Origin of the sequence: Halomonas sp. ML-15, from assembly GCF_014779595.1 — a bacterium.
GTDB lineage: Bacteria > Pseudomonadota > Gammaproteobacteria > Pseudomonadales > Halomonadaceae > Franzmannia.
Map to the genome: position 1 here is coordinate 112,305 of NZ_JACXZT010000018.1, position 43,418 is coordinate 155,722.

At 60.6% G+C, this 43,418-nt stretch carries 40 protein-coding genes (1 of these 40 only partly in view); 15 read left to right on the forward strand and 25 right to left on the reverse strand.

Going from position 1 to position 43,418, the window contains the following annotated elements:
• Window positions 1-118, reverse strand: the beginning of a protein-coding gene (locus IEI94_RS11245) for an AraC family transcriptional regulator (RefSeq protein ID WP_224750084.1). Its footprint begins 827 nt before the window's first position; 118 of the gene's 945 nt are visible here — the first part of the coding sequence; the start codon lies at window positions 116-118; the stop codon falls past the left edge of the window.
• 206 nt (window positions 119-324) lie between these two features.
• Between IEI94_RS11245 and IEI94_RS11250 the strand changes: the two genes are divergently transcribed.
• Together IEI94_RS11250 and IEI94_RS11255 are read left to right on the forward strand one after the other, a co-directional pair.
• Window positions 325-1,047, forward strand: coding sequence for an SDR family oxidoreductase (locus IEI94_RS11250; protein ID WP_191167405.1), 723 nt, complete (start codon window positions 325-327; stop codon window positions 1,045-1,047).
• Window positions 1,048-1,175: 128 nt separating this feature from the next.
• Window positions 1,176-1,415, forward strand: a complete 240-nt coding sequence (locus IEI94_RS11255) for an Atu4866 domain-containing protein (protein ID WP_224750085.1) — start codon at window positions 1,176-1,178, stop codon at window positions 1,413-1,415.
• A gap of 3 nt (window positions 1,416-1,418) precedes the next feature.
• Here IEI94_RS11255 and IEI94_RS11260 read toward each other — a convergent pair whose 3' ends face one another.
• Both IEI94_RS11260 and IEI94_RS11265 read right to left on the reverse strand, forming a co-directional pair.
• Window positions 1,419-2,366, reverse strand: a complete 948-nt coding sequence (locus IEI94_RS11260; protein WP_191167407.1) for a 5'-nucleotidase — start codon at window positions 2,364-2,366, stop codon at window positions 1,419-1,421.
• 120 nt (window positions 2,367-2,486) lie between these two features.
• Window positions 2,487-2,858, reverse strand: coding sequence for a YbaN family protein (locus tag IEI94_RS11265; protein WP_191167408.1), 372 nt, complete (start codon window positions 2,856-2,858; stop codon window positions 2,487-2,489).
• A 144-nt stretch (window positions 2,859-3,002) separates the two neighbouring features.
• Here IEI94_RS11265 and IEI94_RS11270 point away from each other — a divergent pair, with 144 nt between their 5' ends.
• Both IEI94_RS11270 and IEI94_RS11275 read left to right on the forward strand, forming a co-directional pair.
• Window positions 3,003-3,932 carry a siderophore-interacting protein gene (locus tag IEI94_RS11270; RefSeq protein ID WP_191167409.1) on the forward strand — a complete coding sequence of 310 codons (930 nt, stop codon included), beginning with the start codon at window positions 3,003-3,005 and terminating at the stop codon, window positions 3,930-3,932.
• A 22-nt stretch (window positions 3,933-3,954) separates the two neighbouring features.
• Window positions 3,955-4,536 carry a cytochrome b gene (locus tag IEI94_RS11275; protein ID WP_191167410.1) on the forward strand — a complete coding sequence of 194 codons (582 nt, stop codon included), beginning with the start codon at window positions 3,955-3,957 and terminating at the stop codon, window positions 4,534-4,536.
• On the opposite strand, the gene IEI94_RS11280 is transcribed toward IEI94_RS11275, so the two are convergent.
• From IEI94_RS11280 to IEI94_RS11300, 5 genes are all read right to left on the reverse strand, one after another.
• Window positions 4,533-5,882 (reverse strand): TolC family outer membrane protein, encoded by a 1,350-nt coding sequence (locus tag IEI94_RS11280; RefSeq protein WP_191167411.1) that lies wholly within the window; start codon window positions 5,880-5,882, stop codon window positions 4,533-4,535. The two genes, IEI94_RS11275 and IEI94_RS11280, sit on opposite strands and share 4 nt — an antisense overlap.
• Complete coding sequence (locus IEI94_RS11285) at window positions 5,882-7,237, reverse strand: HlyD family type I secretion periplasmic adaptor subunit (protein ID WP_191167412.1); 1,356 nt, start codon at window positions 7,235-7,237, stop codon at window positions 5,882-5,884. Before IEI94_RS11285 ends, IEI94_RS11280 begins: the two co-directional genes overlap by 1 nt.
• Window positions 7,234-8,982: a type I secretion system permease/ATPase gene (locus tag IEI94_RS11290; RefSeq protein WP_191167413.1), complete on the reverse strand. Its 1,749-nt coding sequence runs from the start codon at window positions 8,980-8,982 to the stop codon at window positions 7,234-7,236. The genes IEI94_RS11285 and IEI94_RS11290 overlap by 4 nt, the downstream gene beginning before the upstream one ends.
• A gap of 228 nt (window positions 8,983-9,210) precedes the next feature.
• Window positions 9,211-9,825, reverse strand: a complete 615-nt coding sequence (locus tag IEI94_RS11295; protein WP_191167414.1) for a heme acquisition protein HasA — start codon at window positions 9,823-9,825, stop codon at window positions 9,211-9,213.
• Window positions 9,826-9,925: 100 nt separating this feature from the next.
• Window positions 9,926-12,643 (reverse strand): TonB-dependent receptor, encoded by a 2,718-nt coding sequence (locus IEI94_RS11300; protein WP_191167415.1) that lies wholly within the window; start codon window positions 12,641-12,643, stop codon window positions 9,926-9,928.
• A 192-nt stretch (window positions 12,644-12,835) separates the two neighbouring features.
• Here IEI94_RS11300 and IEI94_RS11305 point away from each other — a divergent pair, with 192 nt between their 5' ends.
• Entirely contained in the window at window positions 12,836-13,240 is a 405-nt protein-coding gene (locus IEI94_RS11305; protein ID WP_318153392.1) for an NUDIX domain-containing protein, read from the forward strand.
• A gap of 33 nt (window positions 13,241-13,273) precedes the next feature.
• Here the strand turns inward: IEI94_RS11305 and IEI94_RS11310 are convergent, their stop codons facing one another.
• The 3 genes from IEI94_RS11310 to IEI94_RS11320 form a co-directional block, all read right to left on the reverse strand.
• The gene (locus IEI94_RS11310) at window positions 13,274-13,882 is read right to left on the reverse strand and encodes a biliverdin-producing heme oxygenase (RefSeq protein ID WP_191167416.1); all 609 of its coding nucleotides are present in this window, start codon (window positions 13,880-13,882) and stop codon (window positions 13,274-13,276) included.
• A 10-nt stretch (window positions 13,883-13,892) separates the two neighbouring features.
• On the reverse strand, window positions 13,893-14,891 hold the full coding sequence (locus IEI94_RS11315) for a FecR family protein (protein ID WP_191167417.1): 999 nt from the start codon (window positions 14,889-14,891) through the stop codon (window positions 13,893-13,895).
• Between the two features lie 93 nt (window positions 14,892-14,984).
• Window positions 14,985-15,491: a sigma-70 family RNA polymerase sigma factor gene (locus IEI94_RS11320; protein ID WP_191167418.1), complete on the reverse strand. Its 507-nt coding sequence runs from the start codon at window positions 15,489-15,491 to the stop codon at window positions 14,985-14,987.
• Window positions 15,492-15,649: 158 nt separating this feature from the next.
• Between IEI94_RS11320 and IEI94_RS11325 the strand changes: the two genes are divergently transcribed.
• Entirely contained in the window at window positions 15,650-16,162 is a 513-nt protein-coding gene (locus IEI94_RS11325) for a methylated-DNA--[protein]-cysteine S-methyltransferase (protein ID WP_224750086.1), read from the forward strand.
• 4 nt (window positions 16,163-16,166) lie between these two features.
• On the opposite strand, the gene IEI94_RS11330 is transcribed toward IEI94_RS11325, so the two are convergent.
• Window positions 16,167-17,099: a DMT family transporter gene (locus tag IEI94_RS11330; RefSeq protein WP_191167419.1), complete on the reverse strand. Its 933-nt coding sequence runs from the start codon at window positions 17,097-17,099 to the stop codon at window positions 16,167-16,169.
• 97 nt (window positions 17,100-17,196) lie between these two features.
• Here IEI94_RS11330 and IEI94_RS11335 point away from each other — a divergent pair, with 97 nt between their 5' ends.
• From IEI94_RS11335 to IEI94_RS22955, 6 genes are read left to right on the forward strand one after another with little or no spacing between them, the layout of a single operon-like run.
• Complete coding sequence (locus IEI94_RS11335; protein ID WP_191167420.1) at window positions 17,197-18,171, forward strand: LysR substrate-binding domain-containing protein; 975 nt, start codon at window positions 17,197-17,199, stop codon at window positions 18,169-18,171.
• A 42-nt stretch (window positions 18,172-18,213) separates the two neighbouring features.
• Window positions 18,214-21,915, forward strand: coding sequence for an exodeoxyribonuclease V subunit gamma (gene recC, locus IEI94_RS11340; protein WP_191167421.1), 3,702 nt, complete (start codon window positions 18,214-18,216; stop codon window positions 21,913-21,915).
• A complete protein-coding gene (gene recB, locus IEI94_RS11345; RefSeq protein WP_191167422.1) occupies window positions 21,912-25,871 on the forward strand; it encodes an exodeoxyribonuclease V subunit beta in 3,960 nt (1,319 codons plus the stop codon). Before recC ends, recB begins: the two co-directional genes overlap by 4 nt.
• The gene (gene recD, locus IEI94_RS11350; protein WP_191167423.1) at window positions 25,868-28,198 is read left to right on the forward strand and encodes an exodeoxyribonuclease V subunit alpha; all 2,331 of its coding nucleotides are present in this window, start codon (window positions 25,868-25,870) and stop codon (window positions 28,196-28,198) included. Before recB ends, recD begins: the two co-directional genes overlap by 4 nt.
• The gene (locus IEI94_RS11355; RefSeq protein WP_191167424.1) at window positions 28,188-28,739 is read left to right on the forward strand and encodes a hypothetical protein; all 552 of its coding nucleotides are present in this window, start codon (window positions 28,188-28,190) and stop codon (window positions 28,737-28,739) included. Before recD ends, IEI94_RS11355 begins: the two co-directional genes overlap by 11 nt.
• Window positions 28,732-29,397 carry a hypothetical protein gene (locus IEI94_RS22955; RefSeq protein WP_191167425.1) on the forward strand — a complete coding sequence of 222 codons (666 nt, stop codon included), beginning with the start codon at window positions 28,732-28,734 and terminating at the stop codon, window positions 29,395-29,397. Before IEI94_RS11355 ends, IEI94_RS22955 begins: the two co-directional genes overlap by 8 nt.
• A 147-nt stretch (window positions 29,398-29,544) precedes the next feature.
• On the opposite strand, the gene IEI94_RS22960 is transcribed toward IEI94_RS22955, so the two are convergent.
• The 5 genes from IEI94_RS22960 to IEI94_RS11385 form a co-directional block, all read right to left on the reverse strand.
• Window positions 29,545-29,946, reverse strand: a complete 402-nt coding sequence (locus tag IEI94_RS22960) for a Mov34/MPN/PAD-1 family protein (RefSeq protein ID WP_412030909.1) — start codon at window positions 29,944-29,946, stop codon at window positions 29,545-29,547.
• A gap of 65 nt (window positions 29,947-30,011) precedes the next feature.
• A complete protein-coding gene (locus tag IEI94_RS11370; protein ID WP_191167427.1) occupies window positions 30,012-31,709 on the reverse strand; it encodes a HesA/MoeB/ThiF family protein in 1,698 nt (565 codons plus the stop codon).
• A 7-nt stretch (window positions 31,710-31,716) separates the two neighbouring features.
• A complete protein-coding gene (locus IEI94_RS11375; RefSeq protein ID WP_191167428.1) occupies window positions 31,717-32,871 on the reverse strand; it encodes a CBASS cGAMP synthase in 1,155 nt (384 codons plus the stop codon).
• A 2-nt stretch (window positions 32,872-32,873) separates the two neighbouring features.
• Window positions 32,874-33,905, reverse strand: coding sequence for a CBASS cGAMP-activated phospholipase (locus IEI94_RS11380; RefSeq protein ID WP_191167429.1), 1,032 nt, complete (start codon window positions 33,903-33,905; stop codon window positions 32,874-32,876).
• A 231-nt stretch (window positions 33,906-34,136) separates the two neighbouring features.
• Window positions 34,137-34,469 carry a DUF427 domain-containing protein gene (locus tag IEI94_RS11385; RefSeq protein WP_191167430.1) on the reverse strand — a complete coding sequence of 111 codons (333 nt, stop codon included), beginning with the start codon at window positions 34,467-34,469 and terminating at the stop codon, window positions 34,137-34,139.
• A 143-nt stretch (window positions 34,470-34,612) separates the two neighbouring features.
• Here IEI94_RS11385 and IEI94_RS11390 point away from each other — a divergent pair, with 143 nt between their 5' ends.
• Window positions 34,613-35,422: a potassium channel family protein gene (locus IEI94_RS11390; RefSeq protein WP_224750087.1), complete on the forward strand. Its 810-nt coding sequence runs from the start codon at window positions 34,613-34,615 to the stop codon at window positions 35,420-35,422.
• A 48-nt stretch (window positions 35,423-35,470) separates the two neighbouring features.
• Here IEI94_RS11390 and IEI94_RS11395 read toward each other — a convergent pair whose 3' ends face one another.
• Window positions 35,471-35,761 carry a nucleotidyltransferase family protein gene (locus tag IEI94_RS11395; protein WP_191167431.1) on the reverse strand — a complete coding sequence of 97 codons (291 nt, stop codon included), beginning with the start codon at window positions 35,759-35,761 and terminating at the stop codon, window positions 35,471-35,473.
• A gap of 60 nt (window positions 35,762-35,821) precedes the next feature.
• Window positions 35,822-36,094 carry a DUF427 domain-containing protein gene (locus IEI94_RS22615; RefSeq protein WP_263574623.1) on the reverse strand — a complete coding sequence of 91 codons (273 nt, stop codon included), beginning with the start codon at window positions 36,092-36,094 and terminating at the stop codon, window positions 35,822-35,824.
• On the opposite strand from IEI94_RS22615, the gene IEI94_RS11400 reads away from it, so the two are divergent.
• Both IEI94_RS11400 and IEI94_RS11405 read left to right on the forward strand, forming a co-directional pair.
• Window positions 36,002-36,298 carry an RES family NAD+ phosphorylase gene (locus tag IEI94_RS11400; protein ID WP_263574624.1) on the forward strand — a complete coding sequence of 99 codons (297 nt, stop codon included), beginning with the start codon at window positions 36,002-36,004 and terminating at the stop codon, window positions 36,296-36,298. The two genes, IEI94_RS22615 and IEI94_RS11400, sit on opposite strands and share 93 nt — an antisense overlap.
• 50 nt (window positions 36,299-36,348) lie before the next feature.
• Window positions 36,349-37,365 carry a TauD/TfdA dioxygenase family protein gene (locus IEI94_RS11405; protein WP_191167433.1) on the forward strand — a complete coding sequence of 339 codons (1,017 nt, stop codon included), beginning with the start codon at window positions 36,349-36,351 and terminating at the stop codon, window positions 37,363-37,365.
• A gap of 248 nt (window positions 37,366-37,613) precedes the next feature.
• Here IEI94_RS11405 and phnD read toward each other — a convergent pair whose 3' ends face one another.
• From phnD to IEI94_RS11435, 6 genes are all read right to left on the reverse strand, one after another.
• Window positions 37,614-38,588: a phosphate/phosphite/phosphonate ABC transporter substrate-binding protein gene (gene phnD, locus IEI94_RS11410; RefSeq protein WP_191167434.1), complete on the reverse strand. Its 975-nt coding sequence runs from the start codon at window positions 38,586-38,588 to the stop codon at window positions 37,614-37,616.
• Between the two features lie 87 nt (window positions 38,589-38,675).
• Window positions 38,676-39,488 (reverse strand): phosphonate ABC transporter, permease protein PhnE, encoded by an 813-nt coding sequence (gene phnE, locus IEI94_RS11415; RefSeq protein WP_191167435.1) that lies wholly within the window; start codon window positions 39,486-39,488, stop codon window positions 38,676-38,678.
• Window positions 39,488-40,297 carry a phosphonate ABC transporter, permease protein PhnE gene (phnE, locus tag IEI94_RS11420; RefSeq protein ID WP_191167436.1) on the reverse strand — a complete coding sequence of 270 codons (810 nt, stop codon included), beginning with the start codon at window positions 40,295-40,297 and terminating at the stop codon, window positions 39,488-39,490. The genes phnE (IEI94_RS11415) and phnE (IEI94_RS11420) overlap by 1 nt, the downstream gene beginning before the upstream one ends.
• A gap of 3 nt (window positions 40,298-40,300) precedes the next feature.
• Window positions 40,301-41,095 carry a phosphonate ABC transporter ATP-binding protein gene (gene phnC, locus IEI94_RS11425; protein ID WP_191167466.1) on the reverse strand — a complete coding sequence of 265 codons (795 nt, stop codon included), beginning with the start codon at window positions 41,093-41,095 and terminating at the stop codon, window positions 40,301-40,303.
• A 368-nt stretch (window positions 41,096-41,463) separates the two neighbouring features.
• Window positions 41,464-41,622 carry a DUF427 domain-containing protein gene (locus IEI94_RS22795; RefSeq protein ID WP_263574625.1) on the reverse strand — a complete coding sequence of 53 codons (159 nt, stop codon included), beginning with the start codon at window positions 41,620-41,622 and terminating at the stop codon, window positions 41,464-41,466.
• Between the two features lie 194 nt (window positions 41,623-41,816).
• Window positions 41,817-43,418, reverse strand: a 1,602-nt coding sequence (locus IEI94_RS11435) for an autotransporter domain-containing protein (RefSeq protein WP_224750090.1), incomplete at its 5' end; no start/stop codon positions are given.

The following is a 43,418-nucleotide window of genomic DNA, read 5'->3' on the forward strand; positions in this document are numbered from 1 at the left end:
CCGAGCGCAGCAAGCGCACCTCATCCAACAGCGACTGGGTATAGCCCTCATGCGGGGCGAGCCGATACAGGCACTCCACCATCCGCGAATGGGGAATCGGCATAGGTCGTGTCGCCAAACGGAACTCCTCGCTGTTTGCTTTTCTTGTATTTAGGCAAATTTCATCCGAATAGAACAGCCTAAGAACCCGTCATCAATAGAAACAGGCAAGGCTTCAATAGAAATGCTCCTGTCGGCATATCCGGCGCCTCCGTAGGCTTACCTCAACGACGCTTCCGCTCCAGTGAGAGCGTCGTCCCAAGCCACCAATACGGAGTCATTCCCATGAACAAGGTCATCCTTCTCACCGGCGCCAGCAGCGGCATTGGCGAAGCCACCGCACGACTGCTGGCCAAACAAGGCCATCGACTGGTCATCGGCGCACGCCGTACCGACAGGCTGGCAGCACTGGCGCAGGCCATTAGCGCCGAAGGCGGCAGCGCAGACTACCGCGCCCTCGATGTCACCCAGCGGGACGACGTGCAGGCCTTTGCCGACGCCGCACTGGAGATCCACGGCCGCATCGACGTGATCATCAACAATGCCGGCGTGATGCCGCTCTCGCCCCTGGCCTCGCTCAAGGTCGACGAGTGGGACCGCATGATCGACGTCAACATCCGCGGCGTGCTCCACGGCATCGCCGCCGTACTGCCCACCATGCAGGCCCAGGGCAGCGGTCAGATCATCAATATCTCCTCCATCGGCGGGCTCTATGTGGTGCCCACCGGTGCCGTCTACTGCGCCACCAAGTACGCCGTGCGCGCGATTTCCGACGGGCTGCGCCAGGAGCACGACAAGCTCCGGGTGACCTGCGTTTACCCCGGCGTCGTCGAGTCGGAACTGGCCAATACCATCACCGATGCCAGCGCCGCCGAGGCAATGGCGAGCTTTCGTGAAATCGCGCTCAAGCCCGACGCCATCGCCGCGGCGATCGCCCATGTCATCGGCCAACCCGACGAAGTGGATACCAGCGATATCGTGGTTCGCCCCACCGCCAGCCCGGCATGAGCCAAGCCGCTTCGAGAATGCCGATGAGCATCGCGACCACGCCGCGCAAATCCACGCTTTTCGCCTTGGCCATGCTCGCAGCCCTCCCCCTCCTGGGGTGGGCTGCCACCGCAACAGGAGACGCCGACATGGCAGACCATCCCTACGTCGGTATGTGGGTCACCGACGACGGCTATATTCGCCACGAGCTACTGCCCAACAACCGCTACGACGAAGCCCGCGGCGAGCGCGAGAGCGCCTATCAAGGGCGCTACAGGGTGACTGGCCACTATATCGAGTACTGGGACGATACCGGCTTTACTGCCGACGGCGAGTTCATCGACGGTGTGCTCTATCACGCCGGGATGGTGTTGCGGCGTAAGGAGTAACACTCACTTCTCAATGATACCGAAACCCTGATTGAGCTGTCCGAACGGTACATGTACAGACGGCAGGATATCGCTAGTGGCCGAGAGGTGGGAGGCCTGGTCGTCGAAGAAGATATGCGGTTTGATGATACCGAGCACATGCTCCTTGGCGATGCCGCCGAGGAAATAGGCCTCGTTGACGGTCACCCCCCAGCTGCGCATGGTGTGAATGACCCGCTCATGGGCCGGCGCATTACGGGCAGTGACGATGGAGACCCGAACCCTGGGACGATAGCGGCCTTGCGTCTCCTCTTCACGCTGTTTCTCCAGCGACTGAATATGCGCCAGCTTACGCAGAAAAGCGGCCAGCAAGCCCGCCTCGGACGGCACCCGGGCGTTAGTCCGTTCATAGTCGCGGAACGCCTCGATTCCCTGCTCCTGATAGATCGTTTCTGACTCGTCGGTGACCAGCACGCCGTCGAAATCGAAGGCGATTCGCAGCTCCTCTTCATCGGTCAGATCGAGGTCACCCGACGACAACACCTGCCCCGCCGGATGCCCCGCCAGAATCGCTTGATCGACATCCTGACGGTTGGCCGACAGAAATAGACTGATGTTGAGTGCCGGGATGAAACGGTGGGGGTAGCGCCCCTGCAGGAAGACCGCCCGCGTAATGCCCAGCTCATAGTGCTCGATTGACTTCATGACACGCAGGCCGGTTTCCGGGTCATTACGCGACAGCAGCATCACCTCGATGGGCGGATCTTCCGGGCTCAATTCGTTCAGTGACAGCAGACGCTTGATAAAGGGGAAGGCAACGCCGGTAATGAGGGGAATATCCTCATGATCGCGCTGGTAGATACGATAGGCCGCCTCCCCCTGTTCGCGAAACACCTGGTCAGACTCCGACAGATCGAAGAGGGCGCTGGACGCCAGTCCAATCACCAGGCGTGTACTGAGATCGTAGGACATGCGTGTCGCTCGCTGCCGATGGCAAGAAGTAGATTGCTTGACCATGCCCCAGCAGCAATGGTCGATCAAGCGTCGTCACTATCGCACGGCTGAGGGACACCGCGCGCGAGTCGCTTGGGCTTAGCGCATGGGCACCGAAGGCTCCGGTCGCGTCACCAGCCAGATCGCCACTGCCACCAGTAGCGCCACGATGGCCCAGCGCAGCCAGCCCTCGCCCAGATGCAGCAGAATCATCACCATACTGGCGCAGATCATCCCCACGGCGACGAACTTGGCACGCCGCGGAATCGCCCGCTCCTTCTCCCAATTCTCGAGCATCGGCCCGACATAGCGCCGCGAGCGGATCCAGGCCTCGAAACGCGGCGAACCACGCGACGCGCAGTAGACCGCCGCCAGCATGAACTCCGTGGTCGGCAACAGGGGGAGAAACAGCCCCAGGAACCCAATCGCAAAACTCAGCGCCGCCAACGCCACCCAGAAAATGCGCGCCATGCTCACTCCTCTTTCACCTTCTGTTCTTGGGCCACACTCCTCCGATATAACGTCTCAGGTCGGCCGACTCCTCAATCAACGGCACAGTTGAGAATAGTTATTACTCGCTATAGTATTTGCTTCTCGACCAAGGAGTCATTAGCCATGGCTGGACGCACGAGCTATCGCCTTTTCGATATCACCCTGGCACGGCGTACCCAGGTCAGCCCCTCGCTGGTCAGGTTCACCTTTACCGGGCCGCAGGTTAGCCAGATGGCCACCCATGCGCCGGACCAGCGCATCAAGCTGTTCTTTCCCAAGGACGCCAACGGCCTGGACGCCCTGTTCGAGATCGCCAAACTGGAGGAGCACGACTGGTTCGGCGCCTATCGCGCCCTGCCCGAGGCGCAGCGCCCACCGATGCGCACCTATACCATTCGTGCGCTGCGCCCCGCCCGCGCGGAGGTCGATGTGGAGTTCGTACTGCATGGCGACAACGGGCCCGCCTCACGCTGGGCCATGCGCGCCCGACCCGGCGACCGCCTGGCGATGACCGCCCCGCTGGCCAACGCCGGAGGCGAGAAGCTCGGCTATGAGTGGAAACCACCGCGGGGCGTGCGCCGCATTCTTATCGTCGCCGACGAAACCGCCCTGCCGGCGGCGGCTGGCATCTTCGAGACGCTCGATGAGCTGCCTCTGGCCCCCAGGGTCGAGGCCTTGATCGAAGTCCCGCGTAGCGATGATATCCAGCTCCTCTCTCCCCCCGCCAAGCTGCGCTGGTTGACCCGCGATACTGAGCCGAATTGCCAACACGGCGACCTGCTGATGCGAGCGCTGCGCGATATCGACCTGCATCAGGAGATCCGCGCCCTGGGTGGCCAACAGCAGGCGGGTGCCGCCGATACCCTCGACCAGGACGACGCCGTACTGTGGGAGCCCGCCACCCTCGACGACAATGCCCCCTTCTATGCCTGGATTGCGGCAGAAACCAAGGTAACGCGGAATATCCGCCGCTATCTGGTCAATGAGTGCGGGCTGCCCAAACAGTGCGTCACCAGCATGGGGTACTGGCGCCAGGGCAAGGCCGACGATTGAACAACGCCTGGAAACTTGAGTGATGGCATCACCCACCAATCGCTGGCGCGACACACCGGATCGCTACGGCCTCGTCAGCCGCCTCCTCCACTGGCTGACCGCCGCGCAGGTGACGCTGCTATTCGCCGTGCTGCTGGCCTGGAAGGGCGTCGGTGAAAGCCCCGTCACGCTCTTTTTGGCAAAGATCGGCCCCCACGGCTCCCTCGGCGCCATGCTGCTGGTAACGACGCTGCTACGCGCAATCTGGGCCTACCGCCAACGCCATCACCGACCGCCCCGCCCAGAAGGATGGGCTGGCGTAGTGGCGCGCTGCGTGCACCTGGCCTTCTATGCGCTGTTGATCCTGATTCCGGCGATGGCCATCCTGCGCCAGTATGGCCGCGGCGGCCCGCTGATCTTTTACGGCAAGGAGCTGATGCCGGAAGCGGAGCGCCATATCGCCTGGATGGTCGCCCCCGCCGACCTGCTGCACAGCACCCTCGCCTGGCTGCTGCTGGGGCTGATCGCCGGCCATGTGGCGATGGCGCTGGCCCATCGCCTATGGCTCAAGGATGGCATCCTGGCGCGCATGCTGGGCAACCCCAGCCCCCAACAGGACACCTAACCTGCAGCAAAGGCCCCCGCCACCCGGTCGATATCGCCCTTATCGAGCACCCCCGCCTGCCAGCGCAGCGAGAGCCAGGCCAGCAGGTAGTCATAGCGGGCGCGGGCCAGGTCGCGCTGGGCTTCGACATGCTGCTGTTCGGCGTTGAGGGCATCGAGGCTGGTGCGCTCGCCGCCGAGGATGCTGCGGCGGGTGGCGTCCAGGCGCGCCTCGGCGGCGGCCACGGCGTCGCGGTAAGCGTTGATGCGCCGCTGGCTGCTCAGGGTCATGCGGTACTGGCGTTCGACGTCATTGAGCAGCTCAGCGATGGCGCCGTCGAGCTCGAAACGGGCCTGCTCCAGGGTGTCGCTGGCCTGCCGGCTGGCGGCGCGTACGCGTCCCCCCACGTAAAGCGGCACCTGCACCTCCACGCCGATGCTATCGGTGTCGTAGCGCTGCCCCACCTGGTTCTCGGCGTTGGAGTCGGTGATCTGGCTGCGTGCCACCAGCCGCACGCTGGGCAAGTGGCCGGCGCGCTGCTGGTTACGCTGCTGCCGGGTGGCTTCCAGCAGGCTGCGCTGGGCGGCAAGTTCGGGGTTATGGGCCACGGCGCGCTCGCGCCACTCTTCCAGGGGCGGGAGGTCGGGCGCTTGCATCAGCGCGGCGTCGCTCAGCGGCGCCAGTTCCGCGGCGGGCGGGTGGCCGATCAACACCGCCAGGGCGTTGCGGGCATCCTGCCAACGGTCCTCGGCCTCGATCAGCTGCGCCTCCACCAGCCGTCGCTGCGCCTCGATCTCCATCTGGTCGGTGCGGGTGCCCTCGCCGCCTTCCACGAAGCGCCGGCTGCGCTCGGCCTCCTCTTCCAGGGCACGGCCATGGGCGCGGACCAGGGCCACCTCCTCCTCGGCATAGAGGGCTTCGGTATAGGCCTGCAGCACCCGCACCGCAAGCGCCTGACGCGCCCGCTCCAGGGTCAAACCGGCGGCCTCGGCCCGCGCCTTGCCCTCGCGGTACTGGGCGAAGGCCGCCGCATCGAACAGCGGCTGGCTCAGGGTGAAGCCAGAGGAGTAGCTGGAGTACTCCAGATCCTGACGGGTGGTTCCCGCGACGGTGTCCTGGCGAATCTCCGCGTCGTTGCGCATGCGGGTATAGCGGTAGCTCAGATTGGGCAGCAGCGCGGCACGCCCCAGCGCCCGCTCGTGGCTGCCCGCGGCGCTCTCGCTGCGAGCCGCCTGCCAGGTCGGGTCGTGCTGCAGCGCCAGCTCGTAGGCCTGGCGGAAATCCAGCTCCATGGCGGGCAGGGCCAGCAGTCCGAACCCCGCCCCCAGCAGCCAGGCGGCGAACACGCGGCAAACCAGCTTATCCATCAGGCATCCCCCCAGGCGGTGCGAGCGCGATCCAGCAGCGGCTTGAACAGATAGTTGAGCAGCGTACGCTCGCCGGTGCGCACGAAGGCTTCCACCGGCATCCCGGCGCGCAGGGCGTCGCTGCCCAGCCCCTCCAGGGCCGGCGCCGCCACCGCTACCTGAATGCGGTAGTAAGGCTCGCCGCTGCGCTCATCGACCAGGCGGTCGGCGGAGACCTGGGTCACCTCGCCAGCCACCCGAGGAGTGGTGCTGCGCTCGAAGGCGGTGAAGGCCAGCTCCACCGGCAGCCCGGCGTGCACCCGGTCGATATGCTCCACCGGCAGCTGGCCCTCCACCAGCAGCGGCTCATGCTCGGGGACGATCTCCATCAGGCGGCCGCCGGGCGCCACCACGCCGCCTTCGGTGTGCTGCGCCAAGCCCACCACGATGCCTGCCGTCGGGGCACGCAGTTGGGTATGCACCAGATCGAACTCCGCCGAGGTCAGGCGGCCGGCCAGCTCACGCATGCGGGAGCGTGCCTGGGTCAAGGCTTCGCGTACATCGCGCTGATACTCGTCACGGCGCTGGGTCATGCGCAGCTCGAGCTCGTCGATCTGGCGCTGAGTCTGCTCCAGGGTGCCGCTGTCGGCGACCAGCTCCCCCTGCAGCTGGGCATACTGGCTCTCGATCTCCAGCAGGCGATTGCGCGGGATATAGCCCTCTTCCGCCAGGCCGCGCAGGTTGTCGCGCTGCTCGCCCAGCAGCTCCTGGCGCAGGCGCTTCTGCGCCAGTGAAGATTCGAGCCCGGTGGCCTGCGCCCGCTGCCCTGCCAGGCTGGCCTCCAGCCCCGCCAGCTCCGAGGCGAGCGAGGCCTGGCGACTCTCGAACAGCTGGCGGTGTAGCGCCAGCACGGTCAGCAGCTCGGGATCTGCCTGCTCGGTCAATTCGGCGGGGTAGTCAACGCTGGCGAGGCCGTCGCGCTCCGCCTCGAGGCGGGCGATCTCCGCCAGGGCGGCGCTGTACTGGCCGCTCAAGACCTCCACCTCGCTGGTATGGCGGGTCGCATCCAGGCTGACCAGCACCTGGCCCTGGGTGACGCGGTCGCCCTCGCCGACCCACAGGCGCTCGACGATACCGCCGCTGGGATGCTCCACCGCCTGACGGTTGCCCGACACCACCACGGTGGCGGGTACCGCCACGCCGTTGTCCAGTGGCGCCAGGGCCGCCCACACCACGAAGCCCGCAAAGCCCACTAGCAGCAGCCAACCGCCCAGGCGACGCGGGCGACGCCGCTGCTGCGCCATCGCCTGCCAGTCCGGAGTAGTCGCAGCGGTGTCGGGCTCGGCGCCACGCGCCGCATCGGTAGATAACGTCATGCGCTGCGCTCCATCTGGTAGGGGCTATGTGACATCAGGGCCGCACCGCTGGCAGCGGCCTGACGTGACGCCCCCGCCTGCAGTACCTCCTGGGTCGTGCCGAAGGTCGCCTGCCGGCCGCCCTTCAATGCCAGTAGATGTGTGGTGGCCTTCAGCACCTGAGGCCGATGGGTGATCAGCACCACCGTCACCTTGCGCTCACGCAGCCACTCCAGGGCCGCCAGCAGCGCCTGCTCGCCGGCCTCATCGAGGTTGGCGTTGGGCTCGTCGAGCACCACCAGCGACGGCGGGCCGTAGAGCGCCCGCGCCAGGCCGATGCGTTGCCGCTGGCCACCGGAGAGTCCCACGCCGCTATCGCCCAGCGGCGTGTCGTAACCCTGGGGCAGCGACAGGATCAGCTCATGCACCCCAGCCGCCTTGGCGGCGGTGATGACGTGCTCCGACTCGGGCTCGGCAAAGCGCGCGATATTCTCCGCCACGCTGCCGGCGAACAGCTCCACGTCCTGGGGCAGGTAACCGATATGCGGCCCCAACTGGGCCTTGTCCCAGTGCTGGATGGCGGCGCCATCCAGCCGCACCGTGCCCACCTGGGGCCTCCACACCCCCACCAGCAGCCGCGCCAGGGTCGACTTGCCGGAACCGGAGGGGCCCACCACTCCCAGCGCGTCGCCCGCCGCCAAGCGAAAGTCGATCTGCACCAGGGTCGGTTTGCGCCCTCCGGGCGGCATCGCGCTGACGGTCTCTACCGCCACCTCGCCCCGCGGCGCTGGCAGCGCCATGCCCGTTTCGCGGGCAGGATGCGCCTCCAGCAGCCCCGCCAGACGCTGATGTGCCAGCCGCGTGGTACTCCACTGCCGCCAGGCGTTGATCACCTGGTCGATGGGCCCCAGCACACGGCCCATCAGGATCGACCCCGCGATCATGGTGCCAGGGCTGATGACACCGCCCACCGCCAGCCAGGCGCCCAAGCCCAGCACCAGCGACTGCAGCGCCACGCGCAGGCTCTTCGACGCCGCGGTGATCAGCGCCGTGCGCTCACTGGCCAGCCCCTGCAGGGCGACGAAGCCGCCGTGCAGCCGCGCCCAACGCCGCGACAGCGCACCCAGCATGCCCATGGCTTCGATGGCCTCGGCATGGCGCAGCTGCGCCTCGGCGGTGCTGGCGGCCTGCACCGACAGGCCGCCCGCTTCGCGCAACGGCGGCTGGGATAGTCGCTCGTTCAGCCACGCCAGGCCGACCAGCAGCACCGCTCCCACCAGTGCCAGGCAGCCGATCCAAGGGTGGAACAGGAACATCACCAACAGATAGAAGGGGAACCAAGGGGCATCGAAGAAGGCGAAGATGGCGTTGCCGGTGATGAACTGGCGCAGCGAATCGAGATCCCGGGTAGCCTGGCCGGCCTGGGCGCCCTGCCCGGCCAAGCCGCGCTCGAAGGCGGCGGTATAGACCCGCTCGCCGAGGCGCTCATCCATCCGCTCGCCGACCTGGATCACCATTAGGCTGCGCACATACTCCAGCGCCCCCATCAGCGCCAGCAGCCCCACCGCCATCAGCGTCAACAGCAGCAGCGTGGTGGTGTTGCCCGAGGCCAGCACCCGGTCATAGACCTGCAGCATGTAGAGCGGCGGCACCAGCATCAGCAGATTGATCACTGCGCTATAGACGCCAACGCTGCGAAAGCCGCCGCGATAGGCCCCCAGCGCCTGGCGTATTTCGTTACGCGGCTGACCGCGCGAAGGTTTCATGATGGGCTGCCCCTATCGGATGAGTCGTGAAAACCCGACGAATCCCTTTCGGGGACTCGCTTGCGTATTCGATTTCACTCATCGCAGGGTCACGGTAGCCAGGCTTGACATCGTGCCGCCGCCGGCGACAATGCCAAGGCACCGCGCCCCGGGCCCAAGGCCCGTGGCGCGGTGATCAAAGGTTGCGGCAAGGGGACTCCCCTTGCCTTTTTTATTATGTGGCGATGCTCAGGCAGCCAGGGCGAAATCGACGTCGCTGGTATCGGCCACGCCGGTGGTAGAGACATCTCCTGCCAGGCCCGCCAGTTCCAGATCGGCGAAGGTAGAGTTCACCGACAGATTGTAGCCATCGAGAATCTCGTTGATGACGCCCTCAAGAGCGGTGGTGTCACCCCCCATCAGGCCCCATACCACTTCATGGACGATATTGTCTTGGCCTTCGCTCAACTCGCCGAACAGGCCAAGGCCGCTGAGGTCGAGATGCGTTTCATCAAGTGCGAAGTTACCATCACCGGTCGACTGCCAATCCTCCAAGTCGGCACCGAACGCCAGCGAGTCCAGTGAACCATACAAAGTATGGAAAGGCAGATCACCAAACAGCGTATAGGTGAGCTCGTTGCCATCCGCCGCACCGGCAATAAACGAGAAATCTTCGATATCGCCAAGCTCGGAGGCAACAGCGTACTCGGTGCCCTGCAGCGGCCCCGGGAAGGTATCCTCGCTATTGAACCAGCTGTTGTACTCGTGGCCATCCTGAGCAAAGAAGTCACTAAAGTCGCTGAAGAAATCCGCCAGCGTGCTGGAAGCAGTAAGGTTACCGCCATACTCTACAAAGAAGGACATGTTTACATCTCCTGTATTGCCTAGTTGAATGGAGCAGCAATATGCTCCGCTATTCTGACCACCGGCGAGCCGGCGGTCGGAATTCTGGTGTTTACCTCCATCAGAAGCGGTACTCGGCCCCTGCTATTACCGTTCGCCCCGGTGATGGACTCAAGACTTGAACATCCCCCATGGGAATGCCGTAGGCTTCGTCACGCAGGTTATCCACGGTCAGGTTGAGTCGTAGATTCTCCGTCGGGGTATAAACGGCATAGAAGTCGGTGACGTTATACGGCTGAATGGTCCCATCACGAGTGGAGTTATAAACGCCTACATCCGAGCGCAGCTGCTTATGCCCCGAGGAGTAGCGATGGCGCAGGCCGACATCCAGACGCTGGTTAAAGGCTCGAGTGCCCAACTGCAGCGTATAGACCTGCCGCGGTGGCAGGGGATAATAGAATAATCCAACACGATTGCATGTTGTGTCATATCTTGGGTTGTTCGAGGGAGAACAACTGTTTCCGCCGAGAGTATTCGCGTCATAAACCAAGTTGGAAGACATCTCAGTATCGGTATAGCTTGCCCGGCCATACACCCTGCCGGTGTCGTAGCTCAGCTCGACCTCGAATCCCTCGCTGTCCACTGGCGATTCGACATTGACAAAACCCACGAGTTGAAGAGAAGTCCTGCAGAGTTGATTGGTTCTGGGCGGGCAGATCCCTGCCATTCCCATGAAGTCCTCGGTACGGGTAGTGAAGTAGCTGACTTTGGCACGCAGGCGGTCGCCATCGAGGAACAGGTCATCGAACATCAGGTTGCTGCCCACCTCCCAGGTCTCCGAACGCTCCGGCCCGAGATCGGGACTGGGAAAGACCCGGGTTCTATCATTTACATAGAGATGGTCACCACCCGCCAGGGCCTGGGTGATCGTCGGTGGCCGCCAGCTCTTGCCCCAGTTGGCGTAGAGCTGCCAGGGCTCGAAGGGCTTGATCGCAATACCAAGATTGGGCGAGAAGGCGCCCTGTGACGATTCAGCTTCGGCGCTCTGTTCGCGCTGGCCTGCTGGTAAAAGCGGGTTTTCATATTCCGCTTCTCCCGTCAGTTCATAGTGGTCGTAGCGTAAGCCGGCTTGCAGGGTAAGCCACTCATTGTGCTCGAGGCTCAGTGAGTTGAAGACGTTGCTGAGCCAGCGCTCGCCCTCGGGGTTCATGCGCTCCAACCCACTAGCATAGTCGGTATTGGTCTCTCTCGATCCCGAGGCGCGGGGCGACGTCTCGTCTTTGCTAATATCGAAACCATAGTTCCAGGTCACGTCGAAGCCGGGGATAGTAAAGCGGGCGTTGTTCTCCGCGGTTATCCCATAGGTCTCGGTGCGGGTCCGCGAGTTAAAACCACCGGGCATGAGTGGCTTTGCGAAATCCGGTAAATCTTCGAAACGGTCAGGATACTCCTGATCGTTGCGGGTATCGACATAGTAAAGTCTGGTATCCAGTGCTAGCCAATCGCTATCGGGACGCCATTCATGACCGATGGAGAAGGTGCTTGTCTCGACCTTATTGCTGGTAGGGAAAATGTCAGCATCTGGGTGGCTATAGCCGAGGCTAGACGATGCCGTATCGAACTCAAACTCGCTACGCAGCGCGCTCAGGCTCAGGCGCTGGGTGTCGGTGAGACGGAAGCCCCCCTTGAGCAAGCCACTGCGCCGCTCTTGACGCGTGATAGCCACGAGATCCCCTTCGTTTTCGTAGCCTTTGTTAGTAGGGTTGCTATAGCTGTAATTCACTCGCCCATACTGCCCGCGGCTGCCTGCCCTGAATTCCCCCTTCCGCATCTGGCTATAGCCGGCCAGTAACTCGACGTCATTACCGGCTCTGAAACCAGCTACCACACTGCCATCGTAGTCGTTGCCCTGGCTGTACTTGCCTATCCCGGTGGAACCGCGCAGCCTCACGCCTCGCTCTTCGCCCTCGGCGATAATGTCATCGACGCCCACGGTACGGAAATTGGCGCTGCCAGCAAGCGTGCCGCCACTACCCAAGGACGCAGATGGCCCCTTTTCGATGATGACATCGCTAATGAATTCGGGATCGATAAAGGCTTCACCGTTGCGCTGTTGGTGACCACTGATCGCATAGTTCTGCCTCGCACCGTCGACCATCATATTGACCCGACCGAAGTCCTGCATGCCGCGAATATTGAGCGCCAGGCCCGGCGTCTGATAATTCATCGAGGCATTGACCCCCGGCGTCTCCTGGAGGATTTCCGCGATATGCCGGGGAGGGTGTCTATCGATCTGCTCGCGGGTGATCACGTTCACCGAGCGCGCTTCGTGGTAGACCCAGTCGTCACCAAGGCGGTCGGCTTCGACCGTCAAGGTGCTGAACTCGATTTGATCGTCTACGCTGGTCATCGTTGCCGGCTGCGGCTCGACGATTTCCGCGGTGCGGTGGTTGCGGTACTCGATCTCCAGCCCCGTGCCACTCAGCAGGCTGCGCAGCGCCTCATCGGCGGTCATCTCGCCGCTAATGGCCGGTGCCGTGGCATCAATGGCTCGGGCATCCGGACGCAGTACCGAGATATTGGTGATGGCGGTAAACTCGCCTAACGAGTAGAGCAACGACTGTTCGGGCAGATCGAAGCGGTAACGCTGCTGGGCAAGCGGCTGGTTATCGCCCAGCTCCGACACTTCGCGACTCTCCCCCGACTGCCCATGGGCCTCGCGCAACCCGACGAGCGCCACGAAAATCGCCAGCATCGCGACGATTCCCACCACCTCGGCGATCTTGCGATAGTGGCTTTTCCCCGCGCCGGGCAGCCTCCTCCTCTGTCCATGCTGCATATGAAGTTCCCCCTCCGCACTGCAATTTATTGAATGATTGTGCTTCTCATTCAAACAACGTCCGAGGCAGAGGGATTCCTCAACGATTCGAGAAAAAATGTGTGAAATAGCGGCGAAGCAGAGAGCGCTTCAGCGTTACGCTAGGGTGGCAGGCCAAGGCTCGGGGGGGCTCGAGCATCAACGGAGGACAGTGTGCCGAAAACGATACAAGCCGCTTGCGCCGTCATTCAGCGTGAGGATGGCGCCATCCTGATGATAAAGCGCCTCAACCCGCCCGAAGCGGGCTTATGGTCCGTACCCGGCGGCAAAGTCGAGCCTGGGGAGAGTTTGCCTGCCGCCGCCGCCCGCGAGGCGTTCGAGGAGACGGGGTTGCACGTCGATGTTGGCCAACGTCTCTGGACGGCGCAGTTGGCCTTGGATGATGACCTCGTCTATGAGCTGCATGACTTTGCCGCGATCCCCACCGGCGGCGTACTACAAGCCGGTGACGACGCTGCCGACGTCCGCTGGGTGCCGGCCAGCCAGTTAGGCAGCCTGCCGATGGTCCCTGAACTGCTCGATCACCTACGCGCCGCGGGACTGGCTCCCCGCCTGTAGCTATCTCGTTGTCTCTACCGCGCGGTTGAGATATCAACGAACCAGCGGACGAGCCAACGCTTCAACATAGGCAAAGGCCTCCTTGGCTCCTGCGATCGCCTCGGCGATATCGGTCTCGGTCAGCGCTATCGCATCCAACTGCTGGGTAAAGTTGCGCCAGTGCAGGCCGCGGCCGTCGTCACTAGGCGCCAGGTGGCGAGCCCCATAGCTGGCAGACAGCCCCAGCTCGGCGGCGCGCTTGAACAGAAAGGCCGCCCCCAGATTGGAACCCTCGTTAACGTATAACCAACCCAGCAGATGAGACGGCGCCTCACTTAGCGGTACCTCAGTCGACCTGGCCTCGGCCCGCTGTTCGGCGTCGACACCTAGATCCTGGCAGTCGCCTACCACGGCGGCATATCGGCAGCGCAGGGTCAGGTCGAAGATCCAGTCGGCCAGCTGCGGATGTCGATAGCAGGGCAAGCAACGCTGCTGAAAGCCATATTGAACCCTCAAGAAGCGGGCATAGCCCTCCAGGTCGTCGAAGGGGCGTAACGCCATGATCGAGTGATCGACCCGCTCATGCTGCTCTCGGGTGGCATGCTTGAGACGCTTGCTGAGCGGTTGAACGGTCGTCTGTTCCGGAGGAGTCACTGTTTCCATGAGGGCCTCATCATAGGGAAGGGAGATCTTGGTGGGAGGAGTACGCCGGCGACGCCAGCCAGGTAGCCCCTGGCAGCCGCCTGACGGTTATCCCCAGGCTGGTTTCCAGGGCGTCGAGAATGGCGTCGGGATCATTGGCGGGAAAGCTGCCGGAAAGTCGATAAGCCCCTGCCTCATCGCCGCTGACCACCACGCGCCCCGGCAGCATGCGCTCGAGCTGCACGGCCACCTCGTCGAGCGCGGTCTGGTCGAACAGCAGCTGGCCGCGGGCCCAGGCGAGGCGGCTTCTGGCATCGACCTCGCTGGGCATGCCAAGCGCTGAAGCGTAGTGGAGCTCGACCTCCTGATTGGCACCCAGCACCACCCGTTCGTTACTTGCGGCACCCTGACCATGGGAGACCACAACACGCCCCTCCTCCACGGTGACGCGCACGTCATCGGCGCGACGCTCTACGGCAAAGCGCGTACCCACTACCTGGGTTCTCACCTCGCCGGCCAATACCGAGAACTCACGCAGCGGCTCGCTCACTACATCTACCCAGAGCCGACCACGGCGCAGCGTCAGCTGCCGCCCACCATCCGTCATCTCGATATCCACGGCGCTATCGGCATCGATAAACAGCCGGGTGCCATCTTCCAGCGTCACCTGCTGACTATGCCCCGGGGCCGTGGCCAGGTCGGCCATCCACCTGTCGAACAGGCCGGGATCGCGCCAGGCGCCGAAACCGAGCAGTAGTGTCAGCAACAGGCACGCTGCAGCGGCCCATGGCCAGGATTGCGTAGACGACGATGGGCGGGCACTCGCCTCACGCTTGGCGAGCAGCTTGGCCGGCGCTTCCACCGCCTGCCATAGTTGCTCCGCCTCTGCGTAGGCGTCTGCATGTCGCTCGCTCTGCGCCAGCCACGCCTCGAAGGCGCGCCGATCCGCCTCGCTGGCCGAGGGGTCTCGCAGGCGCAGAAACCATTGCATGGCCTCATCGTCGAGCGTTTCCTGGGAAGGCAACGCCACCTTGGAACATTTCCTCATCGCACGATCATCACTGTTTCGGCACTTGGCACTTGTGGTTGTCTTTTCTAATAACGCGTCAGCTACCGGACTCCCTCATTCTTGATCATGTCGGCGCTGCCATTCGCGGCAGGCCCGCATCGCTCGCATCATCTCCTTCTCCACGGTGCTGACCGAGACACCGAGGCGCTCGGCGATGGCGGCATAGGTCTCGCCCTCGACACGATTGAGCAGAAAGATTCGCCGCGTGCGAGCCGGCAATGCCTCCAGCGCCGCCACCAGGTAGCCCCATCGCTCCAGCGTGGCGGCGATCATCTCGGGGCTGGGGTGAGCGTCATCCCGCTCTTCTGCCTGAGCCCCCTCTTGATGACGCTGACGGACCTTCTGGGCGCGCAGATGGTCGAGCGCCAGATTGTGCGCGGTACGGTAGAGCAGGCCTACGGAATCATCGTCTCTCGGCTGGCGATGCCACAGCTTGACGAAGGTATCCTGGGCCAGGTCTTCGGCTTCGGCCTCGTTGTCGACGATACGGTTGATCCGCTTGACCAGCCGCGGTCGTTCCCCGAGGAACATCTTCAGCAGTGAGCGTGGTGAGGTGGGCATAAGGCAGGTAAGCATCACGTAGCGATGACATCGGTAGCGACACATCATGAAACAAACGAGACGCATTATCAAAAATGAGTCATGACAGCATCGTGGACCTGCAGGCTTTCCTCATGCACCATCCATAAGTGACTGCTCGCATTTCGCAGAGGATGCCCATGCCGCTTGCCGATGCTTCCCCGACCGATTTCATGGTGGATTACTACCGCCCTCCCTGTGCCGATGCCCTGGGTCTGATCCGACTCCGCGCCAGTGACGAGGGGCTCACCAGCATCGAGTTCGTCGCCAGCGAAGACGCTGCTCCCCAACCGAGCACACTGACGACGCTGGCCAAGCAGCAGCTCGAGGAGTACTTCAGCGGCGCTCGCCGGGACTTCGACCTGCCGCTGGCACCGCAGGGCACCGACTTCCAGCGCCGCGTCTGGGAGGCGCTGGGCACCATCCCCTTCGGCGAAACCCGCTGCTACGCCGAGATCGCCGAACAGCTGCGCTGCAAGGGCGGCCAGCGCGCCGTGGGGGCGGCCAACGGCAAGAATCCCATCTCCATCGTGGTGCCCTGCCACCGGGTGATCGGCAGCGATGGGCGACTCACCGGCTACGCGGGCGGCATTGGCCGCAAGCAGTGGCTGCTGGCCCACGAGGCGGGAGAGGTGCCGCTCGAGCTGATCTGACCCATTAGAGGGTCACGATCAATAACCCCACCAAAAGCCCCGCACCGCCCACCAGGAAATTGATCGTCAGCGGCTCGCCGAGCAGCAGAGCGCCAAACAGCACCCCGAATATCGGCGCCAGCAGTGAAAAGACGCCCAACTGCGAAGCGAAATAGCGCTTGAGCAGCGCAAACCAGAGCAGCAGCGCAGCCAGCGAGATCCCCAGCGTCTGGAAGGCCAGGCTGGCGACCACGGCACCGCTTATCTGGATGCGGCCAAGATCGCCGAACAGGGCGGCCGCGGGCAGCAACAGGAGCCCTGCGACGGCCAGTTGGTAGTAGAGCGTTTGCAGCGGAGGCGCCTCAGCGAGGGAGGAGCGGCGTATCACCAATGTGGTCGCGGCCCAGGAAAGGCCGGCCAGCAGCCCCAGGATATCGCCGCGCAAGATATCGGCGGCATTCTCGATCCCGGTGTCGGGCGCCATGGCAAAGACCATCCCGCCAAAGGCCAGCCCGATGCCCATCCACTGCCGCCGCGTCAACTGCTCACCCGGCACCAGCCAGTGCAATCCCAGGGCGGCAAACACCGGCGCCGTATAGAGAAATACCGACATATGCGATGCCAGGGTGTAGTTCAGCCCCCACGCAACGAAGGTGAACTCGGCGCTAAACCCCACGCCCACCAGCAGGCCGGGGAGCCAGTGGGCACGCATATCGGCCAGCCGGATGCCTTGCCAATGCACCAGGGCCGCCACCAGCAGCGCCGCGAGAGAGGAGCGTAGGGCCACCTGTGCCAGCGGCGAGATATCCGCCGCCACTATCTTGATCGCCACCTGCTGAAACCCCAGCGCCAGGCAGAACAGCACCATCAGCATGCTGGCCTGCAGGTCCAGGTGGCAGCGGATCGGCGCAGCACCCTCAATAGCCACAGGATTACTCAACGGCTGGGCATCTCGCATAACACCTCCTCAATGGCAGTTAATGCTCAGTTGAGCATTTGCCATGGGAGCGACCAACCGATTAATGTGACGACCTAGGATCAGGAAAACTCACTCTATGAAGATCGAACGCCTCCCCTTGAACGCCTTGCGAGCCTTCGCCGAGGCGGCGCGTACGGAGAGTTTCAAGAGCGCCGCCGGTCGCCTGGGCGTGACTCCCGGCGCGGTCAGCCGGCAGATCAAGCAGCTCGAAGAGCGCCTCGGCATTAGCCTCTTCGCCCGCCACGCCAATGGGGTGCAGCTGAATGAGGCCGGGCGGCAGTTGGCGAAAGATATCGACAGCGGCCTGGAACGGATTGCCGCGGGTGTGATGGCCGCACGCCAGCATGCCCATCAGGCGCCGCTACTGACGCTCAGCGCGCCGCCATCCTTTATGCAGCTGTGGTTACTGCCCCGGTTGGCGGAGTTCGACGCTACGCTGGGCGGCCTCGATATCTCCCTGGATGCCAGCCAGTCGCTCACCACCCCCGCTTGGCAGGGCGATGGCGCCCGCCTGGCGATTCGCTACGGCCGCGGCCCCTGGCCGGAGGCGAACAGCCACCGACTATTCGACGACGAGCTGTTTCCCGTCTGCGCCCCCTCTCTGCTCGCACAGTACGACCGTCCCCTGCAGCCGGCCGACCTGACCAATCACCGCTTGCTGGAGGTCACCTGGGAGTCGCTCCAGGGGATCGCTTTCCCCGGCTGGCAGGCATGGCTCGATGCCGCCGGCGTCGGCGACAAGGTAGCGCCACCGCAACACCGCTACTCCCTGTTCAGCATGGCCCTGGACCAGGCCATCGCCGGGCGGGGCATCATGCTGGCCAACCACCCTATCGCGATGGATCGGCTCGATAGCGGCGTACTGGTGCGCCCCTTCGGCGAGCGCCATGTGCTCCCCTCACCGCTGACCTACGACCTGCTGACGCCCCCTAGCGGCGAGGCGCCACCTGCGGTGGCACGCTTTATCGACTGGCTGCTGGCCGAGGCCGCTGCGTTCGACCGGGACGCGCATGCGAACTCTAATACACCCGCGCATTTCACCGCCTACTGATTTGCGGCACCATGAGGCCTTGCCTCCGCAGGAAGTTACGCCATGCCGTTTGCCACCACGCCACTAACACCCGGCTTTATGGTCATCCACGGCAATCGCCTGGAGGATCTGCGCGGCGTGGCGGTGGAGTGGATGAAGCGCCACCCGCTCGGCCCGCTGGAGAACGAGACGATCCTGGTGCAGAGCAACGGCATCAGCCAGTGGCTCAAGCTGGCGCTGGCCGCAGATGAGCGGGACGACGGCACCGGCGGCTCGGGCATTGCCGCGGCACTGGATATCACCCTGCCGGCGCGCTTCCTGTGGCAGGCCTACCGCGCGGTGCTCAACCATGTGGAACATGATCCCCAGGCGGTGCCGGCCACCTCGCCCTTCGACAAGTCCCATCTGCTGTGGCGGCTGCTGCGCCTGCTGCCGGAGCTGATGGAGCGCGACGAATTCGCCCCGCTGCGCCAGTTCCTCGCCCACGACGACGACCTGCGCAAGCACTACCAGCTCGCCGAGCGCCTGGCCGACCTGTTCGACCAGTACCAGGTCTACCGCGCCGACTGGCTCGACGCCTGGGGCCGCGGCGAGGACGTGCTGATCTCCGCCCGCGGCGAGGCCCGCCCACTGGACGACGCCCAGCGCTGGCAGCCCGCCCTTTGGCGCGCCGTGGGTGAGAGCGTCGCCAATGACGTCGGCGACCAGGGCATCGCCTCCAGCCGCGCCATGGTGCACCACCGCTTTATGGACGCCGCCGCCCAGCTCGACGCCAATCACCGCCCGCCCGGCCTGCCGCGCCGGGTGATGGTGTTCGGCATCTCCTCGCTGCCCCAACAGGCACTGGAGGCGCTGGCCGCCATCGCCCGCTGCTGCCAGGTGGTGCTCTGCGTGCACAACCCCTGCCAGCACTACTGGGCGGATATCATCGAACACAAGGAGCTGCTGAGAGCCGCGAGCCGCCGCCAGCAGCGCAAGGTCGGCATGCCGGAGCGCCTCGATGTGCTCGGCGACGGAGACGCCAGTGGTGACGGAGCGGAGAGCCTGCACCTCCACGCCCAGCCGCTGCTGGCCGCCTGGGGCAAGCAGGGCCGCGACTACCTGCGCCTGCTCGACGAGCACGACGACAGCCAGCAGTACGCCGGCCTGTTCGCCGCCGACTCGCTGCGCATCGACCTGTTCGAGCCCTTCGTCAACAGCCGCGGCCAGGCGCGCCTGCTCAATCAACTGCAGGACGACATCCGCGAACTGCGCCCGCTGCACGAGACCCGCGAAACCTGGCCGGCGGTGGACACCCAGGCCGACAACTCCATCGTCTTTCACCTCGCCCACAGCCCCCAGCGCGAGGTGGAGATCCTCCACGACCAGCTGCTGGCCGCCTTCAGCGCCGACCCGCAGCTGCGCCCGCGGGACATCATCGTGATGGTGCCGGATATCGACCACTACGCGCCGCATATCCAGGCGGTCTTTGGTCAGTATCAGAGGGCGCCGTATGCGCAGGTCCAAGCCGAGCGCGAGGACCCGCGGCATATTCCCTACACCCTCTCCGACCAGGGCAGCCGCCACCGCCTGCCGCTGCTGATCGCCCTGGAGATCCTGCTGCGCCTGCCGGAGCTGCGCCTCTCGGTGAGCGAGCTGCTCGACCTGATCGACGTGCCGGCGCTGCGCAGCCGCTTCGGCATCGACGAGGAGGACCTGCCGACCCTGCGCCGCTGGATCGAAGGCGCCGGCATCCGCTGGGGCCTGCACGGCCAGCAGCGCGCCAGCCTCGACCTGCCCGGCGGCATGGAGCAGAACACCTGGGCCTTCGGCCTGCGCCGGCTGCTGCTCGGCTACGCCGTGGGCGAGGCGGCCTCCGGCCCCTGGCAGGGCATCGAACCGTTCGACGATATCGGCGGCCTCGACGCCCAACTGGCTGGCCCCCTGGCCACCCTGCTGGAGAGCCTGGAGCGCCAGTGGCACGCCCTGCGCGAGCCCACCGACGTGAACGGCTGGGTGCAGCGCCTGCGCCAGCTGCTGGAGGAGAGCTTCAGCGGCGACGACGCCCAGGACAGCCTGATGCTGGCGCAGCTCGAACAGGCCCTGCAGACCTGGCAGGAGAGCGCCGAGGAGGCCGGGCTGACCCGCGACCTGCCGCTCTCGGTGGTGCGCGAACACTGGCTGGCCCAGATCGACGAGCACAGCCTCTCCCAGCGCTTCATGGCCGGCGCGGTCAATTTCGCCACCCTAATGCCGATGCGCGCCATCCCCTTCAAGCGCGTCTGCCTGCTGGGCATGAACGACGGCGACTACCCGCGCAGCCACCCGCCGATGGACTTCGACCTGATGAACGGCGACTACCGCCCCGGCGACCGCTCCCGCCGCGAGGACGACCGCTACCTGTTCCTCGAAGCGCTGCTCTCGGCCCGCGACCAGCTCTACGTGAGCTGGGTGGGGCGCAGCATCGTCGACAACAACGAGAAGCCCCCCTCGGTGCTGGTCGGCCAGCTGCGCGACCACCTCAAGGCCGGCTGGCAAGCACAAGACGACGGCGAGCTGCTCGTGGCACTTACCACCGAGCACCCGCTGCAGCCGTTCAGTCGCCGCTACTTCGCCACCCCGCAGCAGCACGCCGCCCGCAGCGTCGCCGACCAGCGGCTGTTTACCTACGCCCATGAGTGGCACGAGGTGCACGCCGAGGCGGCCCCGGCACAAGCCAACGAGGCACTCGAAGCGTTCAAGCACGAAACGCCTCTGACGCTGGTCCAGCTCGGCAATTTCCTGCGCGACCCGGCCCGGGCCTTCTTCAACACCCGGCTCAAGGTGTTCCTCGACCAGGAGGACCTCACCAGCCTCGACCACGAACCCTTCACCCTGGACGGCCTCTCCAACTGGCAGCTGCAGGACCTGCTGATCCAGGTGCAGCGCCGCGCCGTGGACGCCGGCCAGCCCCGCGAACCGGCCATGCTCGACGCCCTCGACCGCCTGCAGGGCCAGGGCGTGCTCGCCATGGGCGCCTTCGGTGAGCGCATGCGCGAGCAGCTGATCGAGCCGATGCCGGAGCTGTTCGAAGCCTATGAGGCGGCCCTGGAGGAGTGGCCCCACGCCGTGGCGGAGCCCGAGCCGGTGCGACTCAACGTCCCCGGCGCCCCGCCCCTCGAGGATTGGCTCGACGAACTGCGCCGCGACGCCAACGGCCAGCGCTGCCGTCTGCTGCTCTCCAGCAGCAGCCTGATCAAGAAGGGCAAGTACCACTGGCACCACCTGCTGCGCCCCTGGGTCGCCCACTTATCCGGCCATTTGAGTGGCGAGCCCATGACCACCCAACTGCTCTCCAAGGCGGGAAATGTGACGCTGCCGCCCCTCGACCCGGAAGTGGCCAAAGAACACCTGCGCGAGATCATCAAGGCGTGGCAGGCCGGCATGCAGGCGCCGCTGCCGCTGGCCATCGGCACCGCCTTCGTCTGGCTGAGCAAGTTGGGGACGCCTGAGTCCGAGCGCGACAGCGATGCCTGGCACGCCGCCCGCAAAGCTTACGAAGGAGACGACTTCAACGCCGGAGAGGTGGGCCGCAACCCCTACCTGGCCCACCGCTGGCCCAGCTTTACCGCGCTCTATGAAGCCCGCCACGACGCCGGCGGCTTCGCACAACTGACCGAACGCCTGCTCGCCCCGGTGCATCTGGCCGTGAAAGGGGACAAGAAGGGCGAGAAGAAGGAAGAGAGAAGAGGGAAGAGCGAAGAGGGAAGAGAGAAGAGAGAAGAAGGAAGGGGGGAGACGAAATGAGCGACGTCGCACAGCCAGTAGCGCTCGATCCACTCCAGTTTCCCCTGCACGGCAGCCGCCTGATCGAAGCCAGCGCCGGAACGGGCAAGACCTTCACCATCGCCCTGCTCTATGTGCGACTGGTGCTGGGCGCCCGCTCGGCCGAGGACGACGCCGCCTTCGAGCGCCCGCTGACGCCGCCGGAAATCCTCGTCGTCACCTTCACCAACGCCGCCACCCAGGAGCTGCGCGAGCGGATTCGGGCGCGACTAGTGGAAGCTGCTTCTGTCTTTCTAGACCAAGCTTCGGGAGCAGGATGTAGCGGAGGTCCTATGCCAGGGATGGCATCGGTAGCGCCCAGGGATGGGTTCACAGCGCCTCCGCGAAATCCTGCTGACGAAGCGTCTGACCAAGGTAGGACAGGATCAGCCCCGACGTCACAAGATCCGCTGCTGATCGCCCTCCGCGACCAGTACGCCCCCGCCAGTTGGCCCGCCTGCGCCCGGCGCCTGCAGCTCGCCGCCGAGTGGATGGACGAGGCCGCCGTCTCCACCATCCACAGCTGGTGCTACCGCATGCTGCGCGAGCACGCCTTCGACAGCGGCAGCCTGTTCTCGCTGAATCTGGAAAACGACCAGACCGAGCTGGAGCTCGAGGTGGTGCGCGACTACTGGCGCAGCTTCTACTACCCCCTCGGCGCCGACGAACTGGCCGCGGTGGTGCGCCACTGGCAGTCCCCCGAGGCACTGCACGCCGCCGTGCGCGGCCTGATGCCCGAGTGCGCCGCGCTGGACAGCAACGCCCCGCCGCCCGCCGAGACGGTAGCCAACGCAAGCCGCGAAACCGCCCAGCGCCTGGCCGAGCTCAAGGCGCCGTGGGCCCAGTGGGTCGATGAGTGCGAAGCGCTGTTCGAAGAGGCCGCCCAGCAGAAGGCCTTCAAGGGACAGAGCTTCAATGCCCGCAGCCGCGCCAACTGGCTGGGCGCGCTGCGCGACTGGTGCCAGGGTGACGCCACCTGGCCCGGCCTCACCGACGCCGCCTGGAAGCGCCTCACGCCCCAGGGCATGGCGGATATCTGGCTCAAGGGCGAGCCGCCCAACCACCCGGCGCTGGCCGCGCTGGAAGCCTTGCAGGAAGAGCTCAACGCCCTGCCCGATCCCTACGCCGACCTGCTCACCCACGCCGTGCACTGGTGCCGCGCCCGGCTCGACCGCGAGCAGGAGCGCCGCGCCGAGATGGGCCCCAACGAGCTGCTGACGCACCTCGACCGGGCACTTGCCGGCCCCAACAGCGAGGCGCTGAGCGCCCAGATCCGTCGCCAGTTCCCGGTCGCCCTGGTCGACGAATTCCAGGACACCGACCCGGTTCAGTACCGCATCTTCGACTGCGTATACTGCATCCGCGAGAACCGCCGCGAGTGTGGCGTCTTCCTGATCGGCGACCCCAAGCAGGCGATCTACGCCTTCCGCGGCGCCGACATCTACACCTACCTGCGCGCCCGCCGCGACACCGAAGGCCGCCACGTCACCCTGGGCACCAACTTCCGCTCCAGCACCGCCATGGTCGAGGCGGTCAACCGCTGCTTCGAATTCGCCGAGCGCCACCCACCGGGGGCCTTTCTGTTCAAGGAGAGCGACGGCAGCAATCCCGTCCCCTTCACGCCCGTTGGCGCCAAAGGCCGCAAGGACGTACTCACCCGCCGCGGCCAGCCGCTCCCCGCCATGACCCTGTGGCAGCTCGACAGCGACGAGCCGCTCTCCAAGACCGCCTACCACGGCGTGATGGCCGAGCGCTGCGCCTCGCATATGGTCGAGCTGCTCAACGAGGGGCAAAGCGGCCGGAGCGGCTTCCAGAATGAGCAAGGCGACCTCCAGCCGCTCAAGCCCTCCGATATGGCGGTGCTGGTCAACGGCCTGGGCGAGGCGCGGGCGATTCGCCAGGCGCTGGCCCGGCGCGGGGTGAAGAGCGTCTACCTCTCCGACAAGGACAAGGTCTTCGCCTCGCCCATCGCGCCGCAGCTGGAAGCCTGGCTGCACGCCTGCGCCGAGCCCGACGACACCCGCAAGCTGCACACCGCCCTGGCCATGCCCGCGCTGGGACTGGATATCGCCGACCTCGACAAATTAAATGCCGACGAACTGGCCTGGGAAGGCCGGGTGATGCAGTTCCGCGACTACCACAAGCTGTGGCAGCGCCAGGGCGTGCTGCCGCTGGTGCGGCGGCTGATCAACGACTTCGGCATCGCCACCCGGCTGCTCGCCGGTGGGCCGGCCTCGGAAGGAGAACGCTCCCTAACGGATTTGCTGCACCTGGGCGAACTGCTGCAACAGGCCAGCCAGGAACTCGACGGCGAGCACGCCCTGATCCGCTTCCTGGCCGAGTCCATCGCTCACCCGGAAGGCCAGGGCGACACCCACAAGCTGCGCCTGGAGAGCGACGCCGACCTGGTGCAGGTGATCACCATCCACAAGTCCAAGGGGCTGGAGTACCCGCTGGTGTTCCTGCCGTTTATCTGCGGCCACCGCCCCACCAAGGCCGACGACGCCCCGCTGCGCTGGCACGACGCCGAAGGCCGGCTACGCATCAGCCTGGAGGCCGACGACGAGATGCTCGCCGTCGTCGACCGCGAGCGCCTGGGCGAGGACCTGCGCAAGCTCTATGTCGCCCTGACCCGCGCCCGCCACGCCACCTGGCTGGGCATGGCGCCGCTCAAGGGGCTGGAAGGCAGCGCCATGGGGCAAGTGCTTACCAACGGCGAAGCCATCGTCACTGCTGGCTTCGGCGCGGCGCTGACCCGGCTCAAGGGCGAGGGCAGCGAGGCGTGCCAGGCCATCCAGATCGAACCGGCGCCCCAGGCCCACGCCCAGGTCATCGACCTGGGCAGCGACGCCCCGGCCCTGGGCGAGGCACGCACGCCCCAGCGCGCCGCCCGCGAGCACTGGTGGATCGCCAGCTACTCGGCGCTGCGCCTTTCCGGCGAGGCGATGTCTCCCGAGGCCCTTGCTGAAACCTCAGGCCCTGAATCCATGGCCGCCCCAGTAAGGGCTGACTTACCTCCAATTCCGCATGGCAGCGAGATCCAGCCAAGCGGCACCGCCGACAGCGTCAGCCTGCCGGAGCCCGCCACCGCCATGGAGGCCACCGCCCTGGAAGTGCTCGAGGAGCCCCGCGACAGCGGCCAGAGCGAGCCGCTGCCCTCGCTTCACAGGTTTCCTAGAGGACCGGGGCCCGGTACCTTCCTCCACGGCATCATGGAGTGGGCCGGCGAACAGGGCTTCGCCCGCGCCGCCGCCGACCCCGCGGCTCGGGAGGACGCCCTGGCTCGGCGCTGCCAGTTGCGCGGCTGGCAACAGTGGCTGCCCACCCTGCACGACTGGTTCGGTGCGCTGCTCAGCGCCCCGCTGCCGCTTCCCGATGAAGCCGGCAGCCTGCGGCTCGAAACGCTGACCCACTACCAGGTGGAGATGGAGTTCTGGTTCGCCGCCAGCCGCGTCGACACCCGCCGCCTGGACGCCCTCGTAAGTGCTTACACACTCCCTGGCGCCCAGGCCACGCCACGGGTAGCGCTGGACGCCGATACCCTCAACGGTATGCTCAAGGGCTTTATCGACCTGGTGTTCGAGTTCGAGGGGCGCTACTACGTGGCCGACTGGAAATCCAACCACCTGGGGCCGGACGACAGCGCCTACAGCATGGACGCCATGCGCCAGGCCGTGGCCGCCAAGCGCTACGACCTGCAGTACTCGCTCTACCTGCTCGCCCTGCACCGCCTGCTCAAGGCGCGCCTGCCGGACTACGACTACGACCGCCATATCGGCGGCTCGCTCACCGTCTTCCTAAGGGGCAGCAACGCCGAGAGCCGCGGCGTCTACGCCGAGCGCCCGCCCCGGGAGCTGATCGACGCCATGGACGCGCTGTTCCAGGGCAAGGGCCACGCCGCCGCCCAGGCGCCGACCGACACGGAGACGCCGGCATGACCCAAGGCCCCACCCCCGATCTGTTCGACGACGCGCCCCGCCCCGAAGAGGTCGCTCAACCGGCCACTCAGGCCGAAGACGCCAGCGCGGCCCTGCACGATGTGGCCGCGCTTACCGCCCTCCTCGACCGCTGGGTCGCCCGCGGTTGGCTGCGGGCGCTGGACCGGGCCCTGGCGGTATTCCTGCAGCGTGAGGTGAACGACGCCTCTCCCCTGCTGCTGCTCGCCGCCGCCCTCGCCAGCCACCAGCTCGGCCGCGGCCACGTGTGCCTGGACCTCGCCCAGACCCTGGCCTCCCCGGACCTGGCGCTCTCGCTGCCCCCGGAAGGCGACGACCTCAGCGACCCGCCGCCGCTGCCCAGCGACGTCCTCGCCGGGCTCGAGCTCGCCACCTGGCGCGCCGCCCTGAACCACCCGCTGCTGATCGCCGACGGCAACGCCCCAGGCAACACCCCGCTGGTACGTGCCGAACACAACGGCAACACGCGGCTCTACCTGCGCCGCTACTGGCAGTACGAACAAGACATCCGCCAGCGCATCACCGACCGCCTCACCAGTACCCAATGTAGGAGCGACTTCAGTCGCGATGGCGCCGCCAGGCGCCCAGACCAGGCCACCCACACAGGCACCCTCGCCACGGCTCTAAATGCCCTATTCACCACCACCGAACTGGACTGGCAAAAAACCGCCTGCGCCCTCGCCGCCCAGGCCCACTTCGCCGTGATCACCGGCGGCCCCGGCACCGGCAAGACCACCACCGTGGTCAAGCTGCTCGCCCTGCTCCAGGCGCTGGCCCTGGGCGAAGCCGGCTCGCCGCGCCCGCTGCGCATTCGCCTGGCCGCCCCAACCGGCAAGGCCGCTGCACGCCTCAACGAATCCATCGCCAAGCAGGTGCAGGGCCTCTCACTGGTGGAACTGGCCAGCGCCGTGGGCCAACAGGGTGTGGATATCTCAACCCTGCGCGACAGCATCCCCACCGAGGTGACCACACTACACAGACTGCTGGGCTCGCGGCCGGATACCCGCCACTTCCGCCACCACGCCGGCAACCCCCTGGCGCTAGACGCGCTGGTGATCGACGAAGCCTCCATGGTGGATATCGAGATGATGGCCGCCGTGCTCACCGCCCTGCCGCCCAAGGCAAGGCTTATCCTACTCGGCGACAAGGACCAGCTCGCCTCGGTGGAGGCCGGCGCCGTACTCGGCGACCTCTGCCAGCGCGCCGAAGCTGGCCACTACACCCCCGCCACTGCCGAGTGGCTGGAAGCCGTGACCGGCACGCCGATTCCCGAGCAGTACAAGGACGCAGACGGCCAGCCGCTGGACCAGGCCATCGCCATGCTGCGGGTCAGCCACCGCTTCGATGCCAGCAGCGGCATCGGCCAGCTCGCCGAAGCGGTTAACCGCCCGCTCGGCCCCGATCACAGCACCCAAGACAAGAAACGCACGGTAAGCGACGTATTCCAGCGGGAATACGCCGACCTCGCCCGCCTGCGCCTGGCAGACGCGGATGACCCGGCCGTGGACCGCCTGGTGGTAAACGGCAACCCGGCCGGCTTCGCCAACCAAGGCGAAGGCCGCCACGACAGCCGTGGCGAGCCAATAGCCCCGCCGCTGGGCTACCGTCACTATCTCGAGGTAATGCAGCAGCAGCGCCCCGCCCAGGCCAGCTTCGGCGAGGGCGACGCACGAAAACCCTTCGACGACTGGGCCCGCGCCGTGCTCAATGCCCACGGCCACTTCCAGCTGCTGTGTGCGCTCAGAAAAGGCCCCTGGGGCATCGCCGGCCTGAACCCGCGCATCGCCCGCGCCCTGCGCCGCGCCGGGCTACTCCAGGCAAGCGACCTGGAGCTGGAACAGGGCTGGTTCGAAGGCCGCCCGGTACTCGTCACCCGCAACGACTACGGCCTGGGGCTGATGAATGGCGATATCGGCATCACACTCGCCGTGCCCGACGCCCGCAGCACAGCACAGCAACCACGCCGCCCCCTGCTGCGCGTCGCCTTCCCCGCCAGCGACGGCAGCGGCGACATCAAGTGGGTACTGCCCAGCCGCCTGCAGGCGGTGGAAACCGTCTTCGCCATGACGGTACACAAATCCCAAGGCTCGGAATTCACCCACACCGCCCTGCTGCTCCCCGACGCCCCCAACCCCATCCTCACGCGGGAGCTCGTCTACACCGGAATCACCCGCGCCAAGCACTGGCTGACGCTGGTGGAGACTGGACGTGGGATGCTGGATGAGGCGGTGACGAGGGAGGTGGTCAGGGTGAGTGGGCTGGGGAGGGTTTCAGGCAGGGGTGTTCGTTTAGTAAAGCATGGCACATAAAGTTCGCCTTATAAATTTATTCCAGCGTGAAACAATGGCTATAACACCAACTATTCAAGAGCACAGCATGATATTGGCAGATAAAAGCTTCCCTAACCTCCTTTTGACTCAGATCAACCTGTGGAGATCTAACTCATTCACTGGGGTCGGTATAGTATTCTACTCAGGGCTTGAAGAATTACCCAGTGCATCCCTTGGTAACTTGAATGCAGCAAGCCCCCGGCTACCGATTTTGGGGATTAGTGCGATTGCCCGTACACTAGTAAAAATATCTGATATCGCGTCTCCCTGGCATGACGGGTTCCATATGATAGAGACACAATCTAGGACATTGACGCATTTGTCTAGATTTCTTGCTCCACCTTTAAGCACTCTGTCACAACTACCTGATAACCGGCCTAGTGGAGCAAGGCAAATGACAGCTTTAACTGTTTCAATGATTAAAGATATCGACTATGTAGGCATCATTGGAACAACAGGCGAAATTGTTGTATACAGAAATGGATATATTTTAGAAAAAGCGGCCTCAGACCATGAATAACCTAAGCCTAACGCAAGCAGAGTTACAACGACTTCTGAAAGTGTATTTTTGGCTTGCTGCAGGCCTTGCCGTGCTTTTATATTTTCTACACCTACCTTTTGACTACCCGGTATTAGCTATGGCTTGGCGTTCTGTCACTTACAGCCTAGCAAGCACAACCCTTCTTTTCGGAACATTTTTTAGGCTTGCTTGGAGATCCCCAAGAATTGCAAGATGGATGCGCCGCCCGATTGTCCACGGGGTATGGCGGGGAAAGCTTCGCTCTGATTTCTCACGGTCTGATAACAATGGACCCTCGCTAGAGATACCTATTATTTTTGTGGTTCGCCAAACCTATCTGACGATCTCGATTGAATCTTTCACCAAGTTCCAGGAGGGAGAGTCCAAGCTTGAAGCCCTGATTCAAAACAAAAGGACGGAGGCAACCCGCCTATGTTATGTATTCGAGCTTCGTAGACAATACCAGGGAGAGAAAAAACTTACCTCAGGTGCCGGAGAACTGAAACTAATTGATAACGCCAAGCGACTCCGGGGACATTATTGGACTAACACACCGACTAATGGAGACCTAGAACTAGAACTGATTTCGCGAGACTGTGAGGGAGTCGACTGTTTTGAGGTTGCAGAACGCCTCTTTACTGAGAGCCAGCGGGGCTGATTTAACTTAGAGACCGGAAAGTCAGAACCAGTTTGGCTCAATACTTACTGCAATTTTAACTATAGTAAAAACATGCACAGGGGAATTCCTATTTTACTCCTAAACGCTAACGGAACACATACCAAACCATCATCAGGAAACAGCTTACTAATTAAAAACCTCAAATCTTACTTTGCCACTAGGATCTAGATAACCTATGCAAAAATAGAATGACTGAACACCCACAATAACGAAAAAACAATAGGGGCTATGACCATCAAGAACGACCTTCTTCCACCCCAATAAGTCAATAGGTGAGGGGCTAGGGGTTTTTTCAGGGTGAGTATGCCATTCTCCGAGATAACCGACCTCACTATTTTCCCTCTCCCAGGTCTTAAGAGCAATCTGATGATGACTACAGTCCCGCCTGATGAACTTAAAGCGGGATTGATAATCATGCCTACCAGGTTCTGTGACATCTGAAATATCAAGATACTTCCCCCGTATTCTACCTAATATCAATCCTCCCGACTCGGGAATAGATCTTTCTGACTGGCGGTACTTAAGCATTACTTCAAGTGTTACTCTTGGAAGTAAAACGGCCTCCACTTTGCACTCAGCTTGGGGGGACAATACTAAGTCAGGCTGCACGATGGGCAATCCTCCTGCTGCTCTAGGTCATGATCAACGAAGCTATCATAATAACGCCCAGATCTCTGACCACCTCTGAAACGAGGAGCGTCGATACCCTGATACCAATCGACCGCTACCTCACAAGCTAAAGAAGCTGCCTGCATGGCTGCTGTCGCCGCATATGGAATAATAGTTTTGCAACCAACGTTTCGATAATTGATAGGCTCATCACTATGGGGAAATCTTAGCTCCCTCGCTCCATCCTCACTATGAATATATAGACATTCTCTACACGCATGACCAGCAGTATTATCTACCAAAAGAGATCGCCAAGCCATACCTTCACCTTCTAACCAAGCATAAATAACAGGCGTACTACCGCCACCACGCAAATGTTTTATGTGCCTCTTATTCAGCCACCGTGAAAAAGCTTCAAAGCCTGTAGCATCTATGATCAAATCGAAATCAAAATGTAGATGCTCTTGCGCATCACCGGCAATGCTATTAACAACCACATGTGGCATTTCACGATTTATCTTTTCTTTAATTGACTCGGCTTTAGAGCTATTAAGGTCTCGCATCCCGAGTGTATGACGTGTCAGGTTTCCAGTTTCTAATTCCTCCTTATCAAGGATAGTTATACTTCCTCCAAATGATCCCGCTCCTACCATAGCTAAAGCATCGGCAAGAAAGCTGCCGATTGCACCTCCGCCAATCACCAGAACTTTCTGATCAGAAAGGCTAGGATTGCCATTTCTTGAATGTATGGATTTTTTACTAGCATCTTCTACATAACACCTCTTTATAGGAATTTTAAGAAGAGGGTTTTTTGGCTGGTACAGCCTATAACCTCCCCATGCATGAAGTTCATTCCAAGGTAATTTTAAAGGTTCTTTTGAATCTGCTCCAGCCATGAAAGTAGCAACCAATGCATGGCTAGGTGTTTTTACAATAACAGCTGGAATTTTGGATATCCAAAAAATAGGATTTGCTGTTAATTCCACAAATTCTTGCAATTTATTAGGACTATTGAGCCGTACCCATTCAAGAAATTCTTGTAAATTTTCTGGCAAAGGTACCGTGGTATTTTTTGGCCAGTCTTGATCGACGGCGATTACAAAAGCATGTCCCACTGCATTGCTAAATCCAGCATGGAGAATGTTTTTTAACAGAGGATGCTCAGCATTGTAACCAATAGGCACTAGCCACAGGGATCGCTTTTTCCTAGGCCCAAAATATAATTGGTAATAAGAACATGAGAGATTGTCATATGAATAAATAAGAGACGTATCATTTAACCAATAAGCGTGAAATTCGTCCCTATATTCATCTAGAAGAGAGGGATCATTGGAATCTAATCTCGCAATAAGCTTTGAGGCAGATACCAAGCAAAGCTCTATAGCACTTTCAGGATAAAGAGAGTTTAATACTATTGCATCACCTGGAGTCATATAACACAAACTTCTGTCGTAATTGATATGGGCATTTCTTGAGTTGTAATATCGTTCACCTTTTTGAAGAAAAATGACCGGATACGTTGATAACGTCCAGTCATAGATCAGAATTATGACGTTGATTGGATCGATTCCTTCTCGGTCAAGCTGGCCAAAGAAACATCGACTCTCCAGGAAACCAGGAGTTGAGTCTATTTTAAAACCACAACATATCAAATAATCTTCTATGGCCAGCTTAACTTCCATGTTTAATCTATCCTGAAGTAACTTCGTGATTTTGAGGTTGAGGGCGTGCTTGAGCAGGTGTAGAGCTGATTTCAGCTGCCCCTGGAGCCCATGCAATTAGCTCAGGATCTTGTGGTACTCGATGATCCAAATAGCTTTGCAAAATTCGCAAATGGCTAGTTGCATAATCAGGGTTTCGATTCTCTGTAGCCTTTTTCAAAGCTCCATATAGCGAATCAACCCATTGTTTAACCTCTCCCCTTTTATCCATCGGGACACGATTCAAATCTTCCTCAGCATGAATGACAGGTTCAACCACTTCGCCCTGCAACCGAGCGCCCAACTGCTCAAGAACATCTAGTAGCGCAAGATCATCTCTTTCTGGATAGCTGACCCAATCCCAAGATGCACAAACCATCAGAAGTACAGACGAAGGACCACCATCGGAAAAGGAGTGATCTCTTGCCCCCTTTAAATAACGGCAGATTCGGCGCAACTGCTTTCCATTGTCCCGCGAAAAATGCTTTTTGAAGTAGTCGGCGACTTTGCGAGGGTCAGATAGCTTCCACCCTTCATCTCGTGTTGCCAAAGCTATATGATTTAACTCCGACCACTCTTGCTCGCGGCACACCTCAAGGGAAGAGTCAAAAGCTCTATTTTGTGCTAATTTAGCAGCAGCTTCCTCCTTGATTTGAAGAAATTCTTTCTTCGGTGCCACATAAAGAGGGACATCGACATGAGCCTTAATTCCATTGTTTAGTTTAAGCCTGACACAGGCTGGCTTGTTATCGAAGGTCCATCCCTCTGATTTAGCTAAAGGCTTGAGGCACATTTCAACCATACCAAAATAGATATCAGCAGCATCTGAAGGTGTAGTATCTCCATCACGCCAGTTTTCCATGGGGAGATAGACACCAATGTCCAAATCCATTTCTTGATGTGGTTGGCAAGGAGCATTGCATGTCCTATAGACCCATGACCCTTGCGTACAAAATCGCGGTGTTACACCGTTACCCGCACCAAAATGGTGCTCAGTAGCTTCTCTAAGCCCCTGCCGAAGGGCTGAGCGAATTTTTTGCTTAGCCTCCATCAGCTTTTCTACGTCATTTTCGCTGGGGTCTAGCTGTTTGAGGTAGCATTTGGGTTCCGCTTTTTTGTTGAACACTTGACTGTAATTCGCCATCTTTAGGGCTCCTGGTTAAAGAAAATCGGTTGTTCAGCTACATGCTCCTTCCATTTCTTGAACAGAATATTGTCGTCGTGCAGTTTTTCTTGAACAACTGTGCTAGCACTTCCCTGAAGAACCTCTTGAGCATTATGATCGACACTGTCTAAGCTAATTCGACCAGACTGCTCTTTACTCTGACGCTTATCCAAGTTTATTACCCTGCTTTCAATAACATGCCCAGCCATGAAGTCTTGCATAACTTCTTGCGCTGTCATCTGCATTAGGACAATATTAACTCCCCACTGTTTCAAGCCTGCTTCTAGCTTCATTTTTGGGTCTATCGTTAAATGTCCACCCATGGTGCCAATAGAAACGGCATTTATTTTATCCTTAGGAACACCTAATATATATACAGCTTCATGAATAGCCGCCAGAAGAGGAGAGTTGGCAATTAACCCCCCATCGGCATATCTATTGTTATCAAACTTATATACAGGAAAGTACATCGGTGCAGCAGATGACGCTAAGACTGCATCTATGATTTTGCGCCTACCGTCTTGTGTGAATCTTGGATGATGCTGAGTCTTGAAATATTGTGGTCCACCTTTACTTAAATTGATAGTCGGTATAATCAACCGATGATGTAGATCATTGAAGGTAGATGATGACAATAAATCTTCTCTCGACAAAAATTTCTTTAAAGCATCTGCTCTATACTTAGATGCAAAGACGCCAGGTGATTTTATTAAACCGCCAAGTAACCTTCTGGCTGCAAAGATTTTCTCACCATGTTCAGTAAACAGGGAGGGAAGTTGTGATGCGGGAAGCTCTTTTGCTACAGCTGACGCCAAGATGCTTCCTACCGAAGTCCCTGCGATCAGGTCAAATTTATTCGCTAGCGGGCCACCAGACACATCCTCAAGCGCTTTCAATATCTCGGCGCTGAAAAGACCTCGATATCCCCCACCTGAAAGTGAAAGAATCCAAAACTCCTTCTCTGGATCCTCCGGGTTCCACGGCTTATGCTGTTGTGCCTCGACTTGCCCCATAACATGCTAACCCCGTATCTAATATAATCCCTGAACGTCCGAGTTAAAAGCTGAAAACTCTTACCCCATTTTCTACTGTGTCATTTTTATCACCTTTACCGCCATTTTCAGTGCTGATAATCGCTTACACTCATGACATCGAGGTTACCCAGTAACCGTAGGCACCAGCCTACACGGCAGTTGCGATAAGGCGACAACCTCCCCCGCATAGCCACCTTGGGTCGAAAGCCGTCATTGGTCATCACCCTCATAAAACGCCAACCTCTCCACAATTTCCTCCATCCCCTCTGCGGGCTGCTCGTAACTCCACGCCACGTCCCTGCGCTCGCCTAACGAAAAGTACACGGCATCACCCTTGAAGGGGCAGTGGGTCACAGTGTCGGAGCGGGTCAGCAGATCCATTTGTACGTCGTCGCGGGGAAGATACTGCCGCGGCGGGTAGCCCCGTTCGCGAAGCTCAATGGCGCGGGTGGTATCGGCCAGCAGGGTGCCATCAATGATGACTCGCACGCGTCGGGCGTGCGGGTGCAGGGTGATGCGGGGCTCGGTGGAAGCCGTTGGCATAGCGCCATCCCATTGCGTATAGGCATTGTCGTTATAGTGTTATTAGATTCAGCCTAGCACCCAAAGCTGATTAGTCCCATTCTTGCCATCAACGGGCAGCTCGACATCCGCTCTACGGGCTGGCGACGGGATAGGGGAAATGCATGCAGCCATTGGATAACCACAAGGCCAGGCCCTATGCGGGTTGGCGCCGTCGCCTGTACCTGATGCTTGAGCCCACCGCTCGTGACTCTCCTGGGCTATCGATCACCAACCGCTTGATAGCGGTGCTGATCATCCTCGCCACGGCACTGACCATTCTGGAGACGGAGCCGCTGGTCCGGGCGCTGGCTCCTAGCGCCTTCGTCACTGCCGAGGCAGCACTGGCGCTGGCCTTTCTGATCGAGTACGTCGCGCGTGTGATCGCGGCCGGCGAAGATCCTCGCTATCGAGGGCTGGCTGGGCGCCTACGCTTTATGGTTAGTCCATGGGCAATCATCGACCTGCTGGCGATTCTACCGTTCTTCCTGACCATGGGGGCAGTCAATGCCTTCGCCTTGCGTCTGCTCAAGCTGATCCGCCTGCTCAGGCTCGCGCGCCTGGGGCGCTTCTCCAACGCCATCGGCGACCTCTATCAGGCGGTGCGCGGGCGGCGCTACGAACTCACGGTGAGCCTGATGGTGGCGGTGGCATTGCTGATCGTCACCAGCAGCGTGATCTATGTCCTGGAAGCCAGCCATCAGCCCGAGGCCTTCGGGAGTATTCCCAGAGCGCTCTGGTGGAGCGTGGCTACACTCACTACGGTGGGGTACGGGGACGTAACGCCGGTGACCGCGGCTGGGCAGCTGTTTGCCGGCCTGACCGCCATCGTCGGCATCGGCATGATCGCCATGCCCACCGGCATCCTGGCGGCCGCCTTCAGCGATGCCATGCAGAGACGTCGGGAGCAGGCTGAAGACGATAATAACGAGTAACAAGGCAGGGAGTAGGGAATGGCACCTCATTCGCGCTTGAGACGAGAATCAGACACGCACTGCCTCACGCTCAACATGGGGCCGCAGCTCGGGACGTAGCGCCTTGTCGGTCACCAAATCTACCGGATGATCCAGCAGATCCTCCAGGTAGAACTGCACCCCGAAATAACGAGCCGAAGTCGCCGGGCCGTCGAAACTCACCAAGATATCGATATCGCTGTCGTTGCGAGCCTCATCCCGCGACATGGAGCCAAAAAGCGCCAACGAGGTGGCGCCATACTCGCTGGATAGCGACGGCAGGTGTTCTCGCAACAGCTGTAACGTCTTGGTTCGGTTCATCTTGCGCTACCTCAGCAACGTCGAGCCTTCGGGAAGCTGATCACTATGGCTATCCATGGCTTAGCCTAGCATGGGTGGCGGCCTAGAGCTGCCCGACTGATAACTCCACGCCACATCTTGATGTTCGCCAAAGGAAAAGTACACGGCATCGACCTTGAATGGGCAACGCGTCGTCGTCGTAGAAGGCGTCAGCTCCAGCAGCGGGTCTACCTGGCAAACCTTGAGGGCGAACTCTTCGACTTGCGCGGAAACCCTCCCGGAGCCGCCCACCTGCTGGCCCCGGATGGCTGGAAAGCTGGCCAAGCTTTCGGTCGCAAGGCCTGGGAGGCCCATGCTGATGGGATTGTCTACCCAAGCGTTCGCGAACCGGAGGGTGAGTGTGCCGCAGTGCTTCGTCCGCCGGTCTTGTCGGCTATCAAAGGTGGTTTTTCCCCATTCTCGCCAGCAACAGGCGCCTCAAGATCCGCTTGTCGCGCGTTTGGAAAACAGGATCGTCTCTGTCAGCATGATCCATACATACATCCTGTGCTCGGATGACGGCGTTGTGCTCATCCTTGTTGCATCGAGCTGAACCACAGGAGGCCCGCATGAAACCCCGTCAATCGACGCTACCGCCCCTTGATTCGTCCCGCGTTGCCACGATCGAAGCCTTCGGTGGAACCATCACCCCTCTGGATCCCCTGGGTGCGCAGGTACAGGGCATCGACTTGTCATCCAAGGACGCGCCGCCGCCCGACGTTCTCGACGCACTGGAATGCGAGATGGCGAACCGCGGGTTTCTGGTTTTCAAGAACGCCAAGCCATTGGATGCCGATAGCTTTCTCCGCGCCAGCTGTTGGTGGGGAGGCAAGGAGCTGCACAGCACGCATGGCGTCCACCCGGCGACCCCTGATGGCAACCGACATATCTTCCGCCTGTCGAACGATAAACGTCACGGGATCCCGGGGGTGGGACCGCAATGGCACAATGATGGCAGCTTCAACGCGGACACCTTTTCGCACTCGGGTTACCACATCATCCGGCCGGCCGAAAAAGGCGGAGGGACGTATTTCGCCCATCAGGGTGCCGCCTATGACGCGCTCCCGGAGGATCGGAAGGAGTACTGGAGCCGGCTCTCCTCGGTGAACTCCGCGTCAGGCGTCGTTCACCCCGTGGTGCATGAGCATCCCGTATCCAAACGCAAGTGCATCTGGTTGCATCTGGGCATGACAGGGGCGGTGATCGAAAAGCTGCCCGATGACGATGCCTTTCGCCTGTTGAACTCGGAAGAATTGCAGCAGTTCTGCCGTGAATACAACGACATCCTGAATGCCGGGCTGGAGAACGGATACACCACCGCCTACGAGTATCAGGAAAACGACTGCGTATTCATCGACAATCTCGCCGTGGCCCATCGAGCTGCGCCTGAGGCCCACTTGCCTGTCGAGGAGCAGGGCTTGCGAATCATGCACCGCAGCACCGTTCGCGGCGTGCAAGACCTTGCGCCGGGATTCGGGCTGCCGCAACACGTCGATATACAGGGGCCCAATCCGTCAGGTGAAGGGGTCTGGCAAGGCGGTGGTATCGGCTTCCGGTGGGAAGATGACATCCCCATGCAGAATTGAGCGACGCGCGAATGCCCGATGCCCGATGCCCGATGCCTGATACCAGCCCCGCCCCCAATACTGGCACGGAAGCTGTTCGACATCGGCTTCGCCCACGCCAAGCACTGGCTCACGCTGGTGGGGCCGGGTCGTGGGATGTTGGATGAGGCGGTGACGAAGGAGGTAAGTGGGCTGACTGGGTAGATACACCAGTCAGCCCAAGCAACCATCTCAGAGGCGGCACATAGCGCACCACCCGGCATTAAACATTATTCACCGAGCAATTCTGCTACTGTCTGACTTCCTTGACGAATAACACGGCTGATTTCCCAATCTTGCTGATAATCAATTTCTACAAATTGATCCTCTTCTTCCCACTGCTCGGAGAGCATTGTCCCCTCCCAATCAAAACTTAAGAAGGCTTGCTTTATTTCTTCCTGAAGATCAGGATTCAAATTATGCGCGACACCGTAAGCCGTGGATGGGAAAAGCGGTGATTCATATACAGTGTGGAGCCAACCCTCAGGATCCTCAATTCTTCCGCCTTGATACATCCGGTCAATGACTACGTCAGCCACAGGTGCGGCAGCATAGTCACCCATATATACACCCAGGATCGAGTTATCATGAGAACCTGAGAAAACTACGTCGTAGTCTTCTCCAGGCAGCATGTCAAACTCCTCGTATAGCAAAGCACGAGGAGCAAAGTAACCAGACCCAGAGCTTTCCGAAACAAAGGCAAGCTCTTGACCCGACAAATCATCGGGAGACTGAACATCGCTATCTTGACGGCTAATAATAGCCATTCGATAGCCGATCATGCCTTCTTCGGTACCCATTGCGGTCTGAGGCACAAACCCTGCCATATTAACCGCATCTTGCACCGAGCCAGAAGCAAAACCAGAAACGTGGAGGCGGCCTGCACGCATTGCTTCTATCTGAGCGGATGTACTTTGTACACCAAACCACTGAACAGTCCTATCTAGCTCAGATTGTAGGTGTTCAGTAAACTCTGCAAATACTTCTTCATAAACCGCCGGATCTTCTACTGGTGAATAGGCGAATACCAGCACATCTGGATCAAGCCATTGAGACTCGTCCTCAGGAGGATCAGCAACAAGATTGCCAGTTCTATCTGTATAGCGACTATCAAGCTCATCAGCGAAGAGCACTCCGCTAGAAAAAGCCAGCATTACCGCTGAGCCAATGGCTACCGAACATGATTTGGCGTTATATTTATTCATACCAGCATACTCCAATGTCGTCGTTTTATAACATCATAATGTGGCTCAACACAGCAAACCACCGATACAGACCACCTTGCCTCCTTACTAATTGACTGCAGCACGAATTTTTGCAGATACAATTTCTGCAAAAAACACACATGCCAGTATCGTTATCAAAATAACGCTCACTTGATCCCAGGCCAAACGATTTATCGCCGAGTTCAAAAGGAATCCAATACCTCCTCCCCCCACTATACCGATGATCGTCGATTCGCGAATGTTGATTTCCCACCGATATACTGTAATACCAACAAAAGCCGACATCAATTGCGGCATATAGCCGTAAAGAAATATCTGAGTCTCACTTGCACCAGTGGACTTCACTGCTTCAATGGGGGATGTGTCGATTTCTTCAATTGTTTCATAAAGGATCTTCGTGATCATACCGACACTTCGTATTCCTACTGCAAGAACCCCCGCCAACAACCCTGGGCCAACCACCTGAACCAGTAGTAGCGCCCATATCAAGCTTGTAACTGAACGAGAGGCCGCCGACAGAGTTAGCGCTACGGCTCTAATGCTAGAGTGAGGTGTAGTGTTTTTTGCACAAAGAATAGCAAGCGGCAAGGCAATGATAACACCCAGGATAGTGCCAAACACTGCGATATTAATCGTTTCCCACAGAGCGGCTACTGCTCTAGGGAAAAAACCAATATCAGGAGGAAACATTCGAGCGGTAAAATCTGCGGCTTGCCGGGGTGCATCTGAAACAAATACCCACATAGTCTGGCCGGAGATAAACCGCATGGCCACTATGAAAGCCACCAATGTCAGCAGCAACACTGTGTAGCGAACGAGCACATCGCGAGAGCTATGACGTACCCAGCGAGAACCTTGTTGCGTTTGAGTAACTGGCATCAGGTAAGTCTCCCCCGCAGGCTACTAGAAACATATTCGCCAATCAAAACCATAACAATGATGACAATCAATATTGCTGCGCCAGTATTATAATCGTAGCGCCCTAACGCCGTATTGAGTACAGCGCCAACACCTCCGGCTCCGACAAGACCAATTACCGTAGACTCACGAAATGCTTGGTCCGCGCGATATATTGAAAGTCCTGTGAAGCGGGCTGCAATTTGTGGCCAAACACCATAAATTACCACTTGTGGCCATGAAGCGCCGCTGGCCCGGACAGCCTCCAAGCTCTTTTTGTTGATATTCTCAATGCCTTCAGCGAGCAACTTCCCAATAAAGCCCACACCATTAAAAATTATGGTCAGCACTCCCGCAAATGGACCGAAGCCGAACATAATAACAAATAACAAAGCAAGAATAACAACATGCAGGCTTCTAAGCACCATCAGAAAGAAGCGGCAAAACATATATATCGGCAAAGGTGATATATTCCTTGCCGCCCCAAGGCTAATTGGCACGGCAATTATTATACCAACGATGGTACCAACCACCGTCATTGTAAGGCTTTCCAAAACGCCAACTACAATATGTGAGCCTCGAGACGTAAAATCCGGCTGCAAAAAGGCAGAGACCATGGCGACACCATGATCAAGCCCGCGAGAAATGCGTGAGAAATTAACCTCAATCGTTCTACCTGCGGCAAACAGATATACAAGCGTGCCCACCAAAACCAACCAGCGTAGCCATGCCGCACGAATTAGGGGTGGTTTTGACCAAGTCTTAAGCTTATAAGTATTTTCTTCGGCCATGACTCACTCCTTTATCTCATGGAGTGGCTCGGGACTATCTTCTTGGTGCTTGTCCGACCAGCTCTCAGAACCGTAGATGACGGTTAGTGAGTCATCGTCCAGCTGTTGTGGTACTCCGTCAAAAACCACTTCACCGCCAGATAACCCCACGATCCGCTTTGCATAAGCTTTAGCCAGCGTGACGTCGTGAATATTTATAATTGCTGCAACGTTGTGCTCGTGAGCCAGCTCAACAATCAGCCTCATGATGTCTCGTGCCGTCTTAGGATCAAGACTTGCGGTCGGCTCATCAATCAGCAATAGTTTAGGATTCTGCAATAATGCCCTGGCAATCCCCACTCGTTGGCGCTGACCACCCGACAGTCGGTCTGCTCGCGTATCTATGTAATCCTTTAACCCGAGACGCTCTAGTAGTCGCACGGCCTTGTCGATATCATTTGGGTGAAACCGGCGCCAAGCGCTCTTCCAAAACCCAATATAGCCAAGGCGCCCGGTAAGCACATTCTCCATGACACTGAGTTGCTCAACCAGTGCATACTCTTGAAAAATCATGCCAATCGACTTTCGCGCACTTCTTAAGCCTCTGCTTCCAAGTATGCAGATATTGGTTCCATCAAGGATGACTTCTCCGGCGGTAGGCTCGACAAGTCTATTTATACAGCGTATGAAAGTACTTTTTCCCGCACCAGACGGCCCTATCAGCGCCATCACTTCACCTTCAGGCACTGATAAATTAATGCTTTTCAATGCAACCAATCCATTCTTATATTTTTTCTCAAGATTATTAATCTGTAACAACATGGCGCACTCTTTATTTATGACATTATTGTTACAATTTTTTTATCACAACTCCCCGCCAGTGTCAAGCTGGAATTTCATTTCCATTTTTTGAATCACCAGGCCTAATAACTTATTCCGTCTAAGAGACTAAAACACAACCTTGAAATCAGTCTTATATGAATACATTCACAGCCTATTGCACAGGACCATATTGACATACAACCAATCTAATCTTTAATATTATTATACTTCAAGAAAGGAAGTTTTTCGAAATAACTTAAGCATTTAATTATGATTGGATATCCTTATCCACTAGCGGCTGAGGCTGTGTGAAAATTTTCGGCGAGTCTCGGCATGGCTAAACACTGATCAAAAATAGCACTCTCTCACTTATTCTGTGGCATCTCCTCCACAATTTCCTCAATCCCCTCTGCCGGCTGCTCATAACTCCACGCCACGTCCTGGTTTTCGCTAAACGAAAAGTATGCAGCATCGCCCTTGAAGGGGCAGTGGGTCACGGTGTCGGAGCGGGTCAGCAGATCCATTCGTACGTCTTCGCGGGGGGATATACTGCCTAGGCGGGTAGCCGCGTTTGCAGAGCTCGATGGCGCGAACGGTATCGGCAAGCAGGGTGTCATCGAAATGGCTCGCACGAGCCCCTCGACATCCGCGCTACGGGCCGGCTCTGTGAATGAGCCGGCACAATACCGCTCGGCATGGTTTCAATGCCGTCGCTATCTCAGAACCTGTGCGTCAAGCGGATCCCGCCAGCGTGGGACCGGGTATCGTTGCCGAATTGCCCGTCGTAACTGACACCAAGGCTGGTGGTGTCGGAAAGGGACAGATCGAGACCCGCCTCGACCACCGCTGCGTTGCGATCGATCGACGTACCAGAGACCGTGAAGGGGTCACCGCCAGCGAAGGCATGCGTGCTCTGGGGCTCCAGATCCCCCAGCGCGTGACGCCAGCCAAGCGAACCGTTAAGGCTCACCGCCTTGTCGCCCAGGGCAAGCGGCGCGCTGCTGCGCACCCCAAGCGTGGTGAAGCTCGTCTCGCTGGTGGCGTCGTCCACCGAGAGCGCCGCCGCACCGCCACTCTCGTCGAAGCCGCTGATGCGCTGCTGCACCCAGGCCGCATTGGCGAAGGGCTCGACACTGGCCGCGCCGGTATCGAAGGCGTAGCCCAGCTCAGCGAACCCTTGAAGCGTCCGGCCGCGGGTGTCGCCGGTCAGCTCTTGGCCGAGTGCGCTGCGCTCGGTGTCGATCCAGTGCCAGCTGTGGGCAGCGCCGAGGCGCAGGCCGAGCGCGCCCCACTGCCGTCCTCCGTAAAGCCCCAGGTGAAGATTGTCGCTTTCGCCGGAGGTAAGGCGGTCGTCCACCGAGAAGTCGGTGCGGGTGTAGCCAGCCGAGAGACCGAGCCTCCAGTCGTCGCCCAGCCAGTTGGGGTTGGCATCCCGACCGGCCAGAAAGCCCCAGTCGCGGCTGTCGAGGTCAGCGGTATTACTATCGCCGTCGAACGCCACCTTGGTGCCAAGAATGCTCAGCCAGAGCGGGTCGTCACTGCTGCCGGGAGCATTGCCGGCGTTGCGCATGCGCGCCATCAGGCTGTCGCGCACCTGGTCGGTGCTGGTCAGCAGGGCCGATTGGGCCGATGCGATCCCTTCGCCGGACAGCTGGTCCAAGGCGGCGGCAGCCTGCGCCGAACTCATGTTCAAGACGTCGTCATATACCGCGTTGCCAGCCCCCAGGGAGAACACCCCGCCGCCGGTGGCACATTGATTGCTGCTCTGGCCCGGCAGGCAGAAGGAGGTGGCGCCATCGATCAGGCGGGAGGTGAGGTAGTAGTTGTCGGCGTCGAAGCTGCCGGCAAAATCAAGATAGGCGTAGTCGTCGCTGATCACCGGCCCGTCGCCCGCCACGGTCAACCCGCCGCCGGTGGTGAGGATGGTATAGGTGGAGCCATCGGCGTAGCCGATGGATCCGTCGTCGGTGCCGTTCTCTGGGGTCACAAGGATCTGCGAGCCGTCCTCGAGCGTAGTGGCGCCGGCAACGGCAATCAGATCGCTGTGAACGCCCGGCGTACTGCCGCCGCCGCGCAGCTCGACCTCATAGGTGGCGCCGCTGCCCAAGGTATAGTCGCCCGCCACGTTGAGCGTGCCGATGGAGTTGCCCGGCCGCACCACACTGCCGCTGCCGGCCCGCAGTTCACCCAGCGTGCCGGAACCGCCCAGAAAGCCACCGGCGTTGACCGTCACCTGACCGTCCATCTCACCATCGACATCGAAGTATCCGCCGTTGACCGTGGCATCACCCGTGATGGAGCCGTCGGCCGCCACCACCAG

Coding starts and splice junctions, on each gene's coding strand:
- IEI94_RS11250 (WP_191167405.1), top strand. CDS start 325: ATGAACAAGGTCATCCTTCTCACCGGCGCCAGCAGCGGCATTGGCGAA.
- IEI94_RS11255 (WP_224750085.1), top strand. CDS start 1,176: ATGGCAGACCATCCCTACGTCGGTATGTGGGTCACCGACGACGGCTAT.
- IEI94_RS11260 (WP_191167407.1), bottom strand. CDS start 2,366: ATGTCCTACGATCTCAGTACACGCCTGGTGATTGGACTGGCGTCCAGC.
- IEI94_RS11265 (WP_191167408.1), bottom strand. CDS start 2,858: ATGGCGCGCATTTTCTGGGTGGCGTTGGCGGCGCTGAGTTTTGCGATT.
- IEI94_RS11270 (WP_191167409.1), top strand. CDS start 3,003: ATGGCTGGACGCACGAGCTATCGCCTTTTCGATATCACCCTGGCACGG.
- IEI94_RS11275 (WP_191167410.1), top strand. CDS start 3,955: ATGGCATCACCCACCAATCGCTGGCGCGACACACCGGATCGCTACGGC.
- IEI94_RS11280 (WP_191167411.1), bottom strand. CDS start 5,882: ATGGATAAGCTGGTTTGCCGCGTGTTCGCCGCCTGGCTGCTGGGGGCG.
- IEI94_RS11285 (WP_191167412.1), bottom strand. CDS start 7,237: ATGACGTTATCTACCGATGCGGCGCGTGGCGCCGAGCCCGACACCGCT.
- IEI94_RS11290 (WP_191167413.1), bottom strand. CDS start 8,982: ATGAAACCTTCGCGCGGTCAGCCGCGTAACGAAATACGCCAGGCGCTG.
- IEI94_RS11295 (WP_191167414.1), bottom strand. CDS start 9,825: ATGTCCTTCTTTGTAGAGTATGGCGGTAACCTTACTGCTTCCAGCACG.
- IEI94_RS11300 (WP_191167415.1), bottom strand. CDS start 12,643: ATGCAGCATGGACAGAGGAGGAGGCTGCCCGGCGCGGGGAAAAGCCAC.
- IEI94_RS11310 (WP_191167416.1), bottom strand. CDS start 13,882: ATGGAAACAGTGACTCCTCCGGAACAGACGACCGTTCAACCGCTCAGC.
- IEI94_RS11320 (WP_191167418.1), bottom strand. CDS start 15,491: ATGCCCACCTCACCACGCTCACTGCTGAAGATGTTCCTCGGGGAACGA.
- IEI94_RS11325 (WP_224750086.1), top strand. CDS start 15,650: ATGCCGCTTGCCGATGCTTCCCCGACCGATTTCATGGTGGATTACTAC.
- IEI94_RS11330 (WP_191167419.1), bottom strand. CDS start 17,099: ATGCGAGATGCCCAGCCGTTGAGTAATCCTGTGGCTATTGAGGGTGCT.
- IEI94_RS11335 (WP_191167420.1), top strand. CDS start 17,197: ATGAAGATCGAACGCCTCCCCTTGAACGCCTTGCGAGCCTTCGCCGAG.
- recC (WP_191167421.1), top strand. CDS start 18,214: ATGCCGTTTGCCACCACGCCACTAACACCCGGCTTTATGGTCATCCAC.
- recB (WP_191167422.1), top strand. CDS start 21,912: ATGAGCGACGTCGCACAGCCAGTAGCGCTCGATCCACTCCAGTTTCCC.
- recD (WP_191167423.1), top strand. CDS start 25,868: ATGACCCAAGGCCCCACCCCCGATCTGTTCGACGACGCGCCCCGCCCC.
- IEI94_RS11355 (WP_191167424.1), top strand. CDS start 28,188: ATGGCACATAAAGTTCGCCTTATAAATTTATTCCAGCGTGAAACAATG.
- IEI94_RS22955 (WP_191167425.1), top strand. CDS start 28,732: ATGAATAACCTAAGCCTAACGCAAGCAGAGTTACAACGACTTCTGAAA.
- IEI94_RS22960 (WP_412030909.1), bottom strand. CDS start 29,946: ATGCTTAAGTACCGCCAGTCAGAAAGATCTATTCCCGAGTCGGGAGGA.
- IEI94_RS11370 (WP_191167427.1), bottom strand. CDS start 31,709: ATGGAAGTTAAGCTGGCCATAGAAGATTATTTGATATGTTGTGGTTTT.
- IEI94_RS11375 (WP_191167428.1), bottom strand. CDS start 32,871: ATGGCGAATTACAGTCAAGTGTTCAACAAAAAAGCGGAACCCAAATGC.
- IEI94_RS11380 (WP_191167429.1), bottom strand. CDS start 33,905: ATGGGGCAAGTCGAGGCACAACAGCATAAGCCGTGGAACCCGGAGGAT.
- IEI94_RS11385 (WP_191167430.1), bottom strand. CDS start 34,469: ATGCCAACGGCTTCCACCGAGCCCCGCATCACCCTGCACCCGCACGCC.
- IEI94_RS11390 (WP_224750087.1), top strand. CDS start 34,613: ATGCAGCCATTGGATAACCACAAGGCCAGGCCCTATGCGGGTTGGCGC.
- IEI94_RS11395 (WP_191167431.1), bottom strand. CDS start 35,761: ATGAACCGAACCAAGACGTTACAGCTGTTGCGAGAACACCTGCCGTCG.
- IEI94_RS22615 (WP_263574623.1), bottom strand. CDS start 36,094: ATGGGCCTCCCAGGCCTTGCGACCGAAAGCTTGGCCAGCTTTCCAGCC.
- IEI94_RS11405 (WP_191167433.1), top strand. CDS start 36,349: ATGAAACCCCGTCAATCGACGCTACCGCCCCTTGATTCGTCCCGCGTT.
- phnD (WP_191167434.1), bottom strand. CDS start 38,588: ATGAATAAATATAACGCCAAATCATGTTCGGTAGCCATTGGCTCAGCG.
- phnE (WP_191167435.1), bottom strand. CDS start 39,488: ATGCCAGTTACTCAAACGCAACAAGGTTCTCGCTGGGTACGTCATAGC.
- phnE (WP_191167436.1), bottom strand. CDS start 40,297: ATGGCCGAAGAAAATACTTATAAGCTTAAGACTTGGTCAAAACCACCC.
- IEI94_RS22795 (WP_263574625.1), bottom strand. CDS start 41,622: ATGGATCTGCTGACCCGCTCCGACACCGTGACCCACTGCCCCTTCAAG.